The sequence below is a fragment of the Acholeplasma laidlawii PG-8A genome (assembly GCF_000018785.1).
Taxonomy (GTDB): domain Bacteria; phylum Bacillota_I; class Bacilli_A; order Acholeplasmatales; family Acholeplasmataceae; genus Acholeplasma; species Acholeplasma laidlawii.
Genome location: NC_010163.1, coordinates 576,715 through 634,385 on the forward strand (window position 1 = coordinate 576,715; position 57,671 = coordinate 634,385).

Below are 57,671 nucleotides of genomic sequence, written 5' to 3' on the forward strand. Positions count from 1 at the left end.
ACAAGCATTAAATCTATGCCCTAAAGTAGAACCTTACACTCACCAAGTGGGTTACTCAGAACGTACAGGTGTTATGGTTGAACCAAGATTATCTCTACAATGGTTTGTAGATATGAAAGGTTTAACTGAACAAACTCTAAAAATGAATCAAGTAAATTTTGTACCCGAGCGTTTTAAAAATACATTTGAAAACTGGTTAAATAATATCCAAGACTGGACAATATCACGTCAACTATGGTGGGGACATAGAATTCCAGCATGGTTTAAGGGTGATGAAGTTAAAGTTCAAGTCGAATCACCAGGCGTTGACTGGACACAAGATGAAGACGTTCTTGATACTTGGTTTTCAAGTGCATTATGGCCATTTTCAACACTTGGTTGGCCAAATGAAGACGATCCGAACTTCAAACGCTATTACCCTACAGATGTTTTAGTAACAGGATATGATATTATTTTCTTCTGGGTTGCTAGAATGATGTTCCAAGGCCTTGAATTCACTAAAAAAGACCCATTTAAGACCGTATTACTGCACGGACTCATCAGAGATGAGCAAGGTAGAAAAATGTCTAAATCATTAAATAATGGTGTAGATCCTATGGATGTAATTGACAAGTATGGTGTCGATGCACTAAGATTTTTCATTGTATCTAATGCTGCACCAGGACAAGATACAAGATATGATATTACAAAAATTGAGTCGAGTTGGAACTTCATTAATAAATTATGGAATATTACAAGATTCGTATCCTTAAATATTAAAGATAAATCTTTAGTTATCGATGAAGATAGATTAAATGTATTTGATAAATGGATTCTTACAAGACTAAGTGAAACAATTACTGAAGCAGATAAATACTATGAACGCTTTGAGTTTAATGAAGCATCTAGGGTACTTACAAACTTTATTTGGGAAGAATTCGCAAATTGGTACTTAGAAATTTCTAAAGTATCACTACAAGACCCAAAAATAGAACAAAATACACAAGCAGTTCTAATCTATGTACTTAAAGATATTCTTAAATTATTACACCCTTTCTTACCATTTGTTACAGATAAGTTATACATGGATATTTTTAATGAAAACTCAGTAATGATTGCTCAGTGGCCAGTAGTAAAATATAAATTTAACCAAATTGATCTCGTTAAAGAAATTCAAGATGTGATTGTAAAGGTAAGGAATCTTAGAAATGAATATCAAGTTGCACCATCAAAACCGATTGATGTTACACTTGAAATCAAATCTATGGAAATGATTGAGGAAGTTAAGTTATATGAAAACTACCTAACTAAATTCTTGAATACAAAAGCACTAGCGTATGAAACCAGTGTAGATTCAAGTGATATGATTTTTATTGCAGGTACACATATCAATATCTATATTGAAAAATCAGATATGATTGATTTAGAACAAGAAAAAGCATCATTATTAAAGCAAAAAGACACTTTAGAAAAGGAGCTTGAAAGATCTAAGGGATTACTTTCTAACGTAAACTTTACCTCAAAAGCGCCACAAGCTAAAATCGACATTGAACAAAGAAAGTATGACGACTATAAGAAACAATATGATGATGTCGTTGAAATGTTAAAGAAATATGTTTAAACAACTTGATGAAGCAGTAAATTGGATAGAAACACAAATAAAGTTTAGACCTAAAACAAGCCTAGATCATATGAAGGATGCCTTAAGCATCCTTCAGCTTGATTTAAGCGGTATCAAAAAGATTCATGTCACTGGTACAAATGGTAAGGGCTCAGTTTGTATGATGACTACTCAAGTACTGGTTGAATCCGGTATCCGCGTAGGAACTTTCATATCACCTTATTTGGTACGCTTTAACGAACGCATTAAACTCAATGGTAAAGATATAGAAGATAATGATTTATTGGATTCTATTAATAAAGTTTATGAGCTAAACAATGCATATTTTGAACATAGTGGGCTAACACTATCGTTTTTTGAACTGATGACTCTCATGTCACTGATTTACTTTGTAGATAATAAGGTCGATGTTATCGTGATGGAAGTTGGTATTGGTGGTCTCTTAGATGCTACAAATATATTAAATTATGATGTCTCAGTCATTACCAATGTTGGAATGGATCATATGCGTCAATTAGGTAATACATTAGAATCGATTGCATTAAACAAACTTGGCATTTTAAAAGAAAAGGGTCACTTAATTACGAGTATCGACAGTGGATTACATGATTTAGTTAAGGATTATGTATCAAAAATGCATTCAACACTTAAAATTATTCAAAAACATGATGTAACCACTATATCCGAGTTTCCTCACAAAATTGAATATAATCACCAAATATATAAACTATCATTGTTAGGCGAGTTTCAAAACACTAATGCAGCGCTTGTTATAGAAGTTATTAAATATTTATTTCCAAATATAACTGAGCAAACAATTAGTGAAGGTTTAAGTAAAACTGAACACCCAGGACGCTTAGAAACAGTGTTGCCTGGAGTGGTTTTAGATGGTGCCCATAATATTCATGCAATTAAGGAAGTCATTTTTTCGCTAAAATCTATTTTTAAAGTGTATAATATACATGTACTATTCAGTGCACTATCTGATAAAGAGCCTGAAGTGATGCTAAATGAACTCAAAAAATATGCAACAACCATCACTTTGACTGCTTTTCCGGATGCTCGTTATAAAAACCTAGATTTTCTTCCCTTTAACTTTGAATTGAATCCTAAAACAGCTTTAAAAAATTTAATCAAGAACAAAAAAGAAAATGACGTTATTTTTATAACTGGTAGTTTGCACTTTATTGGGTATATGAAAAAGGAAATTATTCCGTACTTTAAATAAGGTGATATATATGTTAATTAACCAGGTATTAATCTATTCAGAAAATCATAATGTTAATAACCCCAAAGGTACTGTCATTTTTACACATGGCATTGCTTTACACTCTATCTACTATAGAAAAATGGCTGAACTACTTAATGAAGCTGGTTTTTCTGTTGTTTTGTATGATGTTAGAGGTCATGGTAAATCTCAAGGTAAAAGAGGAGATATTAAAAGTATTTACCAGTTTACTTCAGATTTATATGAACTTATAGAACAGACAAAAAAAGTCTATGATGCACCTATATACTTATTAGGCCACTCCATGGGTGGTATTATTACAAAAGTATATGCAACACTGTATGATAACTTTGAGGGAACTATTATTATGTCTAGTCCTACAAGTGCACAAAGACTAGGTCTTGTGAGTTTACTCCCAAGTTTTTTATTTGGATCATTCAAAATTAATACAGATTTTACGGATACAAGATTATCTCACTTTCCTCCATCAGATAATGTAGATCCGTATGCTTTAAAACATTTTACTTTTAGATTGATTATTCAAACCCTTAAAGTAGGTACTAAGCATATTGAAAAGCGAATTCAAGACTATAAGAAGCCTGTACTAATCTTACATGGTTCAGAAGATAAATTAGTAAGTCCTGAGATGTCAAAACATTTCTTTGATAGTATTAAGCACAACGATAAAAAGTTAGCTATCATTGAAGGTGGTTATCATAATCTAAATTATGATACTGTGACTGAAAAAACGGTAGAAGAAATAGTTTCTTGGCTTAATCATCAAATTTAATTACACTGTTCGTGAAAAAGGTTCCGCATAAATGCGGAACCTTTTTCATATATTAGAATTTATTGAATTTTGAATAAAATCTTTTTTTCTATAGTGGTTACTTATGAAGATTAGAACTAAAGAAATGAGGAAGAATATAACGGATGTATCAAACAATAATCTCGGACTATAATCATATAAGAATGCACCAAAGATTGGTCCGATGATGGTGCCTACTGAATAGAATGATTGTCTAATTCCTAATGTAGTAGCAACATTATGATTACCTGAAAATTTAGAAATATGGTCTTGTTCTAGCGGTGTAAAAATAGCCTTGATTGCAATATATGCCATATACATTGTATATAAAAGTATAAGGAATAGACTACTGCTTGATCTAAATACTGTGAAGATTAATACTGCACTTATAATTTGAAATACACTAATTAACTTCAATCTATGTTTAATATTCATAAATAGTGGTACTAATATGATGCCTGATAATAATGAAACCACACCGGCAATCATTTTAAAATTACCAAGTTCTTTTGCTAGAAAACCTAAATCTTTAAAATAAACATCTAAGTATTTTTCTACATTGGTAGAAGCAATCGTTATAAGTGTTAAAGCAACCAAGAAGTATAAGAGTTCAGGCTTGATGTTACGAACTTCTTTAAAACCTTCCCAAAACTGAACACGTTTTTTGTTTGGATCAACAATTGTCTTTTTAGGTTTAAACCATATAGCAATTAGTACTGCAAAGAAACCAACGCTAATACCTTGTAACAAAAATGCATTGAAAAATATGTCTGTTCTAAATGCTTTTATAAAAAATGAGTTGGTATGAATAAAACCACCTAAAAATTGACCAATTGCACCACCTAAACCAACTGCAGCAGCACCAAAAGCAATGTTTTTAGCACGTTTATCTTTATCTGATGTAATAATCATTTCTCCAGTTAGGATAGTTAATGCTGAAGCCATACCAAACCCACTGATTAATCTAAATGCACTTAAAGTCCACATATCAAATACATGCCCTAGACCAAATAAGATTTGCATCAAACAATAAATAAGAATACCGATTATCAAACTTATCTTTTTCTTATTATGATCTGCTAAATTACCCCAAAATGGTCCACCAAACATCATCCCTAAATTCATAAATGAAAAGAAAAAACCAAACATAAAGTTCGGTACCCCAATAGCTTCAACATAGTAAGGCATCAGTGGATGGTGTAGGTTGGTTACAATACCTTGTACAAAATATATAATTAAATAGAACAACATAAATTTTTTCATATATCTTCACACTCGCAAATGTCATTATAGCATAAGCTGTAAGCAGATAAAAATCATAAACAAAAAAGACATTTTTGAAATGTCTTTTATGGTAAATTATCGTTTAATATTGCGAGTTTTAAAGTATTTAATCCATCGTCTGAAGTATGAGATAAAACTCGTTAATAAGATGATACTAATTATAATAAATAAGATGATGTTTGCGATGTTTGTAATCGTAAGTAGGCTTGTTTCGAAGTAGTCTGCAAACATTACAAAGTTTTGAGGGAGTATGAGATTAGGTAGAAGTAATATGGTAACTAGGAATAAAGAACAGTAGAATTCTGAGATTGTACTAAATAATAAGGTGTAAAAGGACTCTTTGCCTTCATAAAATCTATAAAGGTAAGAAAGTATTGTAAGGATTGTTGAAGATATAATGAAGAAAGTAAATACACCTTTAAAGTCATTATTAAAGAACTGCGAAGTTTCACCGTTAATATGTAAGACGAAGATATTTTCATAGTTAACAATAAATAAAGTACCAAATGTAATCATAAAGATAGAAACAAATATCAATTCAATTAAAATCTTTACTCTAGATTTTAAATGATCATCTGGTTCGAATTGAGGTACATCAGCTAAGTCTTTAACTTTCCAGTTATTTAATCTTGTATCTATCTTTTCTTTAATGCTTGGTATTTTATAGGACCAAAACGCGATAGTGATGATCGAAAATACACTAAATCCAAAAGATAAGACATTACCTGTCATATGTCCGATTAAGATTCCAACAATTGCACCTGGTTGGTTTACATCAAGTTCGGTTAGAGACGTTATAATTGCAGAAATTACTGCAAGTATCGTAGAGAATATAAGTGCTAGTTTTAAACTAAGTTTATAATCTTCATAAAATCTAGGTTCAACAACATGATTAGCACTTGAATGATATTGATATGCAACATCCATTGGATGACCTATCTTATGTAGAACCTCTTCAATATCGTCCTTAGTGTAATTCGGGTAACTTTGTAGCATATCCATAATGTTAGCCTCAAGTTCTTTTTTAATATCATCACGTTTTGCTTCTGGACAGCGGCGTGTGACAGAGTATATATATTTTTCGATCATTTTATCCATCTATTTAACCTCCTTAAATAAACTACTCATTTGTTTTTCGATTTGTAACCAAGCCTCTTTTAGGCTTTCTAAAACTTTGATACCTGTTGGATTGATCTTGTAGTACTTTCTTGGTCTGGATTCGGTTGTATCCCAAGTGGAATCAAGTAAGCCCTGTTCCTCTAGTCTGCGAAGTAAGGGATAAAGTGTCCCCGCTTCAATAGATACATTTTGAGATTCTAATTGTGCAAGTAAAGAATAACCATACTGACTTTCTTTTAATGCGCTTAATACGAATATAATTTGTGTACCTCGTTTTAACTCTGTAATTAGGTTGTTTATTATATTTTCCATAATATGCTCCCTTCATTTTTAATTATACTGTATGACATACACTATTGTCAAATAAATAACATTATAAAATACATTATAAAAAAAGAGTTCCATACTAGGAACTCTTAAAGGTGCATTATTTAGTGATATTTTGTATCTTTTTTTGACCGATTTTATTTTCTGTACCATTCATTAATCTAATAAAGTTTTTCTTATGCATATATATTATAAGAAGAACGATAAGTGATATAGCTACTAAATTAATGATTTGTGATTCATAAGATATCGTTAGATTTGGAACAGGAATCCATATTTCTTTGATTAGAACTCCAATCCACATCATCACTGCTACAGAAAATGATGCTACAACTGAACCGATTGAAACATATTTTGTTGAAAATGCGACTATAAAGAATAGTCCAATACCGCTTAACCCGATGATTGGGTTGATTGCGATAACAGCACCTACGCCAGTTGCTACAGCCTTACCACCTTTAAATCCAATATAAATAGATTTAATGTGTCCAATTGCAGCCGCTGCTCCAAATACAATAGAGATATCGTAAGTATCTGAAATTAAAAATAATTCTGGCATACCTAACATATATCTAATGATAATGATTGGTAATGCCCCTTTGAAACAATCTAATAAAAATGTAGGTATGCCATACTTAGCGCCCAACACACGTAATACGTTAGTTGATCCTACGTTTTTACTTCCATGTTCCCTAATATCAATGCCTTTAAATAACTTAGGTATAATATATCCAAACGGGATTGCACCAATTAAGTAAGAACATATTATAGCTATTATAATCCATAAAATTTGCATATTCATTTACCTCGAATAAGATTATATCATAAAGGTATAAATAATGTATATAAATGTAAACAAAGCATAAATAGCAAAAAAAAGTAAAAAATGTAAATTTAGCACATAAATCTTGACAGTGCTATTTTTTTATTATACAATGATGTTGGCACTATGATAAAGCGAGTGCTAAAAGGGTGGTAAGCATGATATCGTCAAGACAAAAACTCATCTTAAAAGCAATCATTGATATGTATTCTGAAAAGGGTGAACCGGTAGGTTCTAAAGCCTTAATGGCGCTTCCATACTTAAATTACTCATCAGCTACATTAAGATATGATATGGCAGTTTTAGAAGAACTAGGTTTTCTCGAGAAGATGCATACTTCATCAGGTAGAGTACCTTCTGAACGTGGTTATCGTTACTATATTGAACATTTAGTGACAAGGGATAATGATGTGACAGAAGTATTTCCTTTAATCGATGAAGTTTTTAGTAAAAAAGCACTTGGTCGTGAACACACGATTAAAGAAGCATTAAAGTTACTAACCGATCTTACAAGCTACACAGCTGTTGCAGTAGGACCAGATATCTTACAATCTCATATTAAGCGTATTGAAATGGTACCACTTGGTTTAAAAGATGCAGTCATGTTAATTGTAACCGACACAGGGCACGTACAACATCAACAAATTCATATATCAGATGATATGAGAATGGATGATATTAAGGAAGTTATACATACACTGGATGACTTACTTAAGAATAGAACACTAGAAGATGCACTTAAGGTACTCAAAGAGGAATATGCAATTTCTGAACTGAATCAATTTATGAGCTATCAAAGTCAAATCATTGATTCATTCATTGAAGCATTTTCTAAATTTGCATCAGATTCCTTCTATTTAAGTGGTATGACGAATGCTTTTGAACAACCAGAATTTAATGATGTTTCTCATATGAAACGATTTATAGATATGATGGATCGTCGTGAAATTGTGAAGTTGATTGGAACTGCTGAAGGCATATCAGTAAGATTTGGGTCAGATATGGAAATCAAACCCTTAAATCAAATGACAATCATTTCTATACCTTATCAAATAGATTCAAAACAAAAAGGAACGATTGCACTTGTAGGACCTTCAAGAATGTCTTATCAAAAGGTAATCCCCTTGTTAGAGTACATTGCAGCAAATCTAGCAAAACTATATAAAGACAATAATAAGGAGACTTAGAAGATGGCAGATAAAGAAAAAGATGCAGTTATCGTTGATGAAACGGAACATGTAGATGTAGATTCAAAAGAATCGAAAAAAGAAAAGAAAACAAAACAACAACAAAAAATTGAATTCTTAGAGGCTGAAGTAAAAGAACTAAATGATAAATACTTAAGAACCTTGGCAGAAGCTGAAAACTTTAAAAAACGTATTCAAGCAGAAAAGATAATGGATCGTAAGTATGCAGCAAGCAGTTTTGCTACAGAATTATTGGTACCTTATGAACAATTTTCTAAAATCGTAGATTTCCCTTCAGATAATGAGTTATTAAATAACTTCTTAATCGGATTTAAAATGATTAGAGATCAATTTAAATCAGTCCTTGAAAATGAAGGTGTTGTTGAAATTAAAGCTTTAGGTGAAGTCTTTGATGCAAAAGTGCATCATGCAATCGAAAAAGAAAGCAATAAAGACAAACCAAATGGAACTGTATTAGAAGTATTACAAAATGGATATTTATTTAAAGATAGAATATTAAGACCAGCCATGGTAAAAATAAATGAATGGAGTGAAGACAATGGCGAAGACAAATAAAATTATTGGAATTGACTTAGGAACTACAAACTCAGTTGTATCAGTGATGGAAGGTAACGAAGCAAAAGTTATCCCAAATGCTGAAGGTGGACGTACAACACCAAGTATCGTTGCTTTTAAAGGTGACGAAATATTAGTGGGTGAAGTTGCGAAACGCCAACTTATTACAAACCCAGATACAATTTATAGTATCAAACGTCACATGGGTGATTTAAACTATAAAGTAAAAGCAGCTGGTAAAGAATTTACACCTCAACAAATTTCTGCTTATATCTTACAAAACTTAAAGAAAACAGCAGAAGATTACCTAGGTGCAACAGTTACTGAAGCAGTTATTACTGTACCTGCATATTTTAATGACGCTCAACGTCAAGCTACAAAAGACGCTGGTACAATCGCAGGATTAAACGTTAGACGTATTATTAACGAACCAACAGCATCAGCACTAGCTTATGGTATTGATAAAACAGACAAAGAACAAACTATCTTAGTATTTGACTTAGGTGGTGGTACATTTGACGTGTCTATCTTACACTTAGCTGATGGTACATTTGAAGTTGTATCAACATCAGGTGATAACAAACTTGGTGGGGACGACTTTGACCACAAAATTTATGAATTCTTAGCAGCTGAATTTAATAAAGAACACGGTATTGATTTACTAAAAGATAAAATGGCTTTACAACGTCTACGTGATGCAGCAGAAAAAGCTAAGAAAGAATTATCAGGTGTAACAACAAGTTCTATTTCTCTACCATTTATTACAATGGGAGCAGCAGGTCCGTTACACTTTGAATATAACTTAACGCGTGCTAAATTTAATGAATTGACTAAAGATTTAGTAGATCGTACAATGGTATCTGTTAGACGTGCTTTAGCTGATGCTAAATTAACAAACTCTGATATTAATCAAATCTTATTAGTTGGTGGTTCAACAAGAATTCCAGCTGTTCAAGAACTTGTAACAAAAGAATTTGGTAAAGAACCTAATAGATCGGTAAACCCTGATGAAGTTGTAGCAATGGGTGCTGCAATCCAAGGTGCTGTTTTAGCAGGGGATGTTAAAGACGTATTATTACTTGACGTTACACCATTATCATTAGGTATTGAAACACTTGGTGGTGTCGCAACAAGATTAATCGAAAGAAATACAACAATTCCTACATCTAAATCACAAGTATTCTCAACTGCAGCAGATAACCAACCAGCTGTAGACATTCACGTATTACAAGGTGAAAGACCAATGGCAGCTGACAATAAAACACTTGGACGCTTCCAATTAACAGATATTCCACCAGCAAGACGTGGTGTACCTCAAATTGAAGTTACATTTGATATTGACGCAAACGGTATTGTTTCTGTTAAAGCTAAAGACTTAGGTACAAATAAAGAACAAAAGATTACAATCTCTGGTAACGGTGGATTATCTAAAGAAGAAATTGATGCAATGATCAAACAAGCTGAAGAAAACGCAGAAGCAGATAACAAACGTAAAGAATCTGCAGATGCTAGAAACGAAGCTGATAGCATGATTTTCCAATCTAGAAAAGCAATCGAAGACTTAGGTGCTGAAGTTACAGATGAAGAAAAAGAAACCGTAGAAAACGCAATTAAAGACTTAGAAGAAGCATTAAAAGGTGATGACGTAGAAGCTATTAAAGCTAAAAATGAAGCACTTGCTAAAGCGAGCCAATCTATTGCTATGAAAGCATACGAAAAAGCTAACAAATCAAACGGATCAGATGTAAACGGAGCAACTGATGCAGATGATAATAAAGATGATGCTGTAGAAGCTGAATTTACTGAAAAACAATAAAAACTATGACAAATAGGAAAGTATAAACACTTTCCTATTTGACTAACATAAGGAAGCGATAATTATGGCAAAAAGAGATTATTATGATGTGCTAGGTATATCAAAAAGTGCATCTCAAGACGAAATTAAAAAAGCTTACAGAAGTTTAGCTAAAAAATATCACCCTGACGTTTCAAAGGAAAAAGATGCTGAAACAAAATTTAAAGAAGTTCAAGAAGCCTATGATGTCTTAAATGATTCAAATAAAAAAGCACAATACGATAGATTTGGTCATGCTGGTACTGGACAAGATCCATTTGGTGGTGCTGGTGGTGGTTTTGGCGGATTTGGTGGCTTTGATGACATTATTAGCCAATTCTTTGGTGGTGGACAAACACGTAGAACACGTCAAACATCAAATGTTGGTGAAGACTTAAATATGCGTATGACCATCGATTTTATGGAAGCAGTTTTAGGTACAACAAAAAATGTTTCTGTAGATATCACTCAAGATTGTGGTCACTGTCATGGCTCTGGTGCAGAAAGTTCAAAAGACGTTCATACCTGTAGCAAATGTCATGGTCAAGGATTTATTAACGTAGACCAACGTACCATGTTTGGTACAATGAGAAGTCAACAAGTATGTCCACAATGTCAAGGTGAAGGGCAAACAATTGATAACAAATGTCATGTTTGTTCCGGTGCTGGACGTGTTAAGGCTAAAAAGACAGTGGATGTGAAAGTACCTGCTGGTGTCGATAATGAAATGACATTACGCGTACCAGGTTATGGTAATGGTGGTAGAAAAGGTGCTGAATCAGGTGACCTATACATCACATTTAGAGTGAAACCACATAAAATATTTAAACGTCGTGGTTCAGATATCATTTTAGATGTACCTATTACATTTACGCAAGCTGCACTTGGAGACAAAATTGATATACCAACTATTTATGGTGAAGTAGAGTTAACCATACCTGCAGGTATTCAATCTGGTACTGAACTTAAATTAAAAAATAAGGGAACAAAAGATCCAAGAACTGGTAAGACAGGTGATCAACATGTTATCGTCAATATTGAGACACCTAAAAACTTATCTAGTGAGGAAAAGAAATTATTTGAACAGTTAAGTAAACTGGATTCCCCAAGAAAGAAATCTGGTTGGGATAAATTCAAATCATTCTTTACAAATTAAGAGGATTTTTCCTCTTTTTGTTTTATAATGGATAAAGGAAGGAAGTGGCAATATGATACTTATAAAACATCATAATGAAGGTAATTTAGAACCATACTTTTATTTTGCATTAGAAAAATATGTATTAGAACATTTACTTAAAGACAATGAAACCTATTTCTTCACCTGGAGAATAAAAGGCATTGTTTCAGGTAAGAACCAAGTCATTGAAAATGAAATTAATATTCCCTATGTCAAAGAACATAATGTGAAATTCTTTAGAAGACCCACTGGTGGCGGATCTGTCTATGCAGATGAAAATAACACCATGTTTACAATTATTACCAAAAGAAGTGGACAAAACTTCTCATTTAAAAACTACTTAGTCAAAATCACTGATGCATTTAAAAAACTAGGTGTTAATCTAGATTTTAGTGGTAGAAATGATATCTTATTAGATGGTAAAAAGGTATCTGGTAATGCATTCTTACAAAACAAGTATGGTATGTTAATGCATGGAACTATGATGTATGATTTAGATATTGAAACGATGGTGCGTGCATTAAATCCACCGGATGAGAAACTTATTTCTAAAGGTATTGCAAGTGTAAGAAGTCGTGTAAACAATCTAAAACCTTATTTAAATGGAATGAGTCATGATGAATTAGTTAGTTATCTTGAAACAGAACTAACAAGCAGTGTTTATGAAATCAATCAAGAAGAAGTAGAACAACTTAAAAAAGATGCTAAATTTTATGCAAGTTCAGAATGGCTATACCGTTCTCAACCAGAATATACTCAAAAGCTATCTAAACGATTTGATTGGGGACATATCGATATGCGTTTTAACATCAAATCAGGTATGATTCAAAACGTAGATATCACTGGAGATTTCTTTGAGCTCAAAGAAGATTTAAAATCCCTTGAAAAACCATTATTAAACCAAGTTTGGAGCTATGCATCCATTAAAGAAATTTTAAACAGTATCGAAGTAGATAAGATCATTTTAAACGCTACAAATGAAGATATCTTAGCACTCTTTGATAATGCTTTTATAGAGACAAATAACTAAAAGATAGTTCATAGGTCAATTGGTTATAACATAATTACAATTTTTGTGATAAAATGGCTCAAACTAATTGACTTATGAAGGGTTATTTAATATAATTAACCAGGTTGAGGTGATATGTATGAAAATAGAAACTAAACTACTTGAATCTAAAACCTTAATTGATAATCCAATCGACTTGAATTACCTTATCAATGATGCAGCTGATATCATTTCATTAAATGATGTCAATGTTAAAGGCACAATCTATCGTAAGTATGATGAAGTCACATTTAATTTAACCGTTACACTTGATGTGGTACAAAAATGTACATATACACTAAAGCCTGTAACATACCCTTTAACATTTGATACAGAAATACTCTTTTCAAATGATTTAGAAACCTATGATTATGTACCAACAGACATCATAGACTTGGATGAAGTCATCTTTGCAGAAATACTTTTACACAAAGAAGTAAATGTGTATCATGAATCAGCAAACCCTAGTGACTTTCAAGACCCCAAGGAAACCCATCCAGCTTTTAAGAGTTTAAAAGAAAAATATAAAGATTAGGAGGTGAATAAACATGGCAGTTCCATTTAGAAGACAAAGTAAAGGAAGAAAACGCCGTCGTCGTTCACACTATAAGTTAAAGACTCCAACAATCGTAGTTGATCCACAAACAGGAGAATTTACCTTACCACACAGAGTCACTCCAAACAGTGGCTATTATAAAGGTCAATTAGTATTAGCTAAAAAAGTTAAGAAAGAAGATTAACCTTTATTAAGAAAAAGCACGAGAAGTGCTTTTTTCTTTGATATAATATATACAAGATGAGGTAAGTTATATGAAACATATCAGTGTATTATTAAATGAATCGATAGAAGGTCTAAACATCAAACCAAACGGTATCTATGTAGATGCTACTTTAGGTGGTGGTGGACACTCCCTAGAAATATTAAAAAAACTTGATAAAGGGCACTTATATGCTTTTGATCAAGATGCTTATGCAATTGGTAGAGCAACCGAAAGATTAAAAGACTTTAGCAATAAAACATTTATTCAATCAAATTTTTCATTTATAAAAGAAAAATTAAATGAACTGGGCATATATCAAGTAGATGGTATTATTTTTGACCTTGGTTTATCCTCATTTCAAATTGATGATGAAACTAGAGGGTTTTCATATCTTAAAGACTATGATTTAGACATGCGTATGAACAAGGATGCAACCCTAACAGCTAAAGAAATCGTAAACACTTATGAAAGACAAAAACTAGCAGATATCTTTAGAGCTTATGGTGATGAAGAAAATGCCTGGAAAATTGCAGGCATGATTGTAGATAGAAGACCACTAAACACAACATTAGAATTAGTTGAGATAACAGATATTGCTAATAAAGGCATGAAAGGGCACTCTGCTAAGCGTGTTTTCCAGGCTTTGAGAATCGAGGTCAACAAGGAGTTAGAAGTACTTGAAAGAGCCTTGAATAGCGCCTTAGAACTCCTTAATATCGGTGGTAGATTATCCATCATTACCTTCCAATCACTAGAAGATAAAATGGTAAAATCTTTTTATAAAACACATAGTCAAATGGATTACCCTAAAAACATAGATATTAGAACATTTCCAAAGCCACCTTTAAAAATTATTACAAGAAAACCGGTACTACCTTCAGAAATAGAACTAGAACATAATTCTAGAAGTCGTTCTGCTAAATTAAGAATCGCTGAAAAGCAAAGCTAAATAAAAAACCTCGAAAAAATCGAGGTTTTATTTATGTTTATGTTTAGAGGGACTTGCAGAAACTAAGATTCTGATATATTCAATATCATAGTGTTTAAATACTGGATGAGATTTAATCGCATCATAGATTTCTGGGTAATCAATTTCTTTAATGGTAGGATTATATTCATCTTCATCCTTGATGACCATATGTAAATGTGAGTCATGATCATGGAAGGGATTGTCTAGACCTAAGTCGTAGTACTTCACACCATCTAGGTTAATTTTAATAATTAAGTTATTATCTAAGAAAAATTGTAAGTTGTTGTAAAGTGTTGAAATGTTGGTGTATCCTTTTTTAGATAATTCTTCATAAATTTCTTTAAATGTTAAGTGACGATCTTTTAAGACTTCAAGTAAAGCTCTTCTAGCTTTTGTAAAACGTTTATTGGATTCAATTAATTTCTGAGGTTCATTGTAGTTTTCCTCCTTTAAATCTGAATGCTTGTTAAAATAATCACTCATAATTTGATGGACTTTATTTTTAGTCAGTGTGAGTGTTTGTTGTTTGGTTTCACCAAGAACAACTTCAACAGGCTCTAATATATGTAAATGGATTCTAGGTTTTTTCTTGTAAAGTTTTTGAATAAAATTAGGATTTTTATAGACATAGACAAATGGTAATATTTTAGCATCAGCATCTGCAGCAAATCTAAATGCACCACTCAAGAATTTTCTAATACCCACATGATATGGCTTAATAGATGCCTCAGGCATAACAAGTACTGGTGTTTTTTTAGATAGTTCAGTTTTTAATTCATCTAAGAAGTGTACCATAAGTTCCTTAGTTTCAGGTATTGGAATTCCACCTGCAACACGCAGTATTTTTCCTACAAATGGTAGCCCTAAATTAGATTGAAGCATCGTTACATAAATCTTTCTAGGAAATATTAATGAACCAATCCATATGGCATCAAGTACATGCACATGGTTTGACACAAGAATGAATCTTTCTTTTTTAAGATGTTTTAAGTTCTTTTTACCCTTAATTCTAAGACCTCTAAAAATAACTCCAAACACATAAAAGACCAGAACTTTAATCAATAATACTGTAAAAAATGATAATAACTTAAAAAAAGGATTATGATTAAAGAAATTATAATCTTTAGCTAATTTGACTTTTTTTACGTTTTTAAGTAATTGAAAATCGTGATCTACTTTTTTGTTATTATCCGCCATAGTGAACCATCTTTCTTAATTATAAAAATTATACCATTATTTATATAAATAATCACACATTATGTGAACAAAAAACTAAATAGATAACCAAATAGCACTATAGATAGTGCTGTTGATGTTATAATACATAGTAGAAACGAAAGGATTTATATATGGTACTTGTCTATGGGGGAAGCTTTAACCCACCAACCATTGCTCATGAAGCAATTATACATAAATTACATGAAGAATTCAAACCTAAAAAAATCTTAATTGTCCCAACAGGCAATTATTTTAGTTGGAAGACGGACCTAATTGACTTCGAACATCGTTTCAAGATGGTTGAACTTATGACGCAACATTTAGATTATGTCGAAATCAGTAGACTAGAAAATACGAAAGCATTTTTAGGTTCCTATCATACCTTGAATGAACTAAGTAAACGCTATGATGATTTGTATTTTGTAGTAGGTGCAGACCATATAAAGACTTTAGATCAATGGAAAGATTATAAAAAGTTGATTGAAAACTATAAATTTATCTTGCTTACTAGAAATAACTATACTTTTGATGATGATTTACTCAGTAAGCTTGGTTTAAAGTATGAAAAAATGATGTTTCAAAGTGATATAAGTAGTTCTGAAATTAGAAAAAACTTAAATCAAAATTTAGACAAATTAAACTTAAATGTAAAAACATATATTTTAGAAAATAAACTCTATGAAGAGGTGAAAGTATGACACAACACGGTATATTAAAAGTTTCACTTGCAAGTCCTGAAATCAAATTAGGTAATCCACTGCTCAATGTGGAACCTATTTTAAATATACTTAATCATGAATCCTCTGGGTTAGTTTTATTTCCTGAACTATCATTAACTGGTTACACCTCAGGAGATTTATTTTTCCAATTAGATTACATCAATAAAACAAATGAAGCACTAAGTAAAATTATGAATGGAACAACTTATCAAGGTGTGTACATATTAGGTATGCCTTTAAAAGTAGGGGATGCACTTTTTAATGTTGCAGTAGTTATTCAAAATAAGAAGATACTTGGTGTGATACCTAAGTATCACCTACCAAATTCAAAAGAGTTTAATGAAAAGCGCTGGTTCCAATCAGGTTTTAACTATGAGCTTGATACAGTGGAAGTACTTGGACAAACCGTCCCATTTGGTGATATGGTCTTTAAAGATGAATTACATGACATTGGATTTGGTGTAGAAATATGCCAAGATATGTGGGCGATTGAGACACCTGGAAATCATTTAAGTCTAAGTGGTGCTCATCTGATTTTAAACTTATCGGCCTCACCTGAAACCATGGGTAAACAAACGGTTAGAAAACACACTGTATTAGATGCTTCAAGAAGACAGTTAAGTGGTTATTTATACACTGCTTCTGCATCATCAGAATCAACAATGGATGTCGTGTTTACACCACATAAGATAGCAGCTAGTTTGGGTAGTTTGATTATTGAATCTAGTCTATTAGATCCTAAAGAAGTTTTAAGAGTAGACATGGACATAGAAGCTATTCGCTATCAAAGAAGAATTGATTCTACCTTTAAAGATGAACAAAATGGCTATACACAATCAACAACTAAAGTTCATGTAGACTTTTTTACTAACAATGACTATGTATTTGAAAGACCTTTAAACAAAACACCATTCCTACCTAAAGTAGGCGATAAAGAAAGTTTACTGATTGCTAATCAAATACAAGTACAAGGTTTAGTTCAAAAAATCAAACATCTAGGAAAACCTAAGATTATTATTGGTATCTCAGGTGGTTTGGATAGTACACTTGCTTTATTAGTTGCTCATCAAGCAATTAAAAAACTAAATGGTGATGTTAAAGATATCATCGGTGTTACTATGCCTAGTCAAGTAACCTCTAAAGGTTCTAAGACAGATGCCATCTTACTCATGGAAAAATTAGGTATCACAGCACTTGAAATTCCAATTGAAGATCAAGTAAAACTTCATCTTGAAAGTTTAAATCATGGTGGTAGTACAGATATTACCTATGAAAATGCACAGGCTAGAATCCGTACACTCATATTAATGAATCTATCAAACAAACACCAAGGATTTGTTTTAGGTACAGGTGACTTAAGCGAAATAGCGCTTGGTTGGATGACTTTTAATGGTGATCATATGAGTATGTATAATGTCAATGCTGGTGTACCTAAAACACTTGTTCAAGCACTTGTTAAGCTGCACAGTGAACATAACTACCAAGATATTAAAGATATATTAATAAGTATTTTAAACCGACCAATCAGCCCAGAATTAAAAGAAAATCAAAAAACTGAGGATGTCATTGGTACATATGAAATTAATGATTTTATGCTGCATCATTTATTAGAAAATGGTGCGAGTGAAGAAAAATTATCCTTCCTAGTTAGACACACATTTGGTCTATCTGTAGAAGCATCAGATCTTTATGCAAAAAGATTATTAAACAGGTTTTATCAGTCACAGTTTAAGCGTCAAGTGATGCCTGAGGGACCAAAAGTGTTAAGGATAAGCTTATCACCTAGAGGTGATTTACGCTTACCTTCAGATATGAATAGAAAGTAGTGTTATTTTGAAAAAGAAAGTATTAATCGGACTATCAGGCGGAGTCGACTCTTCAGTCGCTGCTTTGATACTGTTACAACAAGGCTATGATGTAGAAGCGGTATTCATGCGTAATTGGGATTCAGCAACAAATATGGATTTTAGAGGCAACCCAACGTTATATGATGAAACATGTGAACAAGAAAAAGATTACCAAGATGCATTAAAAGTAGCAAATAAATTGGGTATTAAATTACATAGAGTAGATTTTATTCATGAATACTGGGATCGTGTTTTTTCATATTTCATTGATGAATATGAAAAGAATAGAACACCAAATCCTGACGTATTATGTAATAATGAAATAAAATTTAAAGCATTTATCGATTATAGTGAAAAGTTTAAACCAGACTATATTGCAATGGGTCACTATGCTCAAATTGATCATACAGGTGATGAACCAAAACTAATTAGAGCAGTAGATTCTAATAAAGATCAAACATACTTTTTAAGTCAACTTAAAACAGAACAATTAAGAAATGTCTTATTCCCAATTGGTAATTTACCAAAGAGTGAAGTTAGAAGAATTGCTAAAGAGCATGATCTAGCTACAGCTGATAAAAAAGACTCTACCGGTATTTGTTTTATTGGTGAACGTCATTTTAATGAATTCTTACTAAACTACCTACCTGCAAAAGAAGGCGATATGAGACGTTTAGATGGCACTTTTATTAAACGTCACTTTGGTTTAATGAACTATACAATTGGTCAAAGAAAAGGCTTAGGTATCGGTGGTACAACCGATACAACAGATGCTTGGTTTGTTGTAGGTAAAGACTTATCTACAAACACACTGTATGTTGAACCAGGTTTTGAGCATCCTTATTTATATTCAGATGAAGCATTAATTACTGAAGTTAAGTGGCGTGGAGCAAAAAGAGATGGTAAATTTACAGCGAAATTCAGATATCGCCAAGAAGACCAAGATGTTGAAATTAAATGGATTGATGACGAAACATTTAAAGTCTTTTATCCTCAAAAAATACGTGCAGTAACACCGGGTCAAGTGTGTGCGATTTATGAAGATGAAGTGTGTGTTGGTTCAGGATTTATTTCAGTAGTATACAATGAAGGGGAAAAAAGATTATATAGCTAATGGAAATTAAAGTAAGAGGATTCATCAAATCCTATGTTTTTAAAAATGAATCTAATGGCTATACGATTGCTAAACTAGAAACCAATGATAAAGAGTTAATCTCTATTGTTGGTTATTTTCCTTTATTAAGTGAAGAATTAGAATACGAGTTTACTGGTGAAGAGACCATACACCCTAAATTTGGGCGTCAACTGACAGTTAAAAGTTATGAAAGATTAGAAAACACTTCAGAATCAGGTTTAGTCAGATACTTATCCAGTGATAATTTTTCTGGTATTGGACCGGTTACAGCTGAAAAAATAGTCAGTTTATTAGGCACAGATGCCATAGAAAAAATAATCACTGATGAAAATGTATTAAGTCCAATTTTAAATCCAATCAAGCGAAATAGACTCAAAAAAGAATTAATTAGTCACCAAGCTGAACAACGTATTTTTGTTAAACTTTTAGATTTAGGTCTAACTACCCGTATATCTGCTAAATTGTTTAGCAATTATGGCAGTCAAACCTTAGAAAAGTTAGAAGAAGATCCTTATCGACTGATGTATGAAATTGATGGATTTGGGTTTATAAAATCAAGAGATATCGCTGAAAAATTTGGTATTTCAAAAACGGATATTAGAACTTTAAAAGCTGCATTAGTTTATGCACTCATAACTACATCTAATAGTGAGGGTAACCTCTACTTATTTGAAGAAGAACTGATGAGTAGAGTATCTAGAGTCATTGATGTAGATGCTGATTTTAAACCAGCGATTGATGAACTCATTAAAGAAAATAAATTAGTATTAGAAGATGATAAGTACTTCTTAAAACAAATCTATAGAGATGAAATTGATATTGCAAAACGCATTAAAGAGTTAAAAACATATCCACTTGATCATGTGGATACTGAACTATTAGAGTTGATGTTATCTCAGATCTCTATACAAAAATCTATTGATTATACAGAAAAACAAAGACAAGCTATTATTACAGCAATGCAAAATCCACTCACTGTTATTACTGGTGGACCAGGTACTGGTAAAACGACCTTAATTGATGGGTTCTTAGAGTTATATGCTAAATATTTTAAAATTAACTTAAAATCTAAAGATGCAACCAATGAGATTGCACTTATGGCACCAACAGGACGTGCATCTAAACGTATGAGAGAATTACTTGATTTTCCTGCACGTACGATTCACTCACATTTAGGATTTGATTTTGATCAGTCATTTAAGTCCAATAAAGTTCAACCACTGGTTCAAAATCTTATTATCATCGATGAAGCATCGATGATAGATATCTACTTAATGAAAAGACTCCTAAATAGCATTATAGATGGTACTAGAGTCGTTATTGTGGGTGATGAAGATCAACTACCAAGTGTTGGTCCGGGCTACGTTTTAGGTGATTTAATTAGTTCTAATGTTGTACCAGTGATAAGACTTAATGAAATACATAGACAAGCTAAGGATTCTCATATTGTAAAACTAGCATCCTCTATTAATAATCAAAATTTAAGTCAAGAAGATTTAATTAGTCATAATGACGTGACCTTTTATAGTGGTACTGGTGAAGATATTAAAAGAGTAATCATTAATCAAATTGGTGGCGCCATGAAAAAAGGCTATGATTTAATTAATGACATTCAAGTTTTAATACCTCAATATAAAGGTGACTTAGGTATTGATACAATGAACTTAGAAATACAAGCTAAGTTTAATCCAAATTATAATCAACCACCATTTATGAAGTTTGGCGATAAAACCTACTACATAGGTGATAAAGTCATCCAACTTCAAAATGATAAAGACAAAGAAATCATGAATGGTGATATTGGTGTAGTTAAAGCGATACGTAAAAACGATAAAAATCAAAAGATTTTACAAGTAGATTTTGATGGTTTATTAGTGAATTACGATCAAAATGAACTAGATACCTTAAACCTCGCTTATGTCATTTCAATTCATAAGTCACAAGGTTCAGAATATCAAGTAGTTTTCCTACCGATTATTAAAAGTTATTTACATATGCTAAAAAAAGAACTTATATATACCGCGATTACACGTGCAAAATCACATCTATTAGTATTAGGAGATTTAAGATTACTTCAATACGCATCGAATCAGTTAGTTGAAAAAAGACATACGATGCTTAAAGAACGACTTACACATGATGAAGTATCATTCAACTTATTTGATCAATTAAGTGAAGAAGATGATTTAGATGAAACTAAAGATTTAAGTCCATGGGACTTTATGTAGACTAAATAAAAAGCCTTAAAGATTATACAAAATGTAATCTTTAAGGCTTTTATCTTTAAAATCTAGGCATCGTTTTCTTTTTAGAGAAGATCCAATCAATTAGACCAGGTTCTTCATAAGCTTTTCTCCATACACCGTGTCCTGTATCATTAAACTCTGTATACATGACATCTGCACCGATTTTTGTAAGTTCCTCATATCCTGTTTTAAATGGTGTGTAATCAACCACAGGATCATCAGAAGAGTGGAATAACCATAATGGTGTACGTTTTAAACGTTTGACTTGAGATAAGTCCATCGTGCCACAAATAGATAAACAAGCAGCAAATTTCCCAGGGAATCTTGTAACAAAGTCAATCGCGCCAGCACCACCCATAGAAATACCAGAGATGTAAACAAATTGGTTATCTACTTTATAACGACGTTCTAATTCTTTATCTAAAAAGTCATTAAATAATGCTTGAATTGGTGAAACAGGGTTTGTATCATAGACATAAGTGCCTTGTTTCACATCTTCAACAGGTACCCAAGCTTGATCTTCAGGTACTTGAGGGGCAATGATGATTGTTTCTTTACCATATATTGGGTGATCTATTATATAGTTTAATAGTTGTGCGTGGTGTTGAATTTGAAGTAAATTATCACTACCTCTTTCACCACTACCATGTAAGTAAATGAAAACCTTATATTTTCTACGTTTTACTTTAGGTATATAGACACGATAACGTAGTACCTCATCATTGATTTCTTGGTTTTCATATGTTTCAACTGTCATATAATTTGTAAGATTGATTTCCATTTAGTACACTCCTAATATTTTTATATTTAACTGATTATCAGATGCTAGTCTCGTGGTTAACGCCGATAATTGATCGAGTTTTGTATTAATTTCTAAGAAGAAATGATAGGGACTCGTTTTATCGGTTTTTGGTCTTGAAATAATTGAACTCAAATTTATGTTTAAGTTTTTAAAATGTTGTAATAAATTGTAGAGTAACCCAACCTCGTCTTTTTTAGGTTGGATAGATAATAGTGCCTTAAGATGCTCTTTATCTTTTGGCATGGTTGGATGCTTTTCAATAAATGCAAATCTCGTGTGATTTAACTCATCATCATGAATGTTATGAATGGTGAGTAAGAAGTGCCTGTCAATTAAGTGCTTTGGTATAATTGCTGCACTACTTTTTTCATGTGTTAATAGTTTATTTAAACTCTCTGAATTAGAATCTGTAATAATATACTTTACTTTAGGTAAGGATTCTAGAAAGTTTAGACATTGGTTTTTAGCTTTAAACTGTACATAGATGGTATCCACTAAATCTAAGGACACCTCATTTGTAACTAAACTAAAGTCTACCGGTAGTTCATTAACGTGTGTAATGAAGTAGTCATACTTATAGATTAAATCAAGAGTTCTTTGGATGTAACCATCAATTGCATTTTCTATAGGTAATACTAAGTAGTCAGCACCTAAAAGGGCTTTAAAGGCGCTATCAATGCTATGCTCATAACTTATATCGACATCTAAATTAAGTTCTTTAATAAACTTTGTTGATGAAAGACTAGAGAAATTTAAGTGTGAACCGAGTGTTATAAGTTTTGCCATAGCTATCATTTTCCTGTTGTGTAGTCGTGAATTTGTGTTAAATTCTTATATATTATACCACAATTTGCCTAAAAATGCATATTGATGGAAATTATTTCGAATTCGAAATATAATGTAACCATGAAAAGAGGTAATGTATATGAAAATACAAGGGATACATCATATTTCAACCATTGTATGGCATGCACAAGAAAATGTTGATTTCTATGCAGGTGTATTAGGATTAAAATTAATTAAGAGAACTTTAAACTTTGATGATCACAATGTGTATCATCTATATTATGGAAATCACAATGCAGATTTAGGTACAGCAATCACATTCTTTCCATGGCCAAAACACTATAAAGAAGGTATGGTTGGAGATGGACAAGTTGGTGTAACAAGTTACATGGTACCAGCGGGTTCATTAGATTATTGGAAAGAAAGACTTACTAAATTCAATGTATCATTCGAAGCACAAGAAAGATTAGGAAATAAGTTTTTAAGATTTAGCGATCCTCATGGCATTAAAAATGAATTAATTGAATCTGATGAAGGTGACCAAAACTTATTTGAATTTAATGGTGTTACAAAAGATGTAGCAATTAAAGGTTTTTACGGGGCACTTATGTATTCATCTAACTATAAAGGCACTGTAGAACACTTAACTAACGATTTAGGATTAACTTTTGTCAAAGAAGATGATGACTATATCAGACTAGATACAGGACGTACGCTTGGTAGATATGTAGATATTTATAAACATAAGACTGGACGTTCTAGTATGGGCGCTGGTTCTGTTCACCATATTGCTTTTGGTGTTGAAGCATCTGAAATTGAAACTTGGAAAACTAACTTAGAAGCTAAAGGATTTACAATTACTGGTGTTAAGGATAGAAAATTCTTTAAATCACTATATTATAGAGAACCAGGTGGTGTAATTATTGAACTTGCAACACTTACTCCAGGATTTGAAATGGATAGTGAATATAAAGAAGCACCAGATCTCTATATGCCACCACATTATATGCACTTAAAAGATGAAGTGGAAGCAAAACTCATGCCACTCTTTATTAGAAACATTGATAGTCTTTATGAGTATCCTTATCAAAACAAGGAAGAATATGAACGCTGGAAGGCACATCAAGATTTATTGAATAAAATTAATTATTATGCTAAAGAAGCCAAACTAAGAACATTAACAGATGAAGAAATTGAAGAACGACAAGAACTTAGACACAAATATGTTAAAAGCATTCGTGGTGCAATTCAAAACAATCTGGAAAATATAAGAGTTGAAGATGAAGATGGAAACTTCCAAGAACTTAATAGAAAAGAAGGTAATGTACAATGACGAATCTATTAGGTATTCACCATATTACTGCAATTACTAGCAGTGCTCCAAAAATCTATGATTTTTATACAAATGTATTAGGTTTAAGATTAGTAAAGAAAACTGTGAATCAAGATGATATTAATACCTATCACTTATTCTTTGCAGATGATAAAGGAAGTCCTGGTACTGACATTACTTTCTTTGATTTTAAAGGTATTCCTCAAGCTAGACATGGTGTGAATGAAATATCAAGAAGTGGCTTTAGAGTTCCTAGTGATGAGGCATTAAACTATTGGATCAAACGATTTGATAAGTATGATGTAAAACACACAGGTATTCGTACAGTATTTGGAAGAAAAGCAATTTACTTCAATGATTTTGACGGACAACCTTATGCACTATTTTCTGATGAAGGTATTCCAGGTGTTAAGCCTGGTACACCTTGGCTAAAAGGACCAGTACCTAATGAATTTGGTATTTATGGATTAGGACCAGTGTATTTTACAGTAAACCGCTTAGAATCTATGAAAAACATTTTAGAAGGCGTATTTAATATCAAAGAAGTGAAAAATGAAGGTTCTCTACACCTATTTGAAATGGGTGAAGGTGGAAATGGTGCATCAGTTATTGTTGAAGAAAGTCTACTATTACCTCCAGGTACTCAAGGTTATGGTGGTGTACACCACGTAGCATTTAGAGTAGATACGAGACAATCACTAGATGCATGGGCAAATCATTTAACTAAATTAGGTGCACCACACTCTGGTTATGTTGATCGTTACTACTTTGAATCTGTATATACAAGATTGTATCCAGGTATCTTATTTGAACTAGCAACCGATGAACCGGGTTTTATTGACCATGAAGAAACTTATGACATATTAGGTGAAAAGCTCGCTTTACCACCAGCATTTATTAATAAAAGAGCCTATGTTGAAAGTGTTGTTAAACATTTTGATACTGTACGTAGCACCAAAGCATTTGAAAAAGAATATTTATAGGAGAAAACTATGCTAGAAACTGATAATTTAAAGACGATGCGCATTTTATTTAGAGCAGTTCAGTCGGTTGAACATATTGTAAAAAAAGATGTTAAAAACTATAACTTAACTGTAAATGAATTTGCAGCATTAGAAGCACTCTATCAAAAGGGTAGAGTCTCTGTAAACACCATGTGTCAAATGGTTTTAATACCAAACTCCTCAATGACTTATGTGTTAGATAAACTAGAAGAAAAAAGTTATATTACACGTACTCAAGACCCAGATGATAAAAGAACCTTTTATGTAGAACTTAGCACAGAGGGTAAAAAGTATGCTGATGAGATCTTACCTAAACACTATAAGGTTATGAATCAAGTATTTTCTATTCTTACTAAAGAAGAACAGGAGTTACTTAATCAAACTTTAAAGAAATTAGGTTATCACGCCATAGATATGGAGGAATTAATTAAATGAAACATATCTTTTTAGATAAAAAAAGTGAATATACATTTTTAGCACTACATGGTACAGGTGGTGATGAAAACGATCTAGTGCCACTAGTAAATTACTTAAACCCTACTTTTAACATATTATCACCACGTGGTAATGTGAGTGAACAAGGTATGAACAGATTCTTTAAAAGATATGGTATGGGTAACTATGATATCGAAAACTTAGAAGTTGAGACAAATAATCTCAATGAGTTTATTAGTCTAAGCATAACAAATTATGGACTTGATCAAAGTAAGATGGTAGGTTTAGGATTTTCTAATGGTGCAAATATTTTAGAATCACTTCTGCAACTTAATGGACCAATTTTAAAGAAAGTTGTACTACTAAGTCCAGTATTTTTACAACCTGATAAACCGTTTAAAGATTTAACTGGTGTAGATATCTATATTGCAACATCAGATAATGATCCTTATGTTAAAAATAAGGAAAACGATAAGCTCGTTGATGCATTAAAAGCTACACATGCAAATGTATATGTAAATAAGCATCACGGTGGTCACCAAATTAATCAAGCAATTCTAGAAGATTTAAAAAAATGGTTGACGAAATAAACGTTTAAAGAGCCAAAAAGGCTCTTTTTCGTTTATAATAGTAATAGATTAAAAAAGGAAGTATTTAAATGATTATTTACATGCCCAATAAGAGTTTGTGGAAATTTATAGGTATTTTAACACCGTTTAATTTACTATCTATTGTACTAGTAGTATTAAGTGTCATGTATGATAATGATCCCCTACTTACTATCACAACAATATTCATTTTACTCATTATTTTAGTATTTAGCTTAGGTAGTAGAATTATTAGAAAAGATAATGTGATTCTAACCAAAGAGGGTATCTCATTTGGTTTAAAGGATAAAGATACAAGTTATCTTAAAATGCTATTTCTACAATTTGAAAAGGATAGTACACGCTTTGTTGATATCATTAAATATAGTTATGATGACAAATCAAAGTTACTTACATTACACACTAAACAAGGTATTAAACATATCGAATTAAAACATTTTACATCTAAAGTAGTACAAAAGATTACTACATATGTAGATGAAAGGATAAATCATGGTTAAAGAAGTATCTGCAGGTGCAGTCGTATATACAAAAGTAGACGATCAATATCTATTTTTAATGATTCAAAATAAAAATGGAAATCATTTTTCATTTCCTAAGGGTCATGTAGAAAAAAATGAATCCATTATGGATACAGCAAAAAGAGAAGTGAGTGAAGAAACTGGTATTCTTTATGAGATTGCTTCAAATAAAATGGAAACTATTACATACTTAATGCCAACTGGTATTTATAAAGATGTATATTACTTTTTAGGTCAAGCATTAAACCATAAAATCACCCAACAAGAATCCGAGGTTTTACATGCTGGTTGGTACAACTATGATCAAGTATTAAAATACTTAACATATGATAATGATAAAATCGCCTTTATTAAACTGACCAAAGAATTAAATAAGGATATAAAATGAGTAAAGATTATAATGATGATATAGCATTTGATACATTAGATACGACAGCTTTTGAACAAATGCCTTATAAAGAACAACTGCAAGTAAAAGAAAAATACATAAAATCTCTTTTTAATAGAGAATTTTTACCAATAGTACCTAATCCTGTACCTAGAGGTTATAGACATAAAGCGGTGTTATCTGCAACCAATGTCAATGTGAATAATAACCAACAAATACGTTTAGGTTTATTTATTGAAGGCACTACAAAAATTAAACCTAAACTAGGTCATTTTTTACATGATAAAGAAATAGATTTAGTATTTGAAACAGTTGAAAAACTTCTTATTAAATATAAACATAAAGCCTATGCTAAAAATTACCGACAAGGAATTATTAAGCATGTTATGATTAGAAAATCATTTAAAACAGGTGATTTAATGGTTATCTTTTCTACCCAATTAAATAATTTTCCAAATCATAAAAAGATTGTAAATGAGCTGATTGCACTACACCCAAATGTAAAAACTGTGATTCAAAATATCCATAAAAAAGACTCTAAGTTTGTCTTACTAGAAGAACAACGTATTTTATATGGTAAAGGCTTTATCATCGATAGTATCGGTGATATAGATTTTAAGATATCTGCTAATGCATTCTATCAAATTAATCCGATGCAAATGTTCAATTTATATGATAAGGTTTTTGAGTTTGCAGGCATTGAAAAAACAGATGTAGTCATAGATGCCTATTCTGGAATTGGTACGATCACACTACTAGCATCTAAATATGCTAAAAAAGTATATGGTTTAGAAATTAACCCCGCATCTCATAAAGATGCTATTGATAACAAACGTATGAATCAAATTACTAACGCAGAATTTATTTTAGGTGATGTGGAACACACACTTGAAAACTTTACTGACAAGGTAGATACATTAATTATGGACCCAGCAAGAGATGGTGCAAGTCTTAAATTTATCCAAACAGTATTAAAACTAAAACCTAAAAAAATAGTGTATGTATCATGTAATCCGGATACTCAAGAAAGAGATTATAAGCAATTAAGAAACTTTTATAATCTAACCAAAATATTACCATTTGATATGTTTAGTTACACACCACACGTTGAAAACATCGTATTGCTCGAATTAAAATAGCCTTATAAAGCCATCAAGTAGACAATCAAGAAGCCGTATTCCAGCGAATACGGCTCATTTTTTGAAATTTATACGAAAACATATCAAAAATATGTTACTTCAATACACCACTCAAAATGGCACCTAGTACATGTAAACATAGAAAATTGAACTGATACCAAAAAGTTGTACTTTGTGTATAATACAAGTATATGCAAGAGGTATCAAATGAAGGATAAAAAGAGAAAGAATAGATTATGGAGTGGAGCATTCAAGTTAAAAGTCGTCATAGATATCATTGAAAATGAACTCTCATACAGTCAAGCAGCACGTAAATATGATATGTATTTAACATCAGGGAGTCTAAATGATACACTACCTGCTAGATGGGTATATCAGTATAGACTCTTTGGGAAAGAGCGTTTCTTTCAAACACCTAAAGATTACCGTAAGAATCCAGTTAGAAATTTCCATACACCATCCAAAGAGGTAGAACAAATTTTAGAACTTAAAGTGAAACACTTAGAAATGGAACTTGAATACTAGAAAATTACTTATTGCCAAAGTTTAAGAAACAGGAACAAACAAGCAAAAATACCAAGTAGTCAAGGAACTAAGGCGAAAGTATGCATTGAAAGATCTATCTTCTAATATCAGGACTTCCCAAATCTGTTTATTACTACTATGAACATCATAAGAAGACAGATAAATATCACGATATAAAGATACTGATATCAAAAATATTTGAAGCGAGTAATCGCACATATGGCTATAGGCGTATTAAACTCGCCCTTCAAAACTTCTATCAAGTCAAAATAGCGTATAAGACAGTTGTAAAGCTCATGAAAGAGCTACATATCGTTTGTAAGGTAAGAAAAAAGAGATATCGTTATATCTCTCAAATATCAAACAAAATTACACCCAATCTACTTAAAAGAGACTTTAAAAAAGATGAACCTAATATTGCATGAGTCACAGATGTATCAGAGTTTAGATTCAATCGTAAACGTTTATATCTATCTGTGATACAAGATCTTTACAATCGTGAAGTTAAAGCCTATCAAATCTCTAGAAGTCAAAACCAGGATTTGATTCTTAAAATTCTTAAGAAAGCAATCAACCCAAATGAGGATTTATCGAAGCTACTCATACACTCTGATCAAGGTATTTTATATCAATCCCTAAAATATCGTAACTACCTAAAAAAATCATCATTTGTGCAATCCATGAGTGCTAAAGGTAACGCCTATTAAATGTCAGTGTTTGAAAGCTTCTTCGGGACACTTAAGTGTGAAACAATCTATTTACAGAAAGTTAAATCACTATCAGATTTGATTAAGACCATTGATGAGTATATTTATTGGTATAATCACCATCGTATTAAATTGACACTTGGAGGCTATTGCCCAATACAATTTAGACTCATGAATCAACAAATATGATACAATAACTACAAAGAACATAAAGTACAAGAAAATGGTACCAGTTCAAGATTGGATGGCATAAGCACTACCAGAAGAAATAGTATTAACAGCACTCCATGAGACAAGGCATGCATATCAAAAAGCAAATATTGACTTCCCACAGTTTTTTGTGGGAAAAGAGACAGAAGAAACAGTTAATCAATGGAAGAAAGATTTTGAAAACTATAATAGACCATATGAAAATAATCTAGACGATTATGCGTCTCAATCTATAGAGAAAGATGCTACTGATTTTGCATGGAAGTTCATATTAAATTATAGAAATGCAGATAAATAGATTTCTTAATACGTTTTTATGGGGGATAATATGTCTTTTAAAGATTGGAAAAAATTGAGTAACTTAATATTTGAAGGGAAAATAAATAAGCATAATTTTACGAGTTTTTTTAAGTATGATGTAATTATGAAAGATATTGCCTTAAACATAAAGAAATATGGTTATTATACTTACGACGGAAGATTTGAAGATTGTGTAATCGATTTTCTATGCAAAAAGTATGTGTCACTTTCAACTGATTTTGATATAGATCTTATGGCAAAAGAGATTTCATTTCAACTAAGAAAACTAATAGTCCCAAATATAATCATTATTCCTTTAAATCATTTGAATAGACTATATCTTCCCAATGAGTTAATTTTAGATGAAAATATTTCTATTTTTTCTATGAATGAAAAAGAATCAAAAATACGTAGAGATAAATCACTTTTGTCAGAATACGTTGAAAAAAAGATTTTTTGTAAATTTGGTGCTGATCACATAGTCGTCACAAAAGATCCATATTTCTTTAACTATCCTATCATGGCTATAAAAATAGAACACATTGATTATATAGTCGAACATGAAGCACCAAAAATTGTTGAATCAGTTTACAGTATCATGAGAATGTTGGACATAGACAAAGTAAGAGAGTCAACAGACCGTGGCTGGGGTGTAAGACATAGAGATCGTTTGCCAGAAGCTCATACATATACGGTTTACTATAAAGAAGCTGGTTCTGATTTCAAAAATCTTAACGAAGGTGAATTAGGATACTCCTTTAGATTTAAATTTTCTCCAATATTAGATATTAATACTCAGTTATTGGTTGAAAACCAAAAAAAATACACGGAACTGCTGAACTTAGTAATTAATAATTCATTCATTGTAGAAGCAGACCATGATAAAAATGACTTCATAATTAGAAAAAAATGGGTGAATGCTATAAACATATTTAATACTGCTTATGAGTTTACCTCGATTGGTAAATTTGATTCGGCATTAATGCTGCTATTCTCTATTCTAGAATCACTATTCTTTAAACTTGGTGAATATAATAAAAAGGATACTTTGATAGAACGCCTATTATTGTTTTTTAATGGAAAGAAATTAGACGTGGATATTAAAGAGTTAATGAAAGATGTTATTAAATATCGTAACGAATTTGTTCATCAAGCAATTGGATTAGAGCGATTTAAAACATATAGAAGCCTTAATGACAGAGAGGGCCATATTCAAGGACAGAAGCCATTTATACACGATGCTTGGTATCCAATGCCTGAAAAAGAGTTTAGGGACTTTAATTTGTTCATGAGACTGGTAATCAATATTTTAATTGATGATCCAGAAATATTATATAATTTCTACATTAGTAATATTGATATATCGTAGTCAAGATATAGGTTTAACAAGCAATTAAGAATATGGATTTCTATTTTAAGGGGGAAGTTATGGAAATAATTAATTTTACTAATCCTGATTCAAAAAAGAACTTTGAATTATCTTTAGATAGTAACATGATATTTATATATGGTGGTAATGGTAGTGGTAAAACAACATTAAGCCGTAGTTTTCAAACTGATAGCTATATGGTCTTCAATACAGATTTTGTCAATAAAAATGTATATATTGTAAAAAGTACAGGGGCTGATGTCGATGGTGAAACAAAAGAAAATTTCAGTTCATTATTTTTAGGTGAGGAAGCAGTCGATTTAGCTAAAGAGGTTGAAAAACTTAACGCAATGAAAAAAGAACTTGACAGGCAAAATAAAGCTCTTTTTGCGAAGTATAAAGAGAAAGTTCAAACAATCGGATTGATACCCTTCAAAAGTATAACTGATGTATTGGAAAAGATAGAATACGAATTTGCATTTGATAGTAAATCAGATTACTTTGCAAATCAGGAAAACTTCAAGTTGAGTAAATTGTTACCTACAACTATAAGTAGTGAAAAAGAGTTTGATGAGTCTATGAGAATTTATAAAGAAGACCACACTATTCAAAGTTTGAATAAAGATATTGAAAAAAACCCTAATTTGAGATCTTTGATTTTTGATAAAGTAAATGTTATTGATACTAATCAAATTGAAAAGTATAACAATATTGTTAATGACATTAAGATTTTAGAGCAAAGCTTTATTAAAGGGAAAAACCCTTCTGAAACAAAGGCATGGATAAAAAAAGGTGTTGCAATACATGACGAGTTGGTTGACTGTATTTTTTGTGGTAATAAGGATATTAAGAGTAAAATTGAAGAGTGGAAGAATAAACTTGATAACAAACTTCTGAAAGAAAAAGATTCACTTGTTGAGCATTTAAAAAATGTTAAGAATGATTTGGATATAATTTTAAGAAATAGAACCTTGTACAAAGATATTGTACCTAAAATAATCTCAACGCTTTCATCATTAAATGGTATTGTTGATGTCTATTTATCTTGCGTTGTTGAAAATAAAATAATTACCATTAGTGAATACACGATCGATATTGATTCTATCCAAAAAGCGGCACAAAATAGGAACTTAGAGCTGTTAAACTATTTAACTAATAAAGAGCTTAATGAGTTATCATATAGTTATGTTTTTCAAGTTGAAATCGAATCTTTTCTTAAAAAGCAAATAGAAGATTCAGAAAAACTAAATCTCATATATGCAAATGAGACAGCTAACTCTATAAACGAAATTTCTAAGATTTTAGGATTTACTAAAGATATAAAAGTTGATTTAGAAAAACGTGGTGACATGCCAAAAATTGCACTTCAAAGTCAAAATAAAGCAACTAAGATTTCTCAGTATAGCGAAGGACAAAGGCACAAGCTAGCTTTGGCTGTATTTTTTTCCAAATGCACAAAAAGTAAAAAAAAGTTTGAAGCAATTGTATTAGATGACCCAGTAATTACTTTAGATGTTAAAGCGTATCATGCTTTAAAAGGATTGTTAAAAGATGAAAGATTTCAGAAAGCCAAAAGATTAATCATAACTACACATAATATTCATTATTTGTATGTTCAAATGTCAAATATTTTAGAAGATGAGCAGCTCAGAAAATATACGAAATTATACGAAATTACATCAGATACATTTAAAGATATCCCGTTAGATGTTCTTAAGTCAGATGATGTATCTTTATACACCAACTATTTAAAATCAATGACTAGTTATGATCAGTTGGGTTATATTTATTGGCTTTCATCTAAGATAGCACGATATTTTCTAGATTTAAGATTAAGATTTAATGGCATAATGTCAGCACAAAGCATGTCTTTAGAGATTGATTTGTTAGATCTTGTTGAAAGCGAAAAGCATGAACTGCAACAATACTTCAATATACTTTCAGAAACATGCAAAAAAAAGAATTTGACTGTAAAAAGTATTATTGAGTCTTTCATTTCAGTCAATCAAATACTAAAAATTTTAGGGTTTCCCCAACTTGTTAATCAAAGCACAATTAAACAATTTGAACAATATGAGAGTGAAATTGTAAAAATTAATGATGAGAGTATAAATGTGTACGATGAATTATTGGTATATGCAAGAGGGATCCATTTCTATGAAGGTACTGATCGTGCTCTACAAGAAATGAAAAATTATATTAACCACCCTAGAAATCAAATAACAGAAAGTATGTTGGTTTTAAAAGCTAGTAAAGATATATGATTGTTGCGTCTGATCAGAGAGTATGTTCTTATTCGTATGAAATCTAATGGTAGATATTCTGTATTTATACTTACTGTATTAATCTGTCGACTTTCAAATTTAATAGAGTTAGGTTTTATCAATATCAATTGTATGAATGTGAGGTTATAATATGAAACAGAGTCAAATTGATCAATTAAAAAATCAGTTAAAGCAAATCCTGGATCAGAATATTAATGTTATTAATCAAGATGGTTTTTTGGATAAAAATCAGATTCCTAGTGGTAGCAAGGTGTATAATATTGAAGCATCACTAATGTTTGTAGACATTAGAAGTTCAACTGTTCTGACTGATAGCATTGGCAGAAAGAATATGGTCAAGATTTATAAAATGTTTACAAGCTTATGCAAGAAGGCTATCAATGATTATAATGGATCAATACTTCAAATTGTTGGTGATGGCATCCTATGTGGATTCACGAATGATTCTACAGGAAATTCCGGACAAAGAGCAGTTGATGCAGCATTGACCATTCATACATACATAGCGGAGTCAATGAATTCTCTATTAAACAAGGATTGGAAAATTGGCTGTGGTATCGGTATTAGAACAGGACATGTTTATGTTACAAGGCTTATGACTGATAATGGTAGTGAGGTTGCATATCCTAGTGATATAACAAACTACGCTTCCAAATTTTGTAGCAAAGCGAAAGAAGAGCAAATTATACTAGACTCAAAAACCTATGAGCACTTAGATCAACATCATAAAGATTTTTGTGAAAATTTCACTACTGATTTATCAAACACTTATATTATTAAGGAGGCAACATGGGAGATAAAATAGATAAAGCTTTTGATAAAGATACATCATATAGAACACTAGAACTGGTTAACTCATGGATAACTGCTGCTGATAGTAAATCATCTATATTGTTAGCATTTATTGCTTTGCTTGTAGGATTAACTTCAAACTCCTATAGCAAAATTGTTGATGTTATTTTGAATGGGAATAATGTGTCAATTACCTTTTGTATAGTAATAGCTGTTTTGTATTTAATAGTTCTAGTTTTAGTTATATACCATTTGATCTTAGTTTTTACAGCAAGATTAAAAACAGGTCTTTCAATTGATCGTACTAACCTTGTTTCATTCATATCTGTTTCTAATATGACTGATCAAGAATATCTCGAGTTAACTAAAAAAACAACTGATGCAGATATTTGTGAAATGATATTAAAACAAGTAAATGTTAATTCGAAGATAGCTTATCAGAAAATGAAGCAATTCAATAAAGCATTGATGTACTCTTTTATATTGATTCCGCTAACTATTATAATGGTAACATTTTTAGGATAATTTTTACTTATAGTGTCTACTTTGTTGACTATAAAGCAAGATTAAAAACAGGATATTGTATTAGATAGTTTTATTTCAGAAGCTATGGCTTCAAGAAGTGGAGAAGAAATGATGAATAATAATGTTATGATAAAAATTGAAGATATTAATAATTCAACACTCACATGTGTAAAACTTGTTGCTAATATGTTGTGCTTGAACTTTACTAAAGAAGATTTAACAAGTTCACTGCATATTCAGTGTTTCTATCGAATTCATAAAAATAACAAAGTTCTAGTCACTTCACAAGATTATCATACTTTTGATTACGATAATGGTGATGAAGATGGAACAAGCAATGATCTCTGGAAGAATTTAAGTAATATCTCAAATCAAATAGAAGGTCAACTAGTTACTCAAGTTTTAACGAGTGATTTAAAAGATATTATTCTTTTTTTAAGTAATGATTTTCATATTGACATTATTATATCAAATAGTAAAAGCAACTTTGAAGATATGATCGAACAATATCGTTTTTTGCCAAGTATAGAAGAAAGTGATCATATAGTAGTTTATAATTAACATACTAAAGCATGATACTCTTCAATAAAAATATAGCAGAATAATCTCTTTAGAAACATAGGACCAAATTTAAAAATATAGACCAAAATGTTTAAACATAGCCATAAATTGGGGTTAATAAATTTCTATAAGTTTTGGGGGTATAGTGTAAAAATTACGTTATAACTCTTCATCTTAGACAATCCAAGAAAAAAGTAAAGAAGATAAAATAAACAGTGTTACAATACCCATTTTTGTATAAATGATCACCTAAAATGAAATGAGGAGATAATGTATGATAGAAAGATATGTATTAAATCAAAGCAAGTTACCAACAATACCAGCACCACATGATGCTGTCATTGTTAAATTTGGGGTAGATGACGAATTTCTAGTATTGTATTTTGAGGACAATATTAGTCATCGTGATTCAGTTAAATATGATCATCCAAATGCCAATACACTCATTATGAAGTTTCATTTGTTAAATCCTGAACTTGATGTTTACCAGTGGGAAAGAATTCTTAAAGGTGAAGCCTATATTCTTAAAAACTCGAAAAAAATGATTCGAAAATGGAATAAAAACAAAGGCTTTAATATGTCATATTTATATCATTATGTTGCGTACAATTCAATCATCATAAATTTATTAAAATCTGAAAATGTCTATATTCAACTTGAAGTAGATTATATTGAATATGAATGGATTGAAAAATGAAATAATTTAAATTTCAATGAAGATGGAGGAGAGAATATACCAAGATGAAAGCAAAAAATGTATTTAGTGGCAAAAGAAAAGTAACGAAATATTTGAGTGGTTTGAATGGCGAAAGTAATAAGCAAATAGATTTATTACGATTGTATATTAGTGGAGCATTAGAAGAAACACTCAAAAAATATGAATTCGATTTAATAGAAGTATTTGTTGATAAACTAAGAAATAAAAAACTACATTTACAAATGAATTTACGAAATCAAAACAAAAATATAGGTTTAGATTTCTTCAGCGATTACTATGAGTTTTGTTTTTATTTAGCTGGGTGTGAGCCAGAAGATGTTGAAAATTCAATAGTGAAATATGAGTATAATGGATTTGATTTGGATGCATTGTTGAAAGAGATGGAATCTAAATTAAGCTAATATAGTTTTTAGAAACAATATTAATAAAACTTATGAAAAACCTTGTCAAGTTAAATATCCAATTTGTGTACTATTGTGCTTAAAGCTGTAAGCTTCTAGTGCAATTATTTATAGTAAAGTTAGCCTAGAGGTTATCAAAAATAGTGATAAAGTCCATAATGACAAGACAGTCGAGTAGAGGGGATGTAAACCCTATTGATTATTTTTATGTGAAAAAATCAACGATGGTGTTTCAACTAGATAATTTCAAAGTATAACCCTCTATAATATGTTACTTTGGTATTTTAGATACCTATCTAACCATGTAAGGGGGAACATATTTTAGTCGATTTTGATGTTACTTCAATACACACAAGGTTGATTTTGCAAGCAATTTGTTTGTTTCAACGCACGTTGAAAACATCGTATTGCTTTCTCTAAAAACCGCTTAACAAAGCCGTTCGTATAATAGAACAAGAAGCATTTACCCCTTTAAAACTGGGTTAAATGCTTCTTTTTTACTTTTTGCCCAATGTGGAAACATATCGAAATCAATGTGGAAACATCAAACTATGCTTTAAGCATATATTTTCTTGAGTGTGAGAACATCTTTTTGCTAAAAAATTATATCACTACAACTCGATATAACATCTTAGCTAAGCCATCGGGTGCGTGATATGTTTCCACAATGATTGGTTCAGTTTTTAAGAACTCAAAACGTCGTTCTTTGAACTCATTGTCTGAATAATTCTTGGTTCCAGCAATACAGTATACAATCTCATTTGGATTGACTGATATCATTTTATAGATGAATGTACTTAAAATCTCTGAATCAAGTTCATCGATGACTAAATTCTTTTTACCTAAAATCTCATTGATTTTATCCATACGTTTTCTGGTGTCATAATTTTTTACGTGTTCAAGTTCAAGCTTGTTAATCTCAGCAGTTAGAACTTTAAGACGATCGGAGTATTCTCTATACTTGGTATTAAATATTGATTCTGGAATATCTGGTGTTTTTACTTTTGTATCAATTAGATTGGATAATGCTATTTCGTTTTCATCTCTTTCTAATGTTAACTTTTCAATGATACCTTGGACATCATCGACTTTGATGGTTGATTTAATTATCCTTTGAATGGTTGACATGATATCTAGATCCTTTAAGAAGACTTTGTTTAGCATATGGATTGTGGTTGCTTCAATAAGATCTTGATGACTTGCCTTTGCATTACAATTTGCTTTACCTTCAATGTAGCTACCACACTGTTGCATCACCCTTTGTGATGGCTTACCGTAGTTCCAATAACGTCTTTTTAGCGTTCGACCACATTCGCTACATATAATCATTGCGGTTAAAGGATATGTTCTACTATATTTTGAGAGGTTTTTATCCTCGCCAATTCTAACCTTAGCTCTATCTTTTCTAATGCGTTGTGCAAGTTCAAAAGTATCTCTATCGATGATTGCTTCATGACTGTTTTCTGTATAATAAGTAGGTGCATGATTTTTATTCTTAACTCTTGTGTGACTCAAATAATCGATGCTTATTGTTTTTTGCTGCAGCATATCACCCATGTATTTTTCATTTTTTAAAATGGTTGTAATCGTTGAAAGTCGCCACTCTGTTTTACCAGCACCTGTTTTTGCACCCATCTCAATGAGTTGCTTTGCAATTTTAGCTGGACCAACACCACTAATGTACAAATTGAATATGAGTTTAACAATCTGTGCTTCCTCAGGTACAACCACTAAGTTTCCACCTTTTTTATCCTTCGTATAACCAAGGAAGCGTTTGTGGTTGATAATAGGCACACCCTCTCTAAAACGACGTTGAACATTCCATTTGACGTTTTCTGATACGTTTCTTGCTTCCTCCTGTGCCATTGATGACATGATGGTGAGAAGAAACTCTACTTTAGGATCTAGGGAACTAATGTTTTCTTTTTCAAAAATAATCTCTACATTGATTTGTCTTAACTCTCTAATGTAGTTTAGTGCATCCACAGTGTTTCTTGCAAACCTGGATATTGATTTGGTAAGTATAATATCGATTTGGCCAGCACGTGCTTTTTCGATCATTAAGTTAAACTGTTTTCTGTTCTTTGTGCTAGTCCCACTGATGCCCTCGTCTGCATAAATGCCATCAAATATCCAATCTGGATTCTTTGTAATTCGTTGTGTATATTCATCTCGTTGAGCTTCATAACTTGTTTTTTGTTCTAAGTTGTCTGTTGATACTCGTACATAGGCACATACTCGTTTTCTGGTAATTGGATTATTGATTTGATCCAAAGTGTAATGTGTCTTTGGTTGTATGATTCTTACGGTTTTGTTTTTCATATTTTGACCGCTCCTTTCGTTAGTATATACATCACTCAAAAAGCAATGAATAGCAAGTCATTAGTGACTCAATCATTGCTTTTTCTAATATCGCTTGTAATACCGTAGGTTGATGCGAGCTTATTGATGATAATACTAAACTCATCGATTGTGATGAGTTTTTGATTAAATAGCTTTACTATGATTGATTTGGCTATATTGAATTTCATTTCTGAACTGATAATAATATCCATTTGAATATATATAGATGCAAAGAAAAAAGGAATCGCTTAAGCAATTCCTTTAAAAGGATCTATCGTCAATTTGATCATATGACAACAACCGTCTGATTTACCAACATCAGTTTATCACATTTGAAAAACCAAAACTATATGCTTAGTGCATAATCGTTAGAAGAAGTTTTCAATGACTAAATCTTTCTTAAGTGTTGAAGCATATACACCTTTAAAGATTAGATTTTCTGCGTTAGCTTTTGTAAAGTAAAGAGGTTCTTCATTGATGAAAAAGAAGCCCCCATGGTCTTTGTTAAAATATACTTTTGAAACATAGACTTTATCGTAGTACTCAAATAACATGACACGGTTCTTTTGATTCTTTTGAGTTCTCCAGAAGAAGTCGATTTCAAGATCGCTTTTCTTATATGCGATCATATCGTCATTTATAGTCGATATAGTTAATTGCATTGATGGCACTATCTTGTCATCTATATGTTCAAAGGTTCTAAATGTTAGAGCCTTTTCGTTTCTATTTGAATAGGGATTTCCGATAATGTCATCCACACGGACATTATAAAAACCTGACAGTGTAATGAGATCATGAATGCTAATTTCTCTAGCGCCAGATTCGTAGTTAACATAACCTTGTCTCGATTTACCGATTATTTGTGCAACTTGAACTGTAGATAAATTATTAGCAAGTCTGAGTCTTTTTAAATTTTCACTGATGAAAAGATTATTAAAATCATCATCTGATAATAGTTGATAGTTCATTATTCACCTCTTTAATCTTTCTATTTACATTATAGAGCAACAAATGTGGCTTGGTCAAGATATTTGCATACAATAATTAATACAGAGTGTATCAATTATAAGCAAACATAGGAAAGTTATAACTCTCTTTGTTGCAACTCATCAAAGAAATAGATAAGTCATTTTTTGAATGTTTTTCTTTACTTATAATCATAGGCACCAGGTGAAATATGCAAGAAAGGAGTAATAACTAACAAATGTATGAAGAGGATTCTATGCACTTAAATCAAAAATCACATGTGCCACTAGTCCGTGACTATCTTAAAGTTTATCGCAACAAAATGGGTTATTCAGCTGAGTATCTATCGAGAGAACTTGACGTTTCTGCAGTTTATTACAGGCAAATTGAAGGGGGACAAAGAGGAAAAAGGCTACCTATTGAATTAGTCATTAAATTGATTATATTGCTTCATGTGGAACCACTAGAATTTCTAAAAGCAGAAGCCTCGTATTTAAGTTCATATGAAGAGCTGAACGGCATCAAGAAATACAAAAAAATTAGATGGTAGTATAAACGCCATTTATCTTGTTTTTCAAAAAAACATAGAATCAAAAATTTGATACAGAAAGGTGAAAAGATGTCATCAAAAGAAGGGTTTAGACAGCTTACAAAAAAGTATCTAGATGATGCCGACGTAAGTTTGACGACTAAGCAATCCTATGAAAGGATCCTTCAGCAATTTGTCGAATATGCCAACACACTGTCTGATTTACCAACTCGCAGTGACATTATGGCTTATCGGGATCATCTTTTTAAACGCAAGCTAGAAGAAACGACCATTAAGTATCACCTGGTAGTGGTACGAAATTTCTACCGTTGGTATCACACAAACGGTCATGGAGCAAATCCATCGGAGGGGATTAAAAGTCCAAAGATTGAAAAGAAGTTTAAACGTGCGCATTTGTCTGAAAGTGAATCCAGACAGTTATTAAAACTGGCTCAAATCAATTCAGATAAAAATATCATTAAATACAGAGATTATGTTATGGTTTTACTTATGCTAACAACTGGTATGCGAACTGTTGAAGTAGAACGTGCAGATGTTAGTGATTTAAATGTGATTGATGACGGTGAAATACTCTATGTTCATGGAAAAGGCAAAACATCGAAGAGTTCATTCGTTCGTCTCTCACCTTTAGTGAATAAAGCAATTGAAACATACATCATGAAAAGAAGCGACCAGTATGAACCATTATTTATTGACCATAAACCTAAGTATTTAGGCCAAAGAATGAAAACCAGAAACATTAGACGTATTATCAAGGATCTACTTAGAGATATCGGATTTGATGATGATAAACACACAGCACATAGTTTAAGACATACAACTGCAACATTGGCAAGACAATATGGAGCAAACAAGGATGACACTCAAAAGATTATGCGTCATTCAGATCCTGCAACAACAGAGATTTATATGCATGCGGAAATCAAAAGTCAGCATGTTTATGAACATGTTATTGCACAAAAGCTGCTCAATCAAGAAGAAGATGAAGACAAGAAAAACTGAAAAAGAAATGAAAGGATAAATTATGATCAAAGAGTTTCACAACAACCGGTATGGGAAAGTTCGAACAGCGATTATTGATGATCAACCCTGTTTTAACTTGAAAGATTTAACCCATATTTATGGTATTAAAAATATCAACGATTTTCGCTCTAGAATTCCATCAAATGCAGTTAAAACACTTGAGGTAAAAGACTCAAACGGAGCATCTAAGAATAAGTATTTCATAATCGCTGACTATTTAAGTAGTTGTATGTTTCAATCTACCAAAACTGATGCTGAAGCAATCAGTGATTGGTTATACCGTACTGTATTGCCAAATCTGATTAAATACCAAAAATATAAAGTCGATGAATTTAAGGATCCAGATGTGGCATTATCTTTTTTAGAGGAGTTTGAGGATTTAAGAGTTAGACACAGTGTTGTTGAAACACAGCTCAAACTCAATGCACCAAAAATTAAATATATTGATAGACTTTTAGGGACCGGAAGTGCTACTGATTTGGATATGGTTCATGAAGTCATTAAGTATCATGGACTAAAAAGTACAGAGCTCTTAAAAATACTTAGAGCTAAGCGAATCCTAGATGATTCCAATGTGCCACATCAGGAGTATTGTGATAAGAAGTATTTCAGAGTTGTTGAAGCCAAAGTTGTGAGTGAAGGAAGTACAGTCACATCACAAAGAACCTATGTATACCGAAGTGGTATTACATTTATTGAACGCATACTAAAAGAATACCAGGGAGCAAAAGATGATAAACGAAACTAAGCGTCAAGAACCAACGCGAGATTATTACAAATTAGAAGAAGTTGCAGACATATTAAGAGTATCAAGAAGAACGTTATCAACCTATATCAAAAAAGGAAAACTACACGCATTTAAGATTGGACCAGGGTGGAGAGTATCAAAAGAAAATCTCGTAAAATTTATTGATGAGCTTCATAAAACAAGCAAAAATAAATAATGATTTATTACGCCGATAATGTGTGTATCAGGGCTATGAAAATGGAAAATGCAGGAAACAAAAGATAATGACATACAGAAGCATGCTACAGATAGAAAACCCGAAATAGCATGCTTTTTGTAATGCGAAAGGACTAAAATTATGGCACGACCTTTTAAGATGGGACTGCAGTACTTCCCGCTTGATGTGAATTTTTTTGAAGACGAGAAGATAACGGATTTAAATTTAATGTATGGAGTCATGGGCGAGATGGTGTACATCCGCCTTTTAACCATGATTTATGCACATGGGTATTATTTAGAAATGACAACTGAGCAAGCAGCAAAAACCCTTATTAAGAGTATTGGTAATGCCTGGGCTCCTAGTGTAAATGATATTGAGAAAATAATCCTAAGGGCAGGTTTTAACGGGCTGTTTGATAAAGAACTACTTAGTGTCGGTGTGTTCACTTCAAAAGCGATACAGCGGCAGTTTACGCTTTCTACAAGGCGAAGACGTGGGATTGAACATCAAAAGTATTGGTTATTAGATCAAAATACAATGCTTGAATTAAATAATTTCTATAAAAAAACGCCACAAGTTAATGTTGACAATAACAGTAGTTCAACCGCAGTTATTGATAACGATAATCATACTTCAAATGAGGTTATTGATAGCAATAATGACACTTCAACTAAGGTTATTGAATACAAAAGTACACAAAAAGAAAAAGAAAAGAAAAAAGAAAGAGATAAAGAGGATAAAAAGGATAAAGGGGTATATTCACTTCCTAATTATCATTACATCACAAAAGCAATTATAAGAAGCCAATACATAGAGGGTGGAACTTTAGAAGTCGGTAAATACAATAAGCTCTTTGATGAAGCAGTGTCAATTTATGGATTTGATGATGTCTTAGCAGCAACAGACTATATTGTTAGTTATTCAAAACGAGCTGAAATTGCCATTGATGATAAGTTTAGCTTTATGCGTAAGTCTTTAATGAATAATCTCGAGATGTTCCAGCGAAGAAGGGAGAATAGCCATGAATCAATCGAAGACTGGTTTAAACGACTCGTTTTATAAATGGATAGATCAAGTAAGGCGATCTAAAAGTAAACTCCCTGAGTTACATGAAAAACTTGATTATTACAAAGTTAAACTCATAGGATATCATGGTATCTCATACGATCAAATTGGATCAGGTACTTCAGATAAGAAGGGTGATGAGAATCTTCTTTATTGGATAGATAAGATTAATCAGGTTGAAGATGAAATAAACAAAACTAATGAAGTAATCATGAAATATCAAGATTTTAAGCACTTACTTAAAGAGGAGCAAAAGATTATTCTTGATTCACAAATAGATAGAAGTAATGTGTTAGTAATTCTTAAAGAATTAGGGCTAAAAAGGAGTTCATATAATCAAAAAAAGGAAGAAGTCATTAGATTGTGGTTGGTTTATAATAATAAAGGGTTTTCTCAAAACTGACACAAGATAGCCTTTAATTGCAATAAGATGTCGTTTTTTGCATATAAATAGTGTATAATATTTAAAATAGAACATTTAATGAATGGGGAGAAAATATGGCTGATTTACAATTAGGATTCGAAGATAAGCTATGGCAAATGGCTGATAAGCTTAGAGGTAATATCGAATCATCAGAATATAAGCACGTGATATTAGGTCTTGTGTTCCTTAAATACATTTCAGATTCATTTACAGAACGTTATGAAGAAATAAAAGCAAATTATCCAGGTATGGAAGAAGATAGAGATGCATATGAATCAGAAAATGTGTTTTTCGTACCTAAAGATGCTAGATGGGAATATATCAAATCTCAAGCGAAACAATCAACCATCGGACAGATTATTGATAATGCAATGGTTCAAATAGAAAAAGAAAATGCATCACTAAAAGGTGTATTACCTAAAAACTATGCAAGACCAGAACTAGATAAGACTCGACTAGGTGAACTTATTGATCTATTCTCATTTAATGTAGGGTCTAAAGAAGCAAGAGCAAAAGATGTACTTGGAAGAGTCTATGAGTATTTTCTTAAAAAGTTTGGAACAACTGAAGGTGAATTCTATACACCACCAGCAATTGTAAAATTACTTGTAAACATGATTGAACCATATAACGGTAGAGTTTATGACCCTTGTTGTGGTTCTGGAGGTATGTTTGTACAATCCGCTAAATTCGTTGAAGAACATGCTGGTAAAATTGGGAATATTTCTATCTATGGCCAAGAATATGTTGCAACCACATGGCGTTTAGCAAAGATGAATCTAGCTATTCGAGGAATTGATGCAAACCTTGGTGAAAGAGATGGGGATACTTTTACTAACGATCAACACAAAACATTAAGAGCTGATTATATCCTTGCAAACCCACCATTTAACATTAAAGATTGGGGACAACAGCACTTAATCGGAGATAGTAGATGGCAATGGGGAACACCTCCGGCGACTAATGCTAACTACGCTTGGATATCACATATGATTTCAAAACTAAGCCCAAGAGGTATTGCGGGTTTTGTTTTAGCAAATGGATCATTATCTACTTCAAGAAGTGAAGAATATGAAATTAGAAAAAAGATACTTGAAGAAGGATTAGTTGATTGTATCGTAGCAATGCCATCACAACTTTTCTATGATGTATCAATTCCAGTATCATTATGGTTTGTTTCAAAAAATAAAAATGGTAGAAAAGATAAAGTCTTATTCATTGATGCTCGTAAGATGGGGTATATGGAAACCAGAAAGCATAGAGAACTTACTGATGAAGAAAGTGAGAAGATCTATTCAACCTACCATGCATGGAGAGATGATAAGGATTATCAAGATATTGATGGGTTCTGTAAATCTGCAACACTTGAAGAAATTAGATCACATGATTATGTTTTAACACCAGGTAGATATGTTGGTATAGAAGAAGTTGAAGATGATGGTATTCCATTTGAAGAAAAGATGGAAAAACTGACTTTAGAATTATCTGAGTTATTTGAAGAATCTAAATCTCTTGAGGAAAAGATCAAAGAGAACTTAAGAGGTATCGGGTATGAGCTTTGATCAATGGAGTAAAGTCAATTTGGTGGATTGTCTCGACAAATTGATTGATTATAGAGGTAAAACACCAGCAAAATCAGAAAAAGGGATATTAACGTTAAGTGCAAAATCAGTTAAAAACAGTAACATAGATTACAGTGAGGCATACACTATTTCAGAAGATGAATATAAAAAGTTTATGGTTAGAGGAATTCCCGTCAAAGGGGATATTCTAATAACAACTGAAGCACCAATGGGACAGGTTGCAAAACTAGATAGAGATGGAGTAGCAGTTGCACAAAGATTGTTGACATTAAGACCAAATCCCAAGATTCTAGACAATGATTATTTGTTATATTATTTGCAATCACCTATAGGACAAGCAGAACTTAAGGCTAGAGAAAGTGGGTCAACAGTAACTGGTATTAAGCAGGCAGAGTTTAGAAAGATTAACATTATTCTTCCTCCACTTAGTGAACAAAAAGTAATAGCAAACATCCTCTCATCTCTTGATGACAAAATAGAACTCAACAACAAAATCAATAAAAACCTTGAAGAATTAGCACAAACACTCTACAAGAGATGGTTTGTGGATTTTGATTTTCCTAATGAAGAGGGAGAATCCTACAAATCCAGCGGTGGGGAAATGGTTGAAAGTGAATTAGGATTGATTCCTAAAGGATGGAAAGTGGAATCAATTGGACGAAGCTCAATCTCAAAACTTATTAGTTCAGGTATTAATGAATTTAATGGGACAAAAAAATATATTGCAACAGCGGATGTTACAAACCTTTCAATAAGATCATTCGTTACTGAGATAGATTTCAAGAAGCGACCATCTAGAGCTAACATGCAGCCCATAGCTGGGAGTCTATGGTTTGCAAAAATGAAGGATTCAAGAAAAATGATTAGAGTATCTAAGAGTAGTAGTTATCTAATCGATAAGTGTATTTTCTCAACGGGTTTCGCAGGATTATTCGCTCCGAAATATTCAAATTACATTTGGACAATTTTAACTACTAAAGATTTTGATGATACAAAAAATAATCTATGCAATGGAACAACAATGCAAGCAATAAATAATGAGAATATTAATAGGATCAGAATTCTAATTCCTGATAACAAAACACTTGACTTATTTGAAAGTGTATCAGAACCTATTTTTGAGAAAATACAGTTTAATGAAATCGAAAGTAATAAATTGTCAAAGATTCGTGATGAATTACTACCCAAACTAATGAATGGTGAAATCGAAGTACCAATTGAGGAGTGATGTTATGGCTGTTAAAGTATTCTTTGAATCTGATGTAGAAGAAGCTACATTAGAATGGTTTCAGGAACTAGGATATCAAACTGAGTTTGGTCCTAATATTGCTCCTGAAGGACCATATCCAGAAAGAGCATCCTACACTGATGTCATATTGATTGAGCGATTAAAAGAATCGCTTTTTCGCTTGAATAAATCACTTCCTAAATCAGCTATTGAAGATGCTATAAGACAAATAACGATTCCAAAACAAATAGCTCTTATTGAAAATAATAGAACTTTTCATAAGATGATCACTGATGGTGTTGATGTTTCATATCACGATCAAACTGGAAGACTGGTACACTCTCAAGTTAGAATCTTTGATTTCAATGAACCTACAAATAACGACTATTTAGTTGTTAATCAATTTACTGTTGTTGAAAGTAGAGTTGAAAAAAGACCAGACGTTGTTGTTTTTGTCAATGGACTACCTTTAGTAGTATTTGAACTGAAAACAGCATCCGATGAAAACGTATCAATTAAATCCGCTTTTAGACAAGTTAAAAACTACCAACAGTCAATTAGTAGTTTATTTGTCTATAATTCGTTTAACGTCATTAGTGATGGCTTACATGCTAAAGCAGGTACGATTACATCCGATGAAGATCGCTTTATGACTTGGCGTACAACAGATGGTAAAGAAATCGCACCAACAACGATCCCTCAACTAGAAACACTGATTAAAGGTATGTTTGATAAGAAGCGATTCTTAGATATCATTAAGCAATACGTTTTATTCCAAAAACATGAATCAGGTTATATTAAAATTCTTGCTGGGTATCACCAATATCACGCAGTTAATACTGCGTTAGAGAAAACCTATGAAGCTACATCTGCACATGGTGATAGACGTATTGGGGTCATATGGCATACCCAAGGTAGTGGTAAATCACTTTCGATGGTTTTTTATGCAGGAAAACTGGTTATCTCACAAGAGCTATCTAATCCAACTATTGTTATTATCACAGATAGAAATGACCTAGACGATCAACTATTTCTAACGTTCTCTAAATCGAGTGATTTATTAAGAAGTATTCCAGATCAAGCAGCATCAAGAGAACATTTAAAAGAGTTACTAAATGGTAGAGACTCAGGTGGCATTATTTTTACTACGATCCAAAAGTTTTCACCTGATGATAATGGAAATGTAACGGCATTAACCAATAGAAAAAATGTCATCGTCTTAGCTGATGAAGCACATCGAAGCCAATATGGATTTAGTGCTAAAGTTGTTAAATCTCAAGATGAAGCTTTTGAAAAATATGGTTATGCAAAATACCTAAGAGATTCATTACCCAATGCATCATACATTGGTTTTACGGGTACACCCATTGAAACCACAGATAAGAATACAAGAGCTGTTTTTGGTGATTATATCGATATTTACGATATGTCACGAGCAGTTGAAGATAAAACAACCGTTAAGATATTTTATGAAAGTAGAATTGCTCAAATCGACTTTACAGAAGAATATGATTTGATTGATGAAAACTATGATGAAATCACAGAATATCAAGAAGAAACCCAAAAAGAAGGATTAAAACGCAAGTGGGCAAGACTTGAAGCAATTGTTGGATCAGAGTCAAGAATCAAGACAGTTGCTAAAGATATAGTTGAACACTTCGAAAAAAGACAAGCAACCATGGAAACGCCAGTCGGTAAAGCTATGATTGTTGCGATGTCAAGAAGAATAGCAGTTGAACTCTATGAAGCCATTGTTAAACTAAGACCAGAGTGGCATTCAGATGATGTCTTAAAAGGGAAAATCAAAGTAGTTATGACTGGATCATCAAGTGATCCTGAATCATGGCAAAAACATATAGGCACTAAGCAAACAAGAGAAACACTATCAGAAAGAATGAAAGATAATAATGATGAGCTTGAATTAGTCATTGTTAGAGATATGTGGTTAACTGGATTTGATGTCCCAAGTATGCATACCATGTATGTCGATAAACCAATGCAGGGACACAACCTCATGCAAGCCATCGCAAGAGTTAACCGAGTATTCAAAGAGAAACAAGGCGGACTTGTTGTTGACTATATTGGTATAGCTGACCGATTAAAGAAAGCATTAATGCAATATACAGATAATGATAGAGAACAAGTAGGTGTAGATACTGCGCTTGCAGTATCAGTCATGTTAGAAAAGTTAGATATTGTAAGAGATATTTTGCATCAACATGATTATTCAAAATACTTTGGTGATCGGTATAGTGAAAAACTCCAAGTGATTATGGAGACAATTGATTTTGTTATCGGATTAAGAGAAGAAAGAAAAAATGACTTCTTAAAATTTGTTTCAGAGCTTTCTAAAGCCTATTCACTATGTTCAACTACAGAAGAAGCAGAAAAACACAATGTTGAAATTGGGTTCTTTAAGTCTGTAAGGGCAGGTATTATTAAACTATCAACTGATACAAGTAAAAAGAAATCTGTCGATCAACTAGATTCAGAACTCAATCAACTGATTTCTAAATCACTTAAATCAGATAAAGTGATTGACATCATGGCAGAAATCGGATTATCAAAACCAGATATCTCAATCCTTTCTGACGAGTTCTTAGAAGAATTTAATAAGATGAATCATAAGAATGTTGCCATTGAACTGTTAAAGCGTCTCATTAAAGGTAAACTTAAAATGATTGCTAGAAAGACGATTGTTCAATCTAGACAGTTTTCAGAACTTTTAGAAGATGCTCTTGCTAAATATCAAGCTAGATTAATAGATTCTACCGTTGTTATTCAAGAACTAATAGAACTAGCAAAAGATATTACAAAAGCTGCAGAATCAGGAAAAGAGTCTGGTTTAACTGAGGATGAGTTTGCATTCTATGAAGCATTGTCATCAAACATGACAGCAAAAGAAGTCATGGGAACAGATATCTTAAAAGAAATTGCTAAAGAGCTAACTAAAAAGATAAAATCAAGTACTACAATTGATTGGAATATCAGAGATTCTGTAAGAGCAAAGATTAGATTTGAAATCAAAGTCTTACTAAAGAAATATAACTATCCACCAGATGATCCAAAGGATCCAAATAACTATGATAAATCAGTCCAATTGATAATGGAACAAACTGAACTTGTTTGTGAAAATGAATCTAGATAGTATAAACTTGCAAGGAAGCATTAAACAAACCAGCAAACAATATATCCAAGGTATTTTTAGGAGGGCTTTATGTACAATCTAAAAAGTAAAAAAGCAACAAAAATTGAAAAGGTAACTTTCTCGGATTTAGGACTACTGGAAAGCGATATTGAAGAAGTTCTTAGAACAAATATAGATATGGTTTGTGATGATGAAGAGTCCTTGCTCATTATTGGTAGACAAGTTAAAAATGAAAAGAATGGTCGAAGTGACTTAACGGCAATTGATAATAATGGATCTGTGGTATTAATCGAAATTAAACGTGATAGAAAAGATATCGAAGGCAGAAAAGAAGCTTTTGAATTTCAAGCAATCAGGTATGCTGCTAGTTATGCAACTATAAAATCTGTAGAAGAATTAGTGAAAATTGTCTATGCTCCTTATATTGAAAAATATAAAGAAGAATTTACACTAAATGAACTAACATCATACGAACTTGGACTTAGAAAAATAAAAGAGTTTTTGAAAGTTAATAATGCCATAGACAAGTTCAATGAAAATCAACGAATTATATTAGTTGCTTCTGAGTTTGACGAACAGACTTTGTCAGCAGTTGCTTGGCTCAATAAAAACAAAGTCGATATGAGTTGTTTTAAGCTAATTCCGTATAAATTAGGTTCGGAGATTTATTTGGATACAGAAAAATTATTACCTGTGGCAAATTATGATGATTTCTACGTGAACTTGCTTGATAAATCAGAACCAGCTCAAAGAGTTTCAAAAGGAATAACGAGAAGAGCATTACCTAAAATTGACACAATGCTTACATGGGGTGTTGTTAAAGCAGGCGATATTATACGAGCAAAAGATAGAGAAGATGAAGCTATTCTTCTGAAAAATGGGAATGTTAAAGTAGATGGTAAAGAGTTATCAATGCAAGTATGGCTTAAAAATCTTTACGGATGGTCAAGTATTCAGACATATGTCTTTGCAATACATAAAGAAAGCAATAAAACATTGTCTGAAATTAGAGAAGAATACATGATTGAACAAGAATTGAAAGAAATTCAAGAATAATTTTATTTTATTACGCCGATAATCTGTGTATGTGGACTAACAAAATGGAAACGGAAAGAAATGTAATACAATATGAAACTAAAGGTTGTTATTGGTTGGAAAAGACCAAAAATAATGTATGGTTTCGATTATGCTTTAAGCATATAGATAAAAGTTGACTATTTTGATATGCTATAAATAACATGGAATACTGGCTTTAAAACCAGCCTAGAAATAATGGGAATTCAGAAATGAGTTCCTTTTTGTTTTTGCAGAGATACTTGTAGTATTCCAACTGGTAAACTATTACAGTTTTATGCAATGACAGTTGTACAGTTGGAGTGATTGAATGAAAGGGAAAATGCTAGATCTGTATGAGCGTTGGGAAGAATCTGGACATCTAAATAGTAGATTAAAAGCCATATCTGAAATGATATCTAAAAGAGCAACTCAAAGACAAGTTGCTGAATACTTAGGGATCACAGAAAAAACACTCATTAAGTTAAGAAAAGCCCATCCTAAATTGAACAAAGCATTTCAATATGGGGATGAGGAGTTAAAAGAGAAGCTTGTCGATGCAATGTATCAACGGGCTGTTGGATTTGAATACGAAGAAACACAAACTGTGATTGAAGAGACTAAATCGGGTACTAAAAAACGTATCACAAAGTATAAGAAGCAGTCGCTTCCTGAAATCACAGCGATTAAATATTTACTCATTACAAAGTTCGGTATTGAGTATAACGAGAAAAAAGCAGAAATCGAACTGATGACCAAACGATTAGAAAAAGGTGAAGAGGTATGGATCAATGAATATCGTGATGAAGAAAGTATCAGCACTCCAAGAGTACGAAAACAATCCAAGAAACAATGATGCTGCAATTGAGGCTGTTGCTAAGAGTATAGAGGCGTTTGGATTTAAAGTTCCGATTGTGATCACTAAAGATCATGTCATTATTGCAGGACATACAAGACTCAAAGCAAGTCTTAAGCTTGGACTAGATGAACAGAAGAACAAATCAAAGCATTCAGACTTGCGGATAATAAAACAGCAGAACTTGCGACTTGGGATTTTGCAAAACTCGAAGAAGAACTAGCAAACATTGAAATGGATATGTCACTCTTTGGATTTGAGGAACTAGAAGCAAATGTACCAGATAGTGCTACCGATGATGACTTTGATCCAACAGATGATCTATCAGATGTTCCTTATTCTCAAAAAGGCGATATTTATATCTTGGGTAATCACCGAGTGATGTGTGGTGATTCTACAGAAAAAACTGATGTTAAGAAACTGATCCAAGATGATCGGATTGATCTAGTTTTTACAGATCCACCATACAATGTTGATTATGAAGGCACAGCTGGAAAAATAATGAACGATAAGATGGAAGATAATACCTTCTATCTTTTTCTTTATAAAGCCTTTGAGAATATGTTTGAGCATACGAAACCAGGTGGTGCTATTTATGTATGTCATGCAGACACTGAAGGACTCAACTTTAGAAATGCCTTCAAGAATGCTGGGTATAAACTCGCAGAGTGTCTCATTTGGGTAAAGAATGCACTAGTGTTAGGTAGACAAGATTATCACTGGCGACATGAACCTATTCTTTATGGTTGGAGAGAAGGTGCTGCTCATTACTTTGTGGATGACCGCACACAAGATACCATCTGGGAATATAACAAACCAAAACGAAATGAAGAACATCCAACAATGAAACCTTTAGAACTCGTCGGTAAAGCTATCGCTAATTCATCCAGAGTAAATGAGATAGTCTTAGATTTATTTGGTGGTTCTGGATCAACCATGATCGCATCTGATCAGCTTCAAAGAAGAGCAAGAATCATGGAACTGGATGAACGATTTGTGGATGTGATTGTAAAACGCTATTTAAAGTACAAAGTATCACTTGATGATTGTTATCTCATTCGAAATGGAAAAGAGATACCGCTTAGTCATATCAACGACTTTCAGATATTGTCACTATAGTGAGCAAATCTTGTCGAATTGACTTGCTATTTAATGCCTTTAGAGTGATATATAGTAGTAACCAAAAAAGGTTAGGAAAGAGGCAATAGCGATGAAAGTCAAATTTGAAACGAGAGCATTCAAAGAACAGATTATTCCACAGGATGATTTTGTAGTTGAGAAAGTTGTCGAGATATCACAAAGACAGTTTAATAAGTTCTTAGATGATATGCTTGGCGATTATGATTTCATAAAAGCTCACAAGGATTTAATGTACACAGACAGCAAAAACGTGTGGCACGCAATTTTAGTAACAACTAAAGCATTAGACTATGGAATCCTAGTACAAGCAGATGGTTCAAGTTATGCTAGATACTCCGCATTTATTAGAAAAAGTGAGATAGGAGGATTAGGTGATGGAAAAACAACAACTGCTTAAAGATTTGATTCAAGCGTTCAATAGTGGAAGCTTTGAATCAAGTGATGTTAAAGTTCAAATCAAAGCTGGATGGTATGATTGGTTTTGTAAAGACTCAAGCTTAAAGAATAAAACCAAACGCATGGGCAATATCATCAAGCAAATTAAACCAGGCGGCAAGGTTGATCTAGATAACAGTTATGTCTGGTTCAAAAACAATTGTCCACTTCAAGGTAGTCTTTATGATGATTTTAGAATTGCAGATTTAGAATCCGATGTCACATTGATTGTTGTTCAACTAAACTCACCATGGCATGACAAGACTTACACAGTCTATGAACGATTAACACACTATGAAAAAGTTGTGTTTTCAACGGACTCAGTTAAAGAACTTGTTAAGTGGTTAAACGAAGGGTGGGAAACGCATGTATAACTATTACAATAGACATCCTAAAGGTATCAAAACTGGTGACTGTGTGGTTAGAGCAATCTCAACAGCATTTGATAAAGACTACATGGAAACAAGAAGAGAACTCAATCAGAAAAAACGTGAATGGAGTTTCACCAGTTACAAGGATACAGAGTTTATCTATAAGTATTTAGAGAATCGTCCAAGATACATTTTTAAAGCGGTTAAGGGTGAACCAAGGATTAAGGGTACAGACTTTGCACAGCTACATCCAACAGGAACATTTATATTAAAGATGGCCGGACACTTGAGTGTCTGTAAAGATGGTGTCATTCTAGACATTTGGGATTGCACCTATAGAAGTGTTTATACAGCATGGAGAATTGACGAGGAAACAACATGAAAGTAAATTTTATAAGAAAACCAACACCAGAGGAACTTATCCCTCAAGACGAATTTATCGTCGAAAAGACCATAATTCTAGAAGGTGACGTATTTGAAGGATTCATCAGAGAACCATTAAACGATTATGATTTCATCAAAGAACATTTAGAATTGATGTATTGTGATAAGGAAGGCATATTTCACTGCTTGTTAGTCACGTCCGATAAACATGACTTTGGTATCCTGGTTGAAAGTGAAGGATATCATTACGCTAGGTATGCAGCATTCATACCACTTATTAAAACCAAAACAGAAAATTAAGGAAGCGAGTAAGCTTCCTTTTTAACTATTTAAAGCGAGGAAAACAAATGAAAATTATAACAAGTGAATCTGTCTTTAAAGGACACCCAGATAAAATATGTGACCAAATCAGTGATGCAATCTTAGATGCACATTTAGAGCAAGACAGAAATGCAAGAGTAGCAGTAGAAACAGCTATCAAAGATGATGTTGTTTTTATCTTTGGTGAGGTCACATCCAAAGCTTCAGTGAATTATAAAGAAGTCGCACTAACCACATTAAAAGAAATCGGATATGATGATCCATTCGATGTGATTGAAAAGATATCCAAACAGTCCGATGATATTGCACTTGGTGTAAATCATACGAACGATCATGAACAAGGTGCAGGTGATCAAGGCTTAATGTTTGGCTACGCTTGCAAAGAAACGCCAGAATTTATGCCTTTACCGATTGTGGTGGCACATGACATTGCAAGAAGCATTGACGAGCTTAGAAAGGCAAAGTATGGCCACGTGTTTGGTCCAGATGGTAAGTGTCAAGTTTCTGTAGTCTACGAGAATGATGAACCGATTGCTTATGAAACAATCGTAGTGTCTGCGCAAACAAAGCATGGCATTCAATTAGATTATGCTAAAGAGATAATTTTAAATGAAGTATTGAAACTACTGATAGGTGAAGACCTTTCACACATTCAAGTCTTAATCAATCCAACAGGTGCTTTTGTCGTTGGTGGACCATATGGAGATTCTGGATTAACTGGTAGAAAGATTATTGTTGATACCTATGGTGGTTATGCTAAACATGGCGGTGGCGCATTCTCTGGCAAGGATGTGAGCAAGGTAGACCGCAGTGCGGCTTACTATGCCAGATTCGTAGCAAAAGCCCTTGTAGCGGCAAATTTAGCGAACAGGTGCGAAGTTAGTGTGTCCTATTCCATCGGTGTAGCAAACCCTGTAAGTGTATCCGTTGATACCTTTGGAACAGGTGTTACTTCTGATGATGTTTTATTAAAGTTAATTAAAGAGAACTTCAACTTTACACCGTCAAGTATTATCAAAGAACTAAACCTGGACAAAGTGAAGTTTAAACCGTTAGCATCTTATGGACATATAGGTCGTGTTGATCTTGATGTTGCATGGGAAAAAGTAGATGCAAAAGCTAAACAATTAAGTGAATCTTATGAGCAAACCAAAAGAACTGCACAGGTTCTATAAGTCGAAGGCTTGGCTCGTTGCTCGTAATATCAAAACAAACGCCACACAGGGCAAGTGTGAGCGGTGTGGCGCGATTGGTGAAGAGGTTCACCATAAGATTAGGCTGACTGTAGATAATGTCAATGATACCAATATTAGTTTGAATCAAGATAACTTAGAGTTGTTATGTAGGGACTGTCACAATAAAGAGCATGGACGATTCAAGAAACAAGAAGTACTGTTTGATGTGTTTGGAAATTTTACTGGTTGAATGGTAAACAATCTTATAATGTGGTAAAATTATAAAAAAGTCGTTTCAAAAAAGGGGTTGTTTCTTTGTCATTAGATACTACATATTCAATCTTACCGAAAGATTTATCGGGTTCTAGAACTAAAAATAGATTTAGACAAGAGATGTTATGGGGAATTAGTAAAATATATGATCTTTATTTGGAGAACCCAGATGATTTTTTTGTTATATTTGACTATGTTTGTGATATTGAAGTTGGATTCAATGATACATTGCATTTTTATCAAGTAAAAACAAAAGATACTAGCAGTCCTTTTAGTATTTCGGATCTAATTAGAAAGAAGAGTGGTCATTCTTATTTATCCTTGCTTTTTTCATTGAAGGTAAACAATCAAATCAAGAGTATTAATGTAGTTTCTAATACAAAACTATCAATTAAAAATACCATACTTCAAAATTCTGAGATAATACCTTTTGAAAGTTTAGAAGATGATGAAAAGAAAAAAATTGAAGATCATCTTAAAGCAAAATCTATTCTAGTCACAGATCTAAAGGACTCATTCTTCATAAGGTCAGATTTTTGCATTAATAATCCCGATACATTATTAATAGGTAAGACTGTTGAGTTTTTAGAAAATGCAAAAGGTATTAAATTAAGTGAACCAAAACTGATATATAATTACATAAAGGGATTGGTAGACAGAAAAGCAAGTTATGAGTTGAACACTATTGATTTAAATGATACGATCGATAAAAAAGGAATAAAAAGAAGTGAAATTGATAACATATTGAATAATTTACTAGGCGCTGACAGATATAGAGAAAAGACTTTATCTAAAATAGAGGCACTAAATGGTGATTATAATTATGGAGAAGTATTGCTTTTAAAAACCGCATTGTCTAGAGTTTTTAAATATGGGATTACATCAAAAACAATAGAAGCACTAATTGTAGATATTAGTAATTGTATCAATGATAATGAAAGTACTATTCAGGATTTGAAATTATCTGAGATAGTCGAATATGTCTATAATTGTATTGAATGGGATATTATCAAGGATAAGTCAGAAAGAAAGTGCATAATACTATTGACATTAACAAAAATGGAAAGCGT

Annotated in this window: 63 protein-coding genes and 1 pseudogene (2 of these 64 only partly in view); 54 read left to right on the forward strand and 10 right to left on the reverse strand. The window is 32.1% G+C overall.

The window, feature by feature from the left end; translation table 11 throughout:
• The 3 genes in view from ACL_RS02715 to ACL_RS02725 are tightly spaced (at most 10 nt apart) and all read left to right on the forward strand, a layout consistent with a single transcriptional unit that may run on beyond the window.
• A protein-coding gene (locus ACL_RS02715; protein WP_049751972.1) for a valine--tRNA ligase crosses the window boundary here: on the forward strand, window positions 1–1,600 show its 3' portion. 1,010 nt of this gene lie to the left of the window's left edge; the window shows 1,600 of its 2,610 coding nt (coding positions 1,011–2,610); its start codon lies beyond the left edge, outside the window; its stop codon occupies window positions 1,598–1,600.
• The gene (locus ACL_RS02720) at window positions 1,593–2,828 is read left to right on the forward strand and encodes a bifunctional folylpolyglutamate synthase/dihydrofolate synthase (protein WP_012242491.1); all 1,236 of its coding nucleotides are present in this window, start codon (window positions 1,593–1,595) and stop codon (window positions 2,826–2,828) included. Before ACL_RS02715 ends, ACL_RS02720 begins: the two co-directional genes overlap by 8 nt.
• Before the next feature lie 10 nt (window positions 2,829–2,838).
• Window positions 2,839–3,618: an alpha/beta fold hydrolase gene (locus ACL_RS02725; RefSeq protein WP_012242492.1), complete on the forward strand. Its 780-nt coding sequence runs from the start codon at window positions 2,839–2,841 to the stop codon at window positions 3,616–3,618.
• A gap of 45 nt (window positions 3,619–3,663) precedes the next feature.
• Here the strand turns inward: ACL_RS02725 and ACL_RS02730 are convergent, their stop codons facing one another.
• The 4 genes from ACL_RS02730 to plsY form a co-directional block, all read right to left on the reverse strand.
• Window positions 3,664–4,887, reverse strand: coding sequence for an MFS transporter (locus tag ACL_RS02730; RefSeq protein ID WP_158298324.1), 1,224 nt, complete (start codon window positions 4,885–4,887; stop codon window positions 3,664–3,666).
• A 108-nt stretch (window positions 4,888–4,995) separates the two neighbouring features.
• A complete protein-coding gene (locus ACL_RS02735) occupies window positions 4,996–6,018 on the reverse strand; it encodes a hypothetical protein (RefSeq protein WP_012242494.1) in 1,023 nt (340 codons plus the stop codon).
• Window positions 6,019–6,351: a PadR family transcriptional regulator gene (locus ACL_RS02740; RefSeq protein ID WP_012242495.1), complete on the reverse strand. Its 333-nt coding sequence runs from the start codon at window positions 6,349–6,351 to the stop codon at window positions 6,019–6,021.
• Window positions 6,352–6,466: 115 nt separating this feature from the next.
• A complete protein-coding gene (plsY, locus tag ACL_RS02745; protein WP_041633858.1) occupies window positions 6,467–7,162 on the reverse strand; it encodes a glycerol-3-phosphate 1-O-acyltransferase PlsY in 696 nt (231 codons plus the stop codon).
• A 185-nt stretch (window positions 7,163–7,347) separates the two neighbouring features.
• On the opposite strand from plsY, the gene hrcA reads away from it, so the two are divergent.
• The 8 genes from hrcA to rsmH all read left to right on the forward strand — a co-directional run bounded on the left by hrcA (window position 7,348) and on the right by rsmH (window position 14,721).
• Window positions 7,348–8,376, forward strand: coding sequence for a heat-inducible transcriptional repressor HrcA (hrcA, locus tag ACL_RS02750; RefSeq protein WP_012242497.1), 1,029 nt, complete (start codon window positions 7,348–7,350; stop codon window positions 8,374–8,376).
• 3 nt (window positions 8,377–8,379) lie between these two features.
• Window positions 8,380–8,952, forward strand: coding sequence for a nucleotide exchange factor GrpE (gene grpE / locus ACL_RS02755; RefSeq protein ID WP_012242498.1), 573 nt, complete (start codon window positions 8,380–8,382; stop codon window positions 8,950–8,952).
• A complete protein-coding gene (dnaK, locus tag ACL_RS02760; RefSeq protein ID WP_012242499.1) occupies window positions 8,936–10,768 on the forward strand; it encodes a molecular chaperone DnaK in 1,833 nt (610 codons plus the stop codon). The genes grpE and dnaK overlap by 17 nt, the downstream gene beginning before the upstream one ends.
• Window positions 10,769–10,832: 64 nt before the next feature.
• Entirely contained in the window at window positions 10,833–11,942 is a 1,110-nt protein-coding gene (gene dnaJ / locus ACL_RS02765) for a molecular chaperone DnaJ (RefSeq protein ID WP_012242500.1), read from the forward strand.
• Between the two features lie 52 nt (window positions 11,943–11,994).
• On the forward strand, window positions 11,995–12,993 hold the full coding sequence (locus tag ACL_RS02770; protein WP_012242501.1) for a lipoate--protein ligase: 999 nt from the start codon (window positions 11,995–11,997) through the stop codon (window positions 12,991–12,993).
• Between the two features lie 118 nt (window positions 12,994–13,111).
• Window positions 13,112–13,546, forward strand: a complete 435-nt coding sequence (locus tag ACL_RS02775) for a YceD family protein (protein ID WP_012242502.1) — start codon at window positions 13,112–13,114, stop codon at window positions 13,544–13,546.
• A gap of 13 nt (window positions 13,547–13,559) precedes the next feature.
• Window positions 13,560–13,751, forward strand: a complete 192-nt coding sequence (gene rpmF / locus ACL_RS02780) for a 50S ribosomal protein L32 (RefSeq protein WP_012242503.1) — start codon at window positions 13,560–13,562, stop codon at window positions 13,749–13,751.
• Window positions 13,752–13,821: 70 nt separating this feature from the next.
• Window positions 13,822–14,721, forward strand: a complete 900-nt coding sequence (gene rsmH, locus ACL_RS02785; protein WP_012242504.1) for a 16S rRNA (cytosine(1402)-N(4))-methyltransferase RsmH — start codon at window positions 13,822–13,824, stop codon at window positions 14,719–14,721.
• A 27-nt stretch (window positions 14,722–14,748) separates the two neighbouring features.
• Here the strand turns inward: rsmH and ACL_RS02790 are convergent, their stop codons facing one another.
• Window positions 14,749–15,939: a 1-acyl-sn-glycerol-3-phosphate acyltransferase gene (locus ACL_RS02790; RefSeq protein WP_012242505.1), complete on the reverse strand. Its 1,191-nt coding sequence runs from the start codon at window positions 15,937–15,939 to the stop codon at window positions 14,749–14,751.
• 152 nt (window positions 15,940–16,091) lie between these two features.
• On the opposite strand from ACL_RS02790, the gene nadD reads away from it, so the two are divergent.
• Genes nadD through recD2 form a run of 4 tightly spaced genes read left to right on the forward strand, consistent with a single transcriptional unit; the run spans window position 16,092 to window position 21,889 of the window.
• A complete protein-coding gene (nadD, locus tag ACL_RS02795; RefSeq protein WP_012242506.1) occupies window positions 16,092–16,658 on the forward strand; it encodes a nicotinate (nicotinamide) nucleotide adenylyltransferase in 567 nt (188 codons plus the stop codon).
• The gene (locus tag ACL_RS02800; protein ID WP_012242507.1) at window positions 16,655–18,505 is read left to right on the forward strand and encodes an NAD(+) synthase; all 1,851 of its coding nucleotides are present in this window, start codon (window positions 16,655–16,657) and stop codon (window positions 18,503–18,505) included. The genes nadD and ACL_RS02800 overlap by 4 nt, the downstream gene beginning before the upstream one ends.
• Before the next feature lie 7 nt (window positions 18,506–18,512).
• A complete protein-coding gene (gene mnmA / locus ACL_RS02805; RefSeq protein ID WP_012242508.1) occupies window positions 18,513–19,640 on the forward strand; it encodes a tRNA 2-thiouridine(34) synthase MnmA in 1,128 nt (375 codons plus the stop codon).
• Window positions 19,640–21,889: an SF1B family DNA helicase RecD2 gene (gene recD2, locus ACL_RS02810; RefSeq protein ID WP_012242509.1), complete on the forward strand. Its 2,250-nt coding sequence runs from the start codon at window positions 19,640–19,642 to the stop codon at window positions 21,887–21,889. The genes mnmA and recD2 overlap by 1 nt, the downstream gene beginning before the upstream one ends.
• Window positions 21,890–21,944: 55 nt before the next feature.
• On the opposite strand, the gene ACL_RS02815 is transcribed toward recD2, so the two are convergent.
• A complete protein-coding gene (locus ACL_RS02815; RefSeq protein WP_012242510.1) occupies window positions 21,945–22,688 on the reverse strand; it encodes a carboxylesterase family protein in 744 nt (247 codons plus the stop codon).
• On the reverse strand, window positions 22,689–23,495 hold the full coding sequence (locus tag ACL_RS02820; RefSeq protein ID WP_049751943.1) for a prephenate dehydratase: 807 nt from the start codon (window positions 23,493–23,495) through the stop codon (window positions 22,689–22,691). It lies immediately after the preceding gene.
• Window positions 23,496–23,634: 139 nt separating this feature from the next.
• On the opposite strand from ACL_RS02820, the gene ACL_RS02825 reads away from it, so the two are divergent.
• The 19 genes and pseudogenes from ACL_RS02825 (at window position 23,635) to ACL_RS02895 (ending at window position 37,316) form a co-directional block, all read left to right on the forward strand.
• Window positions 23,635–24,828: a DUF896 domain-containing protein gene (locus tag ACL_RS02825; RefSeq protein ID WP_049751944.1), complete on the forward strand. Its 1,194-nt coding sequence runs from the start codon at window positions 23,635–23,637 to the stop codon at window positions 24,826–24,828.
• Window positions 24,825–25,811, forward strand: coding sequence for a ring-cleaving dioxygenase (locus ACL_RS02830; RefSeq protein ID WP_012242513.1), 987 nt, complete (start codon window positions 24,825–24,827; stop codon window positions 25,809–25,811). Before ACL_RS02825 ends, ACL_RS02830 begins: the two co-directional genes overlap by 4 nt.
• Before the next feature lie 9 nt (window positions 25,812–25,820).
• Window positions 25,821–26,267 carry a MarR family winged helix-turn-helix transcriptional regulator gene (locus ACL_RS02835; RefSeq protein WP_012242514.1) on the forward strand — a complete coding sequence of 149 codons (447 nt, stop codon included), beginning with the start codon at window positions 25,821–25,823 and terminating at the stop codon, window positions 26,265–26,267.
• On the forward strand, window positions 26,264–26,857 hold the full coding sequence (locus tag ACL_RS02840; RefSeq protein ID WP_012242515.1) for an alpha/beta hydrolase: 594 nt from the start codon (window positions 26,264–26,266) through the stop codon (window positions 26,855–26,857). Before ACL_RS02835 ends, ACL_RS02840 begins: the two co-directional genes overlap by 4 nt.
• 68 nt (window positions 26,858–26,925) lie before the next feature.
• Entirely contained in the window at window positions 26,926–27,375 is a 450-nt protein-coding gene (locus ACL_RS02845) for a hypothetical protein (RefSeq protein ID WP_012242516.1), read from the forward strand.
• On the forward strand, window positions 27,368–27,784 hold the full coding sequence (locus ACL_RS02850; protein WP_012242517.1) for a bis(5'-nucleosyl)-tetraphosphatase: 417 nt from the start codon (window positions 27,368–27,370) through the stop codon (window positions 27,782–27,784). Before ACL_RS02845 ends, ACL_RS02850 begins: the two co-directional genes overlap by 8 nt.
• Window positions 27,781–28,923 carry a 23S rRNA (uracil(1939)-C(5))-methyltransferase RlmD gene (gene rlmD / locus ACL_RS02855; RefSeq protein WP_012242518.1) on the forward strand — a complete coding sequence of 381 codons (1,143 nt, stop codon included), beginning with the start codon at window positions 27,781–27,783 and terminating at the stop codon, window positions 28,921–28,923. Before ACL_RS02850 ends, rlmD begins: the two co-directional genes overlap by 4 nt.
• Before the next feature lie 207 nt (window positions 28,924–29,130).
• Window positions 29,131–29,448: a transposase gene (locus tag ACL_RS02860; RefSeq protein WP_012242519.1), complete on the forward strand. Its 318-nt coding sequence runs from the start codon at window positions 29,131–29,133 to the stop codon at window positions 29,446–29,448.
• A 185-nt stretch (window positions 29,449–29,633) separates the two neighbouring features.
• The gene (locus tag ACL_RS07555; protein ID WP_274376771.1) at window positions 29,634–29,873 is read left to right on the forward strand and encodes an IS3 family transposase; all 240 of its coding nucleotides are present in this window, start codon (window positions 29,634–29,636) and stop codon (window positions 29,871–29,873) included.
• 15 nt (window positions 29,874–29,888) lie between these two features.
• Window positions 29,889–30,155, forward strand: a pseudogene (locus ACL_RS07395) (DDE-type integrase/transposase/recombinase); the annotation flags it as partial.
• Window positions 30,156–30,344 carry an IS3 family transposase gene (locus tag ACL_RS07585; RefSeq protein ID WP_081423642.1) on the forward strand — a complete coding sequence of 63 codons (189 nt, stop codon included), beginning with the start codon at window positions 30,156–30,158 and terminating at the stop codon, window positions 30,342–30,344.
• Between the two features lie 151 nt (window positions 30,345–30,495).
• Window positions 30,496–30,663 (forward strand): hypothetical protein, encoded by a 168-nt coding sequence (locus ACL_RS07455; RefSeq protein ID WP_012242520.1) that lies wholly within the window; start codon window positions 30,496–30,498, stop codon window positions 30,661–30,663.
• A gap of 30 nt (window positions 30,664–30,693) precedes the next feature.
• Window positions 30,694–32,034, forward strand: a complete 1,341-nt coding sequence (locus ACL_RS02865) for a hypothetical protein (protein ID WP_041633885.1) — start codon at window positions 30,694–30,696, stop codon at window positions 32,032–32,034.
• 59 nt (window positions 32,035–32,093) lie between these two features.
• Window positions 32,094–34,298, forward strand: coding sequence for an AAA family ATPase (locus ACL_RS02870; protein ID WP_041633889.1), 2,205 nt, complete (start codon window positions 32,094–32,096; stop codon window positions 34,296–34,298).
• Window positions 34,299–34,449: 151 nt separating this feature from the next.
• Entirely contained in the window at window positions 34,450–35,124 is a 675-nt protein-coding gene (locus ACL_RS02875) for an adenylate/guanylate cyclase domain-containing protein (protein WP_012242523.1), read from the forward strand.
• The gene (locus ACL_RS02880; RefSeq protein ID WP_012242524.1) at window positions 35,109–35,636 is read left to right on the forward strand and encodes a Pycsar system effector family protein; all 528 of its coding nucleotides are present in this window, start codon (window positions 35,109–35,111) and stop codon (window positions 35,634–35,636) included. Before ACL_RS02875 ends, ACL_RS02880 begins: the two co-directional genes overlap by 16 nt.
• 84 nt (window positions 35,637–35,720) lie before the next feature.
• The gene (locus ACL_RS02885; RefSeq protein WP_012242525.1) at window positions 35,721–36,197 is read left to right on the forward strand and encodes a hypothetical protein; all 477 of its coding nucleotides are present in this window, start codon (window positions 35,721–35,723) and stop codon (window positions 36,195–36,197) included.
• A 274-nt stretch (window positions 36,198–36,471) separates the two neighbouring features.
• Entirely contained in the window at window positions 36,472–36,894 is a 423-nt protein-coding gene (locus tag ACL_RS02890; RefSeq protein ID WP_012242526.1) for a hypothetical protein, read from the forward strand.
• 44 nt (window positions 36,895–36,938) lie between these two features.
• Window positions 36,939–37,316 carry a hypothetical protein gene (locus ACL_RS02895; RefSeq protein WP_012242527.1) on the forward strand — a complete coding sequence of 126 codons (378 nt, stop codon included), beginning with the start codon at window positions 36,939–36,941 and terminating at the stop codon, window positions 37,314–37,316.
• A gap of 603 nt (window positions 37,317–37,919) precedes the next feature.
• On the opposite strand, the gene ACL_RS02900 is transcribed toward ACL_RS02895, so the two are convergent.
• The 3 genes from ACL_RS02900 to ACL_RS02905 all read right to left on the reverse strand — a co-directional run bounded on the left by ACL_RS02900 (window position 37,920) and on the right by ACL_RS02905 (window position 40,627).
• Window positions 37,920–39,638 (reverse strand): recombinase family protein, encoded by a 1,719-nt coding sequence (locus ACL_RS02900; protein ID WP_012242528.1) that lies wholly within the window; start codon window positions 39,636–39,638, stop codon window positions 37,920–37,922.
• A gap of 68 nt (window positions 39,639–39,706) precedes the next feature.
• Window positions 39,707–39,871 (reverse strand): SHOCT domain-containing protein, encoded by a 165-nt coding sequence (locus tag ACL_RS07460; RefSeq protein ID WP_012242529.1) that lies wholly within the window; start codon window positions 39,869–39,871, stop codon window positions 39,707–39,709.
• Window positions 39,872–40,027: 156 nt separating this feature from the next.
• Window positions 40,028–40,627 carry a helix-turn-helix transcriptional regulator gene (locus ACL_RS02905; RefSeq protein WP_012242530.1) on the reverse strand — a complete coding sequence of 200 codons (600 nt, stop codon included), beginning with the start codon at window positions 40,625–40,627 and terminating at the stop codon, window positions 40,028–40,030.
• 236 nt (window positions 40,628–40,863) lie between these two features.
• On the opposite strand from ACL_RS02905, the gene ACL_RS02910 reads away from it, so the two are divergent.
• The 20 genes from ACL_RS02910 to ACL_RS03000 all read left to right on the forward strand — a co-directional run.
• On the forward strand, window positions 40,864–41,175 hold the full coding sequence (locus ACL_RS02910) for a helix-turn-helix domain-containing protein (RefSeq protein ID WP_012242531.1): 312 nt from the start codon (window positions 40,864–40,866) through the stop codon (window positions 41,173–41,175).
• A gap of 48 nt (window positions 41,176–41,223) precedes the next feature.
• Window positions 41,224–42,177 carry a tyrosine-type recombinase/integrase gene (locus tag ACL_RS02915; RefSeq protein ID WP_145961054.1) on the forward strand — a complete coding sequence of 318 codons (954 nt, stop codon included), beginning with the start codon at window positions 41,224–41,226 and terminating at the stop codon, window positions 42,175–42,177.
• A gap of 22 nt (window positions 42,178–42,199) precedes the next feature.
• A complete protein-coding gene (locus ACL_RS02920; protein WP_012242533.1) occupies window positions 42,200–42,946 on the forward strand; it encodes a phage antirepressor in 747 nt (248 codons plus the stop codon).
• Window positions 42,930–43,142, forward strand: coding sequence for a helix-turn-helix domain-containing protein (locus tag ACL_RS02925; protein WP_012242534.1), 213 nt, complete (start codon window positions 42,930–42,932; stop codon window positions 43,140–43,142). Before ACL_RS02920 ends, ACL_RS02925 begins: the two co-directional genes overlap by 17 nt.
• A 141-nt stretch (window positions 43,143–43,283) precedes the next feature.
• Window positions 43,284–44,207, forward strand: a complete 924-nt coding sequence (locus tag ACL_RS07215) for a DUF4373 domain-containing protein (RefSeq protein ID WP_012242535.1) — start codon at window positions 43,284–43,286, stop codon at window positions 44,205–44,207.
• A complete protein-coding gene (locus ACL_RS02935) occupies window positions 44,167–44,613 on the forward strand; it encodes a hypothetical protein (RefSeq protein WP_012242536.1) in 447 nt (148 codons plus the stop codon). Before ACL_RS07215 ends, ACL_RS02935 begins: the two co-directional genes overlap by 41 nt.
• 95 nt (window positions 44,614–44,708) lie before the next feature.
• Complete coding sequence (locus tag ACL_RS02940; protein ID WP_012242537.1) at window positions 44,709–46,196, forward strand: type I restriction-modification system subunit M; 1,488 nt, start codon at window positions 44,709–44,711, stop codon at window positions 46,194–46,196.
• Window positions 46,186–47,445, forward strand: coding sequence for a restriction endonuclease subunit S (locus ACL_RS02945; protein WP_012242538.1), 1,260 nt, complete (start codon window positions 46,186–46,188; stop codon window positions 47,443–47,445). The genes ACL_RS02940 and ACL_RS02945 overlap by 11 nt, the downstream gene beginning before the upstream one ends.
• 4 nt (window positions 47,446–47,449) lie before the next feature.
• Window positions 47,450–50,593: a type I restriction endonuclease subunit R gene (locus ACL_RS02950; RefSeq protein ID WP_012242539.1), complete on the forward strand. Its 3,144-nt coding sequence runs from the start codon at window positions 47,450–47,452 to the stop codon at window positions 50,591–50,593.
• A gap of 69 nt (window positions 50,594–50,662) precedes the next feature.
• Window positions 50,663–51,649 carry a PDDEXK family nuclease gene (locus ACL_RS02955; RefSeq protein ID WP_012242540.1) on the forward strand — a complete coding sequence of 329 codons (987 nt, stop codon included), beginning with the start codon at window positions 50,663–50,665 and terminating at the stop codon, window positions 51,647–51,649.
• A gap of 328 nt (window positions 51,650–51,977) precedes the next feature.
• On the forward strand, window positions 51,978–52,502 hold the full coding sequence (locus ACL_RS02960) for a hypothetical protein (RefSeq protein WP_012242541.1): 525 nt from the start codon (window positions 51,978–51,980) through the stop codon (window positions 52,500–52,502).
• Entirely contained in the window at window positions 52,450–52,725 is a 276-nt protein-coding gene (locus ACL_RS07485) for a ParB N-terminal domain-containing protein (protein ID WP_012242542.1), read from the forward strand. The genes ACL_RS02960 and ACL_RS07485 overlap by 53 nt, the downstream gene beginning before the upstream one ends.
• An 11-nt stretch (window positions 52,726–52,736) precedes the next feature.
• Window positions 52,737–53,621, forward strand: a complete 885-nt coding sequence (locus ACL_RS02965; protein WP_202943276.1) for a DNA-methyltransferase — start codon at window positions 52,737–52,739, stop codon at window positions 53,619–53,621.
• A 91-nt stretch (window positions 53,622–53,712) separates the two neighbouring features.
• On the forward strand, window positions 53,713–54,039 hold the full coding sequence (locus ACL_RS02970) for a DUF6329 domain-containing protein (protein WP_012242544.1): 327 nt from the start codon (window positions 53,713–53,715) through the stop codon (window positions 54,037–54,039).
• Entirely contained in the window at window positions 54,017–54,451 is a 435-nt protein-coding gene (locus tag ACL_RS07220; protein ID WP_012242545.1) for a hypothetical protein, read from the forward strand. The genes ACL_RS02970 and ACL_RS07220 overlap by 23 nt, the downstream gene beginning before the upstream one ends.
• Window positions 54,444–54,830 (forward strand): hypothetical protein, encoded by a 387-nt coding sequence (locus ACL_RS02980; protein WP_012242546.1) that lies wholly within the window; start codon window positions 54,444–54,446, stop codon window positions 54,828–54,830. Before ACL_RS07220 ends, ACL_RS02980 begins: the two co-directional genes overlap by 8 nt.
• Window positions 54,827–55,132, forward strand: a complete 306-nt coding sequence (locus ACL_RS02985) for a DUF6329 domain-containing protein (protein WP_012242547.1) — start codon at window positions 54,827–54,829, stop codon at window positions 55,130–55,132. The genes ACL_RS02980 and ACL_RS02985 overlap by 4 nt, the downstream gene beginning before the upstream one ends.
• Before the next feature lie 47 nt (window positions 55,133–55,179).
• Entirely contained in the window at window positions 55,180–56,328 is a 1,149-nt protein-coding gene (gene metK / locus ACL_RS02990) for a methionine adenosyltransferase (RefSeq protein ID WP_012242548.1), read from the forward strand.
• Window positions 56,294–56,578, forward strand: coding sequence for an HNH endonuclease (locus ACL_RS02995; protein WP_012242549.1), 285 nt, complete (start codon window positions 56,294–56,296; stop codon window positions 56,576–56,578). Before metK ends, ACL_RS02995 begins: the two co-directional genes overlap by 35 nt.
• A 65-nt stretch (window positions 56,579–56,643) precedes the next feature.
• A protein-coding gene (locus ACL_RS03000) for a dsDNA nuclease domain-containing protein (protein ID WP_041633907.1) crosses the window boundary here: on the forward strand, window positions 56,644–57,671 show its 5' portion. 4 nt of this gene lie beyond the right edge of the window; only the first 1,028 of its 1,032 coding nucleotides appear in the window; it begins with the start codon at window positions 56,644–56,646; its stop codon lies beyond the right edge, outside the window.

Excerpts from the sequence above, each read along its gene's own strand:
- ACL_RS02720 (WP_012242491.1), top strand. The coding sequence starts at position 1,593 with ATGTTTAAACAACTTGATGAAGCAGTAAATTGGATAGAAACACAAATA.
- ACL_RS02725 (WP_012242492.1), top strand. The coding sequence starts at position 2,839 with ATGTTAATTAACCAGGTATTAATCTATTCAGAAAATCATAATGTTAAT.
- ACL_RS02730 (WP_158298324.1), bottom strand. The coding sequence starts at position 4,887 with ATGTTGTTCTATTTAATTATATATTTTGTACAAGGTATTGTAACCAAC.
- ACL_RS02735 (WP_012242494.1), bottom strand. The coding sequence starts at position 6,018 with ATGGATAAAATGATCGAAAAATATATATACTCTGTCACACGCCGCTGT.
- ACL_RS02740 (WP_012242495.1), bottom strand. The coding sequence starts at position 6,351 with ATGGAAAATATAATAAACAACCTAATTACAGAGTTAAAACGAGGTACA.
- plsY (WP_041633858.1), bottom strand. The coding sequence starts at position 7,162 with ATGCAAATTTTATGGATTATAATAGCTATAATATGTTCTTACTTAATT.
- hrcA (WP_012242497.1), top strand. The coding sequence starts at position 7,348 with ATGATATCGTCAAGACAAAAACTCATCTTAAAAGCAATCATTGATATG.
- grpE (WP_012242498.1), top strand. The coding sequence starts at position 8,380 with ATGGCAGATAAAGAAAAAGATGCAGTTATCGTTGATGAAACGGAACAT.
- dnaK (WP_012242499.1), top strand. The coding sequence starts at position 8,936 with ATGGCGAAGACAAATAAAATTATTGGAATTGACTTAGGAACTACAAAC.
- dnaJ (WP_012242500.1), top strand. The coding sequence starts at position 10,833 with ATGGCAAAAAGAGATTATTATGATGTGCTAGGTATATCAAAAAGTGCA.
- ACL_RS02770 (WP_012242501.1), top strand. The coding sequence starts at position 11,995 with ATGATACTTATAAAACATCATAATGAAGGTAATTTAGAACCATACTTT.
- ACL_RS02775 (WP_012242502.1), top strand. The coding sequence starts at position 13,112 with ATGAAAATAGAAACTAAACTACTTGAATCTAAAACCTTAATTGATAAT.
- rpmF (WP_012242503.1), top strand. The coding sequence starts at position 13,560 with ATGGCAGTTCCATTTAGAAGACAAAGTAAAGGAAGAAAACGCCGTCGT.
- rsmH (WP_012242504.1), top strand. The coding sequence starts at position 13,822 with ATGAAACATATCAGTGTATTATTAAATGAATCGATAGAAGGTCTAAAC.
- ACL_RS02790 (WP_012242505.1), bottom strand. The coding sequence starts at position 15,939 with ATGGCGGATAATAACAAAAAAGTAGATCACGATTTTCAATTACTTAAA.
- nadD (WP_012242506.1), top strand. The coding sequence starts at position 16,092 with ATGGTACTTGTCTATGGGGGAAGCTTTAACCCACCAACCATTGCTCAT.
- ACL_RS02800 (WP_012242507.1), top strand. The coding sequence starts at position 16,655 with ATGACACAACACGGTATATTAAAAGTTTCACTTGCAAGTCCTGAAATC.
- recD2 (WP_012242509.1), top strand. The coding sequence starts at position 19,640 with ATGGAAATTAAAGTAAGAGGATTCATCAAATCCTATGTTTTTAAAAAT.
- ACL_RS02815 (WP_012242510.1), bottom strand. The coding sequence starts at position 22,688 with ATGGAAATCAATCTTACAAATTATATGACAGTTGAAACATATGAAAAC.
- ACL_RS02820 (WP_049751943.1), bottom strand. The coding sequence starts at position 23,495 with ATGGCAAAACTTATAACACTCGGTTCACACTTAAATTTCTCTAGTCTT.
- ACL_RS02825 (WP_049751944.1), top strand. The coding sequence starts at position 23,635 with ATGAAAATACAAGGGATACATCATATTTCAACCATTGTATGGCATGCA.
- ACL_RS02830 (WP_012242513.1), top strand. The coding sequence starts at position 24,825 with ATGACGAATCTATTAGGTATTCACCATATTACTGCAATTACTAGCAGT.
- ACL_RS02835 (WP_012242514.1), top strand. The coding sequence starts at position 25,821 with ATGCTAGAAACTGATAATTTAAAGACGATGCGCATTTTATTTAGAGCA.
- ACL_RS02840 (WP_012242515.1), top strand. The coding sequence starts at position 26,264 with ATGAAACATATCTTTTTAGATAAAAAAAGTGAATATACATTTTTAGCA.
- ACL_RS02845 (WP_012242516.1), top strand. The coding sequence starts at position 26,926 with ATGATTATTTACATGCCCAATAAGAGTTTGTGGAAATTTATAGGTATT.
- ACL_RS02850 (WP_012242517.1), top strand. The coding sequence starts at position 27,368 with ATGGTTAAAGAAGTATCTGCAGGTGCAGTCGTATATACAAAAGTAGAC.
- rlmD (WP_012242518.1), top strand. The coding sequence starts at position 27,781 with ATGAGTAAAGATTATAATGATGATATAGCATTTGATACATTAGATACG.
- ACL_RS02860 (WP_012242519.1), top strand. The coding sequence starts at position 29,131 with ATGAAGGATAAAAAGAGAAAGAATAGATTATGGAGTGGAGCATTCAAG.
- ACL_RS07585 (WP_081423642.1), top strand. The coding sequence starts at position 30,156 with ATGTCAGTGTTTGAAAGCTTCTTCGGGACACTTAAGTGTGAAACAATC.
- ACL_RS02865 (WP_041633885.1), top strand. The coding sequence starts at position 30,694 with ATGTCTTTTAAAGATTGGAAAAAATTGAGTAACTTAATATTTGAAGGG.
- ACL_RS02870 (WP_041633889.1), top strand. The coding sequence starts at position 32,094 with ATGGAAATAATTAATTTTACTAATCCTGATTCAAAAAAGAACTTTGAA.
- ACL_RS02875 (WP_012242523.1), top strand. The coding sequence starts at position 34,450 with ATGAAACAGAGTCAAATTGATCAATTAAAAAATCAGTTAAAGCAAATC.
- ACL_RS02880 (WP_012242524.1), top strand. The coding sequence starts at position 35,109 with ATGGGAGATAAAATAGATAAAGCTTTTGATAAAGATACATCATATAGA.
- ACL_RS02885 (WP_012242525.1), top strand. The coding sequence starts at position 35,721 with ATGGCTTCAAGAAGTGGAGAAGAAATGATGAATAATAATGTTATGATA.
- ACL_RS02890 (WP_012242526.1), top strand. The coding sequence starts at position 36,472 with ATGATAGAAAGATATGTATTAAATCAAAGCAAGTTACCAACAATACCA.
- ACL_RS02895 (WP_012242527.1), top strand. The coding sequence starts at position 36,939 with ATGAAAGCAAAAAATGTATTTAGTGGCAAAAGAAAAGTAACGAAATAT.
- ACL_RS02900 (WP_012242528.1), bottom strand. The coding sequence starts at position 39,638 with ATGAAAAACAAAACCGTAAGAATCATACAACCAAAGACACATTACACT.
- ACL_RS07460 (WP_012242529.1), bottom strand. The coding sequence starts at position 39,871 with ATGGATATTATTATCAGTTCAGAAATGAAATTCAATATAGCCAAATCA.
- ACL_RS02905 (WP_012242530.1), bottom strand. The coding sequence starts at position 40,627 with ATGAACTATCAACTATTATCAGATGATGATTTTAATAATCTTTTCATC.
- ACL_RS02910 (WP_012242531.1), top strand. The coding sequence starts at position 40,864 with ATGTATGAAGAGGATTCTATGCACTTAAATCAAAAATCACATGTGCCA.
- ACL_RS02920 (WP_012242533.1), top strand. The coding sequence starts at position 42,200 with ATGATCAAAGAGTTTCACAACAACCGGTATGGGAAAGTTCGAACAGCG.
- ACL_RS02925 (WP_012242534.1), top strand. The coding sequence starts at position 42,930 with ATGATAAACGAAACTAAGCGTCAAGAACCAACGCGAGATTATTACAAA.
- ACL_RS07215 (WP_012242535.1), top strand. The coding sequence starts at position 43,284 with ATGGCACGACCTTTTAAGATGGGACTGCAGTACTTCCCGCTTGATGTG.
- ACL_RS02935 (WP_012242536.1), top strand. The coding sequence starts at position 44,167 with ATGAATCAATCGAAGACTGGTTTAAACGACTCGTTTTATAAATGGATA.
- ACL_RS02940 (WP_012242537.1), top strand. The coding sequence starts at position 44,709 with ATGGCTGATTTACAATTAGGATTCGAAGATAAGCTATGGCAAATGGCT.
- ACL_RS02945 (WP_012242538.1), top strand. The coding sequence starts at position 46,186 with ATGAGCTTTGATCAATGGAGTAAAGTCAATTTGGTGGATTGTCTCGAC.
- ACL_RS02950 (WP_012242539.1), top strand. The coding sequence starts at position 47,450 with ATGGCTGTTAAAGTATTCTTTGAATCTGATGTAGAAGAAGCTACATTA.
- ACL_RS02955 (WP_012242540.1), top strand. The coding sequence starts at position 50,663 with ATGTACAATCTAAAAAGTAAAAAAGCAACAAAAATTGAAAAGGTAACT.
- ACL_RS02960 (WP_012242541.1), top strand. The coding sequence starts at position 51,978 with ATGAAAGGGAAAATGCTAGATCTGTATGAGCGTTGGGAAGAATCTGGA.
- ACL_RS07485 (WP_012242542.1), top strand. The coding sequence starts at position 52,450 with ATGAAGAAAGTATCAGCACTCCAAGAGTACGAAAACAATCCAAGAAAC.
- ACL_RS02965 (WP_202943276.1), top strand. The coding sequence starts at position 52,737 with ATGGATATGTCACTCTTTGGATTTGAGGAACTAGAAGCAAATGTACCA.
- ACL_RS02970 (WP_012242544.1), top strand. The coding sequence starts at position 53,713 with ATGAAAGTCAAATTTGAAACGAGAGCATTCAAAGAACAGATTATTCCA.
- ACL_RS07220 (WP_012242545.1), top strand. The coding sequence starts at position 54,017 with ATGGAAAAACAACAACTGCTTAAAGATTTGATTCAAGCGTTCAATAGT.
- ACL_RS02980 (WP_012242546.1), top strand. The coding sequence starts at position 54,444 with ATGTATAACTATTACAATAGACATCCTAAAGGTATCAAAACTGGTGAC.
- ACL_RS02985 (WP_012242547.1), top strand. The coding sequence starts at position 54,827 with ATGAAAGTAAATTTTATAAGAAAACCAACACCAGAGGAACTTATCCCT.
- metK (WP_012242548.1), top strand. The coding sequence starts at position 55,180 with ATGAAAATTATAACAAGTGAATCTGTCTTTAAAGGACACCCAGATAAA.
- ACL_RS02995 (WP_012242549.1), top strand. The coding sequence starts at position 56,294 with ATGAGCAAACCAAAAGAACTGCACAGGTTCTATAAGTCGAAGGCTTGG.